Source organism: Verrucomicrobiota bacterium, from assembly GCA_034440155.1.
Classification (GTDB): Bacteria; Verrucomicrobiota; Verrucomicrobiia; order JAWXBN01; family JAWXBN01; genus JAWXBN01.
In genome coordinates this window covers 1-57,671 of the sequence record JAWXBN010000011.1, presented here as the reverse complement: position 1 = coordinate 57,671, position 57,671 = coordinate 1, and the positions used below count along the sequence as shown (strand labels likewise).

The 57,671-nt window shown below is 43.3% G+C and carries 52 protein-coding genes and 2 tRNA genes; 20 read left to right on the top strand and 34 right to left on the bottom strand.

Annotated features, from left to right (window positions below; translation table 11 throughout):
• Nucleotides 1–530: 530 nt before the first annotated feature.
• The gene (locus SGI98_01215) at nt 531–833 is read right to left on the bottom strand and encodes a hypothetical protein (protein MDZ4742021.1); all 303 of its coding nucleotides are present in this window, start codon (nt 831–833) and stop codon (nt 531–533) included.
• A gap of 188 nt (nt 834–1,021) precedes the next feature.
• Between SGI98_01215 and SGI98_01210 the strand changes: the two genes are divergently transcribed.
• The 3 genes from SGI98_01210 (at nt 1,022) to SGI98_01200 (ending at nt 4,844) form a co-directional block, all read left to right on the top strand.
• Nucleotides 1,022–1,504, top strand: coding sequence for a hypothetical protein (locus SGI98_01210; GenBank protein MDZ4742020.1), 483 nt, complete (start codon nt 1,022–1,024; stop codon nt 1,502–1,504).
• On the top strand, nt 1,464–3,410 hold the full coding sequence (locus SGI98_01205) for a hypothetical protein (GenBank protein ID MDZ4742019.1): 1,947 nt from the start codon (nt 1,464–1,466) through the stop codon (nt 3,408–3,410). The genes SGI98_01210 and SGI98_01205 overlap by 41 nt, the downstream gene beginning before the upstream one ends.
• Before the next feature lie 573 nt (nt 3,411–3,983).
• Nucleotides 3,984–4,844: an ISL3 family transposase gene (locus SGI98_01200; GenBank protein MDZ4742018.1), complete on the top strand. Its 861-nt coding sequence runs from the start codon at nt 3,984–3,986 to the stop codon at nt 4,842–4,844.
• A 79-nt stretch (nt 4,845–4,923) separates the two neighbouring features.
• On the opposite strand, the gene SGI98_01195 is transcribed toward SGI98_01200, so the two are convergent.
• The 7 genes from SGI98_01195 to SGI98_01165 form a co-directional block, all read right to left on the bottom strand.
• On the bottom strand, nt 4,924–8,085 hold the full coding sequence (locus SGI98_01195; protein MDZ4742017.1) for a hypothetical protein: 3,162 nt from the start codon (nt 8,083–8,085) through the stop codon (nt 4,924–4,926).
• 102 nt (nt 8,086–8,187) lie between these two features.
• Nucleotides 8,188–8,853 (bottom strand): hypothetical protein, encoded by a 666-nt coding sequence (locus tag SGI98_01190; protein MDZ4742016.1) that lies wholly within the window; start codon nt 8,851–8,853, stop codon nt 8,188–8,190.
• Between the two features lie 3 nt (nt 8,854–8,856).
• Nucleotides 8,857–9,858, bottom strand: coding sequence for a hypothetical protein (locus SGI98_01185; protein MDZ4742015.1), 1,002 nt, complete (start codon nt 9,856–9,858; stop codon nt 8,857–8,859).
• A gap of 124 nt (nt 9,859–9,982) precedes the next feature.
• Nucleotides 9,983–10,462, bottom strand: coding sequence for a hypothetical protein (locus SGI98_01180; GenBank protein ID MDZ4742014.1), 480 nt, complete (start codon nt 10,460–10,462; stop codon nt 9,983–9,985).
• A gap of 298 nt (nt 10,463–10,760) precedes the next feature.
• A complete protein-coding gene (locus tag SGI98_01175; protein MDZ4742013.1) occupies nt 10,761–11,162 on the bottom strand; it encodes a hypothetical protein in 402 nt (133 codons plus the stop codon).
• Between the two features lie 13 nt (nt 11,163–11,175).
• The gene (locus SGI98_01170) at nt 11,176–11,514 is read right to left on the bottom strand and encodes a hypothetical protein (GenBank protein ID MDZ4742012.1); all 339 of its coding nucleotides are present in this window, start codon (nt 11,512–11,514) and stop codon (nt 11,176–11,178) included.
• The gene (locus SGI98_01165) at nt 11,465–12,682 is read right to left on the bottom strand and encodes a hypothetical protein (protein ID MDZ4742011.1); all 1,218 of its coding nucleotides are present in this window, start codon (nt 12,680–12,682) and stop codon (nt 11,465–11,467) included. The genes SGI98_01170 and SGI98_01165 overlap by 50 nt, the downstream gene beginning before the upstream one ends.
• A gap of 1,147 nt (nt 12,683–13,829) precedes the next feature.
• Here SGI98_01165 and SGI98_01160 point away from each other — a divergent pair.
• The 3 genes from SGI98_01160 to SGI98_01150 are packed head-to-tail and all read left to right on the top strand — an operon-like array spanning nt 13,830 to nt 15,802.
• Nucleotides 13,830–13,970 carry a hypothetical protein gene (locus tag SGI98_01160; protein MDZ4742010.1) on the top strand — a complete coding sequence of 47 codons (141 nt, stop codon included), beginning with the start codon at nt 13,830–13,832 and terminating at the stop codon, nt 13,968–13,970.
• 15 nt (nt 13,971–13,985) lie between these two features.
• Complete coding sequence (locus tag SGI98_01155) at nt 13,986–15,170, top strand: BtaA family protein (GenBank protein ID MDZ4742009.1); 1,185 nt, start codon at nt 13,986–13,988, stop codon at nt 15,168–15,170.
• A gap of 5 nt (nt 15,171–15,175) precedes the next feature.
• The gene (locus SGI98_01150) at nt 15,176–15,802 is read left to right on the top strand and encodes a class I SAM-dependent methyltransferase (GenBank protein ID MDZ4742008.1); all 627 of its coding nucleotides are present in this window, start codon (nt 15,176–15,178) and stop codon (nt 15,800–15,802) included.
• Nucleotides 15,803–16,578: 776 nt separating this feature from the next.
• Here SGI98_01150 and SGI98_01145 read toward each other — a convergent pair.
• From SGI98_01145 to SGI98_01130, 4 genes are all read right to left on the bottom strand, one after another.
• Nucleotides 16,579–16,666 (bottom strand) — tRNA-Leu (locus SGI98_01145).
• Between the two features lie 73 nt (nt 16,667–16,739).
• Nucleotides 16,740–17,999, bottom strand: a complete 1,260-nt coding sequence (locus SGI98_01140) for an MFS transporter (GenBank protein ID MDZ4742007.1) — start codon at nt 17,997–17,999, stop codon at nt 16,740–16,742.
• Nucleotides 18,000–18,007: 8 nt separating this feature from the next.
• On the bottom strand, nt 18,008–18,841 hold the full coding sequence (cysD, locus tag SGI98_01135; protein ID MDZ4742006.1) for a sulfate adenylyltransferase subunit CysD: 834 nt from the start codon (nt 18,839–18,841) through the stop codon (nt 18,008–18,010).
• 49 nt (nt 18,842–18,890) lie between these two features.
• Nucleotides 18,891–19,028 (bottom strand): hypothetical protein, encoded by a 138-nt coding sequence (locus SGI98_01130; protein ID MDZ4742005.1) that lies wholly within the window; start codon nt 19,026–19,028, stop codon nt 18,891–18,893.
• 134 nt (nt 19,029–19,162) lie between these two features.
• Between SGI98_01130 and SGI98_01125 the strand changes: the two genes are divergently transcribed.
• From SGI98_01125 to SGI98_01110, 4 genes are all read left to right on the top strand, one after another.
• Entirely contained in the window at nt 19,163–20,182 is a 1,020-nt protein-coding gene (locus SGI98_01125; GenBank protein MDZ4742004.1) for a substrate-binding domain-containing protein, read from the top strand.
• A complete protein-coding gene (locus SGI98_01120; GenBank protein ID MDZ4742003.1) occupies nt 20,182–21,690 on the top strand; it encodes a sugar ABC transporter ATP-binding protein in 1,509 nt (502 codons plus the stop codon). The genes SGI98_01125 and SGI98_01120 overlap by 1 nt, the downstream gene beginning before the upstream one ends.
• A 4-nt stretch (nt 21,691–21,694) precedes the next feature.
• Nucleotides 21,695–22,717, top strand: coding sequence for an ABC transporter permease (locus tag SGI98_01115; GenBank protein ID MDZ4742002.1), 1,023 nt, complete (start codon nt 21,695–21,697; stop codon nt 22,715–22,717).
• A gap of 305 nt (nt 22,718–23,022) precedes the next feature.
• On the top strand, nt 23,023–26,028 hold the full coding sequence (locus SGI98_01110; GenBank protein ID MDZ4742001.1) for a PAS domain S-box protein: 3,006 nt from the start codon (nt 23,023–23,025) through the stop codon (nt 26,026–26,028).
• 35 nt (nt 26,029–26,063) lie between these two features.
• Here SGI98_01110 and SGI98_01105 read toward each other — a convergent pair whose 3' ends face one another.
• On the bottom strand, nt 26,064–26,816 hold the full coding sequence (locus SGI98_01105; GenBank protein MDZ4742000.1) for a MotA/TolQ/ExbB proton channel family protein: 753 nt from the start codon (nt 26,814–26,816) through the stop codon (nt 26,064–26,066).
• Between the two features lie 171 nt (nt 26,817–26,987).
• Here SGI98_01105 and SGI98_01100 point away from each other — a divergent pair, with 171 nt between their 5' ends.
• Nucleotides 26,988–27,455 (top strand): hypothetical protein, encoded by a 468-nt coding sequence (locus tag SGI98_01100; protein ID MDZ4741999.1) that lies wholly within the window; start codon nt 26,988–26,990, stop codon nt 27,453–27,455.
• Here SGI98_01100 and SGI98_01095 read toward each other — a convergent pair.
• From SGI98_01095 to truB, 3 genes are read right to left on the bottom strand one after another with little or no spacing between them, the layout of a single operon-like run.
• Nucleotides 27,452–28,825, bottom strand: coding sequence for a hypothetical protein (locus SGI98_01095; GenBank protein ID MDZ4741998.1), 1,374 nt, complete (start codon nt 28,823–28,825; stop codon nt 27,452–27,454). The genes SGI98_01100 and SGI98_01095 overlap by 4 nt on opposite strands.
• Nucleotides 28,826–28,847: 22 nt before the next feature.
• Complete coding sequence (locus tag SGI98_01090; protein MDZ4741997.1) at nt 28,848–29,786, bottom strand: bifunctional riboflavin kinase/FAD synthetase; 939 nt, start codon at nt 29,784–29,786, stop codon at nt 28,848–28,850.
• 6 nt (nt 29,787–29,792) lie between these two features.
• Nucleotides 29,793–30,488, bottom strand: a complete 696-nt coding sequence (truB, locus tag SGI98_01085; protein ID MDZ4741996.1) for a tRNA pseudouridine(55) synthase TruB — start codon at nt 30,486–30,488, stop codon at nt 29,793–29,795.
• 100 nt (nt 30,489–30,588) lie between these two features.
• Between truB and SGI98_01080 the strand changes: the two genes are divergently transcribed.
• Together SGI98_01080 and acpS are read left to right on the top strand one after the other, a co-directional pair.
• Nucleotides 30,589–31,719 carry a phosphotransferase gene (locus SGI98_01080; protein MDZ4741995.1) on the top strand — a complete coding sequence of 377 codons (1,131 nt, stop codon included), beginning with the start codon at nt 30,589–30,591 and terminating at the stop codon, nt 31,717–31,719.
• 22 nt (nt 31,720–31,741) lie between these two features.
• The gene (acpS, locus tag SGI98_01075) at nt 31,742–32,125 is read left to right on the top strand and encodes a holo-ACP synthase (protein ID MDZ4741994.1); all 384 of its coding nucleotides are present in this window, start codon (nt 31,742–31,744) and stop codon (nt 32,123–32,125) included.
• A 4-nt stretch (nt 32,126–32,129) separates the two neighbouring features.
• Here acpS and SGI98_01070 read toward each other — a convergent pair whose 3' ends face one another.
• The 8 genes from SGI98_01070 to SGI98_01035 form a co-directional block, all read right to left on the bottom strand.
• The gene (locus tag SGI98_01070; protein ID MDZ4741993.1) at nt 32,130–32,711 is read right to left on the bottom strand and encodes a hypothetical protein; all 582 of its coding nucleotides are present in this window, start codon (nt 32,709–32,711) and stop codon (nt 32,130–32,132) included.
• A 42-nt stretch (nt 32,712–32,753) separates the two neighbouring features.
• Nucleotides 32,754–33,017 carry a hypothetical protein gene (locus SGI98_01065; protein MDZ4741992.1) on the bottom strand — a complete coding sequence of 88 codons (264 nt, stop codon included), beginning with the start codon at nt 33,015–33,017 and terminating at the stop codon, nt 32,754–32,756.
• 47 nt (nt 33,018–33,064) lie between these two features.
• Complete coding sequence (gene ptsP, locus SGI98_01060; GenBank protein ID MDZ4741991.1) at nt 33,065–34,837, bottom strand: phosphoenolpyruvate--protein phosphotransferase; 1,773 nt, start codon at nt 34,835–34,837, stop codon at nt 33,065–33,067.
• 104 nt (nt 34,838–34,941) lie between these two features.
• Nucleotides 34,942–35,238, bottom strand: coding sequence for an HPr family phosphocarrier protein (locus SGI98_01055; protein MDZ4741990.1), 297 nt, complete (start codon nt 35,236–35,238; stop codon nt 34,942–34,944).
• A gap of 6 nt (nt 35,239–35,244) precedes the next feature.
• Nucleotides 35,245–36,192, bottom strand: coding sequence for an HPr(Ser) kinase/phosphatase (hprK, locus tag SGI98_01050; protein ID MDZ4741989.1), 948 nt, complete (start codon nt 36,190–36,192; stop codon nt 35,245–35,247).
• Between the two features lie 10 nt (nt 36,193–36,202).
• Nucleotides 36,203–36,784, bottom strand: a complete 582-nt coding sequence (raiA, locus tag SGI98_01045) for a ribosome-associated translation inhibitor RaiA (protein MDZ4741988.1) — start codon at nt 36,782–36,784, stop codon at nt 36,203–36,205.
• Between the two features lie 85 nt (nt 36,785–36,869).
• Nucleotides 36,870–36,945: transfer RNA gene (locus SGI98_01040), tRNA-Gly, on the bottom strand.
• Between the two features lie 88 nt (nt 36,946–37,033).
• Nucleotides 37,034–37,831 (bottom strand): sugar phosphate nucleotidyltransferase, encoded by a 798-nt coding sequence (locus SGI98_01035; protein MDZ4741987.1) that lies wholly within the window; start codon nt 37,829–37,831, stop codon nt 37,034–37,036.
• An 81-nt stretch (nt 37,832–37,912) separates the two neighbouring features.
• Between SGI98_01035 and cysK the strand changes: the two genes are divergently transcribed.
• Complete coding sequence (gene cysK, locus SGI98_01030) at nt 37,913–38,875, top strand: cysteine synthase A (GenBank protein MDZ4741986.1); 963 nt, start codon at nt 37,913–37,915, stop codon at nt 38,873–38,875.
• A 90-nt stretch (nt 38,876–38,965) separates the two neighbouring features.
• The gene (locus tag SGI98_01025) at nt 38,966–39,259 is read left to right on the top strand and encodes a hypothetical protein (GenBank protein MDZ4741985.1); all 294 of its coding nucleotides are present in this window, start codon (nt 38,966–38,968) and stop codon (nt 39,257–39,259) included.
• A 78-nt stretch (nt 39,260–39,337) separates the two neighbouring features.
• On the opposite strand, the gene SGI98_01020 is transcribed toward SGI98_01025, so the two are convergent.
• Entirely contained in the window at nt 39,338–42,778 is a 3,441-nt protein-coding gene (locus SGI98_01020; protein MDZ4741984.1) for an MFS transporter, read from the bottom strand.
• A gap of 85 nt (nt 42,779–42,863) precedes the next feature.
• Here SGI98_01020 and SGI98_01015 point away from each other — a divergent pair, with 85 nt between their 5' ends.
• Entirely contained in the window at nt 42,864–43,745 is an 882-nt protein-coding gene (locus SGI98_01015; protein MDZ4741983.1) for a LysR family transcriptional regulator, read from the top strand.
• Nucleotides 43,746–43,767: 22 nt separating this feature from the next.
• Here the strand turns inward: SGI98_01015 and SGI98_01010 are convergent, their stop codons facing one another.
• Together SGI98_01010 and SGI98_01005 are read right to left on the bottom strand one after the other, a co-directional pair.
• Nucleotides 43,768–45,618: a hypothetical protein gene (locus SGI98_01010; protein MDZ4741982.1), complete on the bottom strand. Its 1,851-nt coding sequence runs from the start codon at nt 45,616–45,618 to the stop codon at nt 43,768–43,770.
• A 28-nt stretch (nt 45,619–45,646) separates the two neighbouring features.
• Nucleotides 45,647–46,120 (bottom strand): bifunctional nuclease family protein, encoded by a 474-nt coding sequence (locus tag SGI98_01005; protein ID MDZ4741981.1) that lies wholly within the window; start codon nt 46,118–46,120, stop codon nt 45,647–45,649.
• A gap of 205 nt (nt 46,121–46,325) precedes the next feature.
• On the opposite strand from SGI98_01005, the gene speA reads away from it, so the two are divergent.
• On the top strand, nt 46,326–48,287 hold the full coding sequence (gene speA / locus SGI98_01000; protein MDZ4741980.1) for a biosynthetic arginine decarboxylase: 1,962 nt from the start codon (nt 46,326–46,328) through the stop codon (nt 48,285–48,287).
• Between the two features lie 83 nt (nt 48,288–48,370).
• Nucleotides 48,371–50,512: an alpha-amylase gene (locus SGI98_00995; GenBank protein ID MDZ4741979.1), complete on the top strand. Its 2,142-nt coding sequence runs from the start codon at nt 48,371–48,373 to the stop codon at nt 50,510–50,512.
• Between the two features lie 76 nt (nt 50,513–50,588).
• Here the strand turns inward: SGI98_00995 and SGI98_00990 are convergent, their stop codons facing one another.
• Nucleotides 50,589–51,389, bottom strand: coding sequence for a fumarylacetoacetate hydrolase family protein (locus SGI98_00990; protein MDZ4741978.1), 801 nt, complete (start codon nt 51,387–51,389; stop codon nt 50,589–50,591).
• Between the two features lie 357 nt (nt 51,390–51,746).
• Here SGI98_00990 and SGI98_00985 point away from each other — a divergent pair, with 357 nt between their 5' ends.
• Entirely contained in the window at nt 51,747–52,367 is a 621-nt protein-coding gene (locus tag SGI98_00985) for a class I SAM-dependent methyltransferase (protein MDZ4741977.1), read from the top strand.
• Nucleotides 52,368–52,369: 2 nt separating this feature from the next.
• Here the strand turns inward: SGI98_00985 and SGI98_00980 are convergent, their stop codons facing one another.
• Nucleotides 52,370–53,101, bottom strand: a complete 732-nt coding sequence (locus SGI98_00980; protein MDZ4741976.1) for an FAD-binding oxidoreductase — start codon at nt 53,099–53,101, stop codon at nt 52,370–52,372.
• 33 nt (nt 53,102–53,134) lie between these two features.
• Nucleotides 53,135–54,304: a mechanosensitive ion channel gene (locus tag SGI98_00975; GenBank protein ID MDZ4741975.1), complete on the bottom strand. Its 1,170-nt coding sequence runs from the start codon at nt 54,302–54,304 to the stop codon at nt 53,135–53,137.
• A 96-nt stretch (nt 54,305–54,400) separates the two neighbouring features.
• Here SGI98_00975 and SGI98_00970 point away from each other — a divergent pair, with 96 nt between their 5' ends.
• Nucleotides 54,401–55,084 carry a YggS family pyridoxal phosphate-dependent enzyme gene (locus SGI98_00970; GenBank protein MDZ4741974.1) on the top strand — a complete coding sequence of 228 codons (684 nt, stop codon included), beginning with the start codon at nt 54,401–54,403 and terminating at the stop codon, nt 55,082–55,084.
• Between the two features lie 38 nt (nt 55,085–55,122).
• On the opposite strand, the gene SGI98_00965 is transcribed toward SGI98_00970, so the two are convergent.
• The 4 genes from SGI98_00965 to SGI98_00950 form a co-directional block, all read right to left on the bottom strand.
• The gene (locus SGI98_00965; protein MDZ4741973.1) at nt 55,123–55,380 is read right to left on the bottom strand and encodes a hypothetical protein; all 258 of its coding nucleotides are present in this window, start codon (nt 55,378–55,380) and stop codon (nt 55,123–55,125) included.
• A gap of 54 nt (nt 55,381–55,434) precedes the next feature.
• Nucleotides 55,435–55,944: a DUF6807 family protein gene (locus tag SGI98_00960; protein ID MDZ4741972.1), complete on the bottom strand. Its 510-nt coding sequence runs from the start codon at nt 55,942–55,944 to the stop codon at nt 55,435–55,437.
• An 86-nt stretch (nt 55,945–56,030) separates the two neighbouring features.
• Entirely contained in the window at nt 56,031–56,540 is a 510-nt protein-coding gene (bcp, locus tag SGI98_00955; GenBank protein ID MDZ4741971.1) for a thioredoxin-dependent thiol peroxidase, read from the bottom strand.
• A 171-nt stretch (nt 56,541–56,711) separates the two neighbouring features.
• Nucleotides 56,712–57,671 (bottom strand): J domain-containing protein (locus SGI98_00950; protein ID MDZ4741970.1); only part of this gene is annotated, 960 nt, incomplete at its 5' end.

Here is a 57,671-nt window from a genome sequence, read left to right as displayed (position 1 = left end):
AAGTCCTCACATGCATGCTCCCAGAACTATGAAATCCCCCTCAATTCACCCACTCGAAATCCCGAAGAGCCAGAAAAGAAATTAGAGCCTCATAAGTGCTGTCGATGATCGAGGGACTCGAGAGTGATACTCAAATTGGTGTATTTAAGCTTGAAAAACATCGCTCAAAAATGGACGATGCTCATCAGGGATTGGAACGCCGCGAAAAATCAATTCGCTGTCATGTTCCCCGGAAGATTTAATCCTTCAACAATCTTAAAGGATTAATCTCAACATAATATGAACCAGCCCCATACACAAATATCCTGACAGACTCCATTCAAAATTTGGACTCTTCTGCCTACCGAGCCTATAACGAAGTCCGGCGTTGTGTGTTCTTTGACCGGGACACGGCGAATACGAAACCATACGAGGCACTGACAAAGTCGACTCCCTGATCTCCCAACCGTCAACGCGCAGCAATATCCGTGCCGCGCTGATCTTGAGTAATTTGCTCTGGGTCTCTTCACTCACGGCCTTATCATAATATTTTAGTCACAACCCGAGCATGGCTTTAAACCGCTTACCACAGGGTTGCTCCCAGAGAGCCAGATTTTCTTAATGACCTCCAATTCCTCCTCTCCGTACTCACAAGGCCTTCCTTGATTCGGGTTGCGTGGCTTACGCCCAGCCTCCGCTTTCCCCGTCAAGAGTTTAATGGCATGTTTGCGGCTGTATCGGTAGTGCCCACATAACTCATCCAATAATCTCCCTTTGCCTTCCCGTCCACGCCCCGCATACCGTTCCCGGTACAGGGGTAACTGCACGATTTGTGTGCTCCGACTCATTTTCATGACTTCTTTGTTCCGGTGTCATTTCTTTTGAGTCAATGTTCTTTTTGACCCCTCCCACCTTCCCCTTCCTCGGTGTCATAACTTATGAGGCAATTCGAGGGATTGACGGGAACGATGGAGAACGGTAAACTGTACTTCCTAATTCCAAAACTTTAAATGACCGAAGTCATTTGGATTCCTAACATAAAATGAATAAACCCGATATCCCCGACGATGCTCAAGAGATTGTTACTCCTGAAAGGATAACTTTTGATCAATTGAAATCAAAACGTTCCAATCAAAAAAAAGGGGTTTTAATCTTAGGTATTGTCATTCTAACTCTTATCTTAGCGGGAGTACTGTATTTTTTATTTAAACCCGGGAATAATATTAACTCAACAAATAAGAATATTAACTATGGGGATTTCCCGGTGAATGCATTCATGACGGATCCTGCAAGTTTTTCTGGCAACCATTATCAGGCGATTATGCGGGTAGAATCACAGTTAGTGTCTAAAAGTGGCAAAGGTAGGCTCTTTGTAGTGAAAGAAAAGGAGAGTAATAATCCCTTGCCCATATTTGTGCCTGATAACTTGGATCAGTTTAATTTTGAAAAGGGGCAGTTGTTACAACTCCAGTTTTTCATTAAAGATGGAGGACTTATTTATGTTGAATCGATTGAAAAACCCTAACATTCTTATTGGTCTACTGTTCATCGGTATATTGATTTCTTTTTGTCCTGCTGCCGATTTTGCTACAGGGAATGATCCTCTCCATTCTCCCTCGGGAGGAAGTCTTGATGGTTCGAAGGGTAACCCGTCAGGGACAGTATCTAGCAACGTTACTCAATCAGCCAATACAATGGATGTCATTGTTGGAAACCCACAAAATGTAGAAGCTGTTAATGGTATTGTGGGAACTAACATGACAATCGGGATTCAACAGATTCGTGAAGCGACAATGCCAGGCATTGCGACAACATCAAATGGTCGAAATTTGCCATTAACCTTGTTTGAAACCTACGCCAATACAGCGGAAAAAGACAAACAGTCCGTTCAAAAATATAATTCATTAATCGACGAAATTAGGGATGCCCTGAGGGAGGGGAATTATAAGGGAGCCTATGATAAATTATTAGTCCTGAAAGATTTTGATTTTGACGGTGGGATTAGTGAGAATATTCGCAATCGCGTTAAAGCTTCCATGGAAATTAAGACGGAGATTAATAAACTGGAAAAAGAGATAGATAAGTTGGAAAGGGAAAAAAGGAGTAAGGAGTTACTGGTTGGCTCACAATTATCCACATCTAAAGGTGCATCTGGCGCTGCAAATAATAGTAATGCAGCGACGGGCAATAGCAATGTAGTTGTAAATACCCCGCAGGTAAACACTTCACAATTAAATCAAATGTTGGGAAATGCTTATCGTGCTACACGCAGGGAAGAGGATCGTATAGTTGCCGCCGGCAAAATAGGGAGTAAAGAACTCGAAAAGGTTAAAAAGGACATCGAATCCCGTCAAAGCTTTAGAGCTTACATCGCGTCATTAATGGAGAGTCAACAATTTACTCAGGCTGTTGTAGGGATTGAATTCTACCGGACTATCTATAATGATGGTGATTACACAACGGAATTAGCCATCATGTATAACAAAGCACTGGAGGCTAATAAACAGGCAAAAACCGAACTAGAAGCTTTTAATTTTAAGAATTCAAACAATGAATTAGCCGGAGCCTCAGAGAAGTTATTGGCGGCTTTTATGATGTCAAAAAATCTCCCTGACTTATTAATTGTACCTCGGAATGACCGTAGAAGAGTGTCCATGTTTCTGAGAAATATGTCTGAGCTTGAAAGTCTTTTGATGGTTAAGGATTATAATACGGCAGAAGAAAAAATCCAGAATGTTAAAAAGGAGGCTCTAGATTTTGATTTCAGCAAGGCTATGGCACTGATTAATAATGGCAAAATGCAGAGTAATTTTGCTTTAGGGATGGCTAAGCTATCAGCCCAACAAGGTAAACTGCCGGATGCACAGAAATACTTTTATGGGGCAGCAGAGCTTTGGCCAACTAACCCTGATTTGAAAACCGCTAGCCAAACATTTTTCACGACAGCAGATACAAAGGAACAGTATATCATTGAATTTGACAGGTATTGGACAGAGGAGAATTGGAGGGCCTTATATGAGAACCGACTTAAATATCCTGCAGCCCTTGATGGGGACAAGCCACGTATTGCTAAATTCGAGAAAGCCATGAGAAAGGTGGAAGTTGTTGAAGTGGCACTCCTGAAGGCTGAAGAACTTTCAAAGGCCCAGAATCCTGCCGGTGCATGGGAGGTTTTGGAGAAAGCTTCTATTGAATGGAGTGATGATCCCAAACTAAATAAGGCAATGGCAGAACTCTCCGGCCTATCATCGGATTTTATTAAAGCAGTTAAAAATGCCCGTAATTTTGAGGCCAAGGAACAATGGGGAGCCTCATTAACTTGGTATTTACAAGCCCAAGCTTACAATCCTATGAGTGAAATTGCTAAAGCCGGTATTGATAAAACAAAAGAAAAAATCTTAACTTCTGGTACTCTTGCTAACAAACCGTAAGAAAATGCCATTATAGGATTTACATTTTCCTGAGGTTAATTCTTGCGGGTCAACCATTTGGCTGGAGTCCATTGGGGCCTTGGTTGTCGGAGATGGTGGCTACTTGGGTAAAAACGGCTCTTCGGGATTTCGAGTGGGTAAAATTGAGGGGGAAGTGTGATCAAAGGGCCGTTAGTATTGGGTAAGAATGGTTTTGACAGGGGTACAAAATGAGGGTGAGGATGAAAAAAGGGATACGCAGGAAGAGTCTTTATGGTGCATACCGCTTTGAAGGATTTAAAAGGCAAATGGGGAGAGCCGCGAGTCCGGATCGTGCGGCTCAAGCGGCGCACAAAAAAACGGTCTGCGGATGTTGTGTGCATGTTCAAATGGGATGGTATGACGAGAAAAAGCGATGGGTACGAGACAAGCCATGCGGGGATTATCAGATTTATCTCGCAGTGGATATTTACCGTGTGGACTGTCGGAAGTGTAAGTCTGTGAAGAGGGAGAAAGTGGATTGGTTTCTGGATAGCCCCTTCTGCACGAAGAGATTCGGGAAGATGATCGGGCGCAAAGTGCCGCAGCCAAAGCATCAGAGATGTGGCCCGTGAGCATGATCTGGATTGGCACACTGTCAAGGAGTTGGACAAACGTTATATGGAGGAGCAGCTAAAGGCAGCGGGGCCTGCCAATCCGAGGGTTATTGGGGTTGATGAAATTTCTGTGGGCAAGGGGCACAAATACCGGATCGTTGTCAGTGACCTGGATAAAAAGCGGGCGATTTTGTTCGGGGGAAAAGACCGCAGTGAGGCGAGCATGGATGAATTCCATGCGTTTCTAGGGGCTAAAAAGAGTGAGGACCTTCAGATGGGAGTCATGGATATGTGGAAAGCCTTTAGTCAATCGATGCAACGCCATGTGTCGCAATCAGTCATTCTTTATGACAAGTTTCATATTCTGCGACATTTGGGGGAGGCTCTCGACCAAGTTCGTAAACAGGAATACAGAAGGCTCAACGGAAACAAGAGGAAGTATATCAAGGGGCAGAAATACAATTTGCTATCGCACTGGGAGAATCTCAAAAGTGATACGAAGACAGCGTTAAAACATCTGCTGGCGGCTAATAAGAGGTTACAGACGGCGTATTTTCTCAAGGAATCTTTTGCTCAACACTGGGATTATAAACGGGAGGTGTGGGTACGGAAATTCTTTGAGAATTGGAAGAGCCAACTTAAATGGCAGCGGCTCAAACCTTATGAAAAGTTTGCGAAGTTAATCGAACGTCATTGGGAAGGAATTGGTGCCTACTGCGAATCGGACAAAAAACCAGCCCTCGGTTTTGTCGAAGGCTTCAATAATAAAATCTGTGTCATTCAAAGACGAGCCTACGGCTTGCGCGATGAAGATTATCTCCGCCTCAAAGTCCTCACATACATGCTCCCAGAACTATGAAATCCCCCTCAATTCACCCACTCGAAATCCCGAAGAGCCCTTTTTATTGACGAGGTTTTATGAAATCATAATTACATTTCTACCACTTGAATTCACTTTCAATCTTTTGGATAGACTCCCATCCTTGCAGCTCCAATATGCGTCCATCTGTATCTCCGCAGAAAAGATACACCTTTCCAGTTTTGGGATGACGAAAAACATATCCTCCAAAATTTGTAATTTGAAACACGTCGAAATCAGCTTTAGGAGCACTTCCGAGGTCATGCCCTATTTGATCGATAAAAAGTCCTTCGTGATCGAGGAACCCAAAGTATCCGCGAGAACATCCCACACCTATCACTTCGCCCAATGATGACTCAGAAAATTGGATTAATCCAATGAAACGTTGGGCTCCAAAAAGATCGCCCGGTTTTGATAGTCCTTTTGTTAAACCGAATCCCAATCCAAGTTTAGGATAACGCCAGAGTATTTTGCCGGATTGGTTAAATTTATACACACCTTCTTTGCCTCCCCCATCCCTCGAACCGTCTGAAGCCGGTAGGCTAGTAATCGTATAAAGCTCTTTATAGTCCGACATAACCGATGGATATGTATCCACCCTATTTGAAAAAATTTTAATCTCACTTCCATTTCCCAAGAATGCATAATCCGGATAGGACTCAGTTCCTTCATAAATCGGCAGTCCCATATTATCAACGCCCTTGGAAATAATAGTTTTACGTCCTAGAACGAATGCGCCCCCTTTGAAAAATCCTCCACCAAACGTACAAACGAGATCAGGTTTAAACCCTTTTACTTCACGAATCTCAGTTGTGTTAATCTGCCCATCCGCATTACGATCTACCCAAAAAACAGCCTGGCCAGTTAACATTCCCCAATTCGGCATCGACTCCGCAAAATAAGCAAACGCTTTTAACCGATCTTTTTCCACTTTATAGACTCCACCAAATCCGTCATAGGCATAAGTGCCATTACCGATTTTAGCAAATTCAAAGTTTTGTCCCATTAAGCCCCAGCCTTTAGGACCATTCAATGTGCGAGGAATTACCCCCGGCCTTATCATGACTGCATCAGGAATGACTTTACCTGTCTCATAATCTACAATAAATCGAGTATAATGCAGATAAACATTTTCAGGATTGTCAGGTTCGCAGGTCATACGGGCTGCAAAGGCAGTTCCCCCGAAAAACTCATTCAACAACTTTCCTGTTTTCATATCCCAGAGGCTCACTCTTTTCGGTGAAGAGTCGTCTTCCGCCACCCATACTCCTCCGACATTATCGACTGATAAACCTTTAGGGTTTAACAATCCCTCTGGTTTATAACGACCCAAGTTAGGTCGCCCCCCTTTTATACCGATTGTATTGAGGTGCATTCCTTTTTCCGTCCAGATACCCACCTGCATGGTCTTCCCCCTTTGACTGATCAAAAAACGTCCATTATCCGTCAGAACAATATCCTGAGCATCATCCAATCCGGTGATAATTGGGCCACCTAACTTTGCATTCTTCAAGTCCAATGGCATTACCTTGTCAGCCGTCATGACATATAAAATGCTACGATCCTGATTGATAGCCAGCGCACGAGGGGATTTGACTTCAAAGGCATATTTTGGTTTACCCGATTTCCGGTCTACACCCAAAACACGGTTCTTTTGTTCCAAAGCACAATAAATATTAAGTTCATCACTGGTAATCCCTCCTAGATTCGGAAGATTCATATCTTTGACTTCAGAAAGAAGTAATCGCTTCTGACCATTTTCAAAAGATTTTCTTTCTCCTGTTTTAGCATCAAGACATATTAAAATGTTCTTGTTTTTTTCGACGAAAGTACCGACATACAATTCATCACCTTGCACACAAAGGCTCGCGGCATAGTCACCAAATTCAAGCCGGATTCCCCATTGTTTCTGATCATTCACATCGAGACATATGAGTTGATCACCCGCCTCGGCTGCGCTCCATAGGATATATTTATTTCCTTTTTTGTCTGTGGCAATATCTACGGGGTTACCATGATCCCCTCCCCAGCTTCCCTTACCATCTTCTGTCCGCCAAGAAGGGGTTCCGCTATTCATTACTGTTGTCACATATCGCGGGGTGATTCCGTGATGTGCTAACATCTTGATTTTATATTTTCCTGTGGGAATATCCTCTCCATCCTCATCCTGTCCTTTCCATTCTTCTATATGAATACCTTTTTCTCTCCACTCCTTAGTCAGTAGAGTCTTTATCAAATACCCGTCTTCACGGGCCACGGCCATACTGACATATGCCCCCTGCGAGATTGTATAAGTAATAGAGAGTATGCCATCTTTTTTTTCTAGTTTTGGTGCAGTAAGCCCTATTTCTTTATCACCTTTGGGGGAAGTGTTCCTTGCTTTATGGATTTGTTCATAGGCCCGTTCTTTATTCTCCCGGCTTTTTTGCCAATCCACCTGCTCTTGAAAGGCGACATCTGTTTGTCCTAGCGACAAAAATCGTCCCTCTCCCCATCCCTCCGTTCCTTCAAACTGATAGGCACCACGACTAATGCAGTCAAAGAAATGATGCACTAAGTCCCCGTTTTGATTTGCCCACAATGGTTGTATGGTCATCACCCATTTATCTCCCGGACTCGGCGGGGTTTTTACTCCTATCGCCTTCCAAGGAATCTTGGCTTTCATGATATAGCCTCCCGGGATAACATTTTCACTTTTCTTAAAGACTAAACCACTTGAATTTCCGATTAACACTGGCCCCGGTTGATAATTCATTCCATATCTTACATCCACTGCAGGTAAGGAGAGCTCACTATAAAGCCACATGGTTAAATGGATTATTATATCACTATTAGCCACATTTGCCGCGATTGGATGTCTTACTCCAGAATCCGCAATGATCCTGATCTGAAAAGAATCACCACTCCATCCTTTTGATGGTTCTACTCCTGGATGAATCTTATTAACTAATGGGGATTCATCGATGAATTCTGCTGCAATATAAAGGTTTTCAAAGTCATAGGCAAAAGCGACTTTTACTAAAAACCGGTCCTTTAATGAAGTATCCTCATAAATTTCCACAAATGCTTCAGATTTCCAATCATCCAGCTTTGGTTCTTGGTTTAATTCCCCTGTCTTGGCGACATCACCTACTGGATATATATTGATAAATTGTCTTTTACTCTCAGGAATACGCTCCTCTGCTAGAAGAAGCAAAGATGTCAGGTTGATTAATAAACCTATGATCAAAAATATTCTCATTACCCTGAAATTTACAATTTATTCCTCAAGACACAATTCAAACTATTTTATGAAACTCTCATCAAAAAAGTTTAATCCCAGTAAATAATGATGATAGGCCGATTATTTGCGATTGGGAATCCAAATAACTTCTGTTAAATCCAATCTGGACAGTTTAAAGGTCAAATTCCCATTGATGATTTTTCCTTCCACAGACTTCATGGTTAAGGGATTAACCGCCTTGAATAGACCCTCTTCATTTGTGGAGAGATTCAGCCACACCGGTTTCCTTACATCAAAGGTTATATTATCTTTTTGCTTATAATGGAAACGGGGATTGCGCCCGGAATCATTAGGGGCACGGTCTGTCGTATAATCAAGGTTACGGACAAGAACCATGACACCCTCATCCCCGCTCCATAAAGTATAAACTCGGAATCCACTTTGTAGATCTGGACTTAAAAAAGGGTTTCCTGGCCGTAATTTCGCACCGCTCATGGAATATGTCCAGCTGTCCACATGGTTAGCTTTCCCCAAAAGTGGCTCGAGGATTTTAATCTCACGGTTTAGCTTCTTGATTTCCTCGGTAAGCAAAGGACTGGATTTGAAACCTTTAATTCCATTAAAATCATTATACATAAAGTACTTCACCCCCTGACATCCTTGTCCCAATGCGGCATAAACCAATAACCGTAATTCCCCTCCTTCCAGCATTCGAGGTGTCCAAGCATGACATTCAGGAATAAAAAACCACGGCTTTGGACAAGCCGCCAATCGCGACCTCAGCATGTCCTATTCCTCCAGCTCGATATAGGTGGGGAGGTCGCACGGCGTTAATTTATACCGCGCCATCGCCATTCCATCACAAAGATATCCATACAAAGGATCTTGGGAACTGCCTTGGGACGCTGTACACAGATAGGGGTAACAAAGACGCGGATCTCCGGCATTCAGTCGTTTCAGCCTTTCATCACTCAGAGATTGGACAAACATCCCTTTTCCTTGTTGTCCTGCCTTGAGTACATTACAGGCAATATCTTGATCGATCACTTCTGCAAATGGCTCTAAATCCAATCCTAATTCCTTGCGTAATGCGCCTTCTCCCAGAGAAACCCCAAAGGCATCTGTAAAAACACCAAACGAAGCCCTGATCACGGTAGCCATGATCTTTTTTTCCTCTAACTCCACACGGATGGCCACGGCCTGACCGGGTTTGAGAGCCTTTTTGAGTGGAATAGAAATCATGCCAGGGGGACAATAACAGTCCGAGGCAGGCTTGCGATCCGGGAATAACGGCACCTCCATCAGGTTCATGACATCTGTGTATTCCACCTGATTAATCCAAATCTTGAGAGGTTTCGACGGGTATTGCCACGTCGAAAAGGCCACGTAAATATTCTTGAAATCACGGCTGTATTTTACCGATGTAATCCGGCTCCCGTCAATGTACCCCCAGTAACGAGGCACTGCGCCACTCACCTTTTCATCGATTCCCTTGAGTTTGACCTCGATCTTTTTGGCATCATAAAGATAGCCCGGTGGAGTCATGAGGCATACTTGGACAAGGAGTGTTTCCCCCGGCTTAGCAATGGATTTTGGATAACATTGTACCCAACAATACTCTCGACTTCCCCCTTTGGCTTCTTGACCGTTAATCCAGACCTTCTCAAACTCTATATCTTTATCTGAAGAATTTTCAATGTATGTCTCAATGATCGGATAAGCAGACTGGTCATTACTTTCCCGCCACAGAAAAAAAACATTTACCGCCGCACACACTTGAGTAAGCGACACAACATAAAACAATATGATTAATCCAAACGATTTCACTAGATGATATAAAGAGGAGGAGGATTATGGTTGTAAAGAGGTAGAGAACATACCTAAAATGCAACGTAATTCATACTCTTTCTCCTGATTAAAATACTGAATCAGCTTCACCCAAGATATTAATAACTTTCCATGTTTTCACATCCAACGTGACCTCGGCACTGTAATCAGGACCCATATGTATACCGCCAGCAGTCTCATTTTTTTTAGTTGGAAACCTTATAATCAAATTGTCACCATTTACAGTGATCGATGGTTTGCCTTCTGGTATATTCACCTTGCTTTTTAATGCTACCATACAAATATCTATTGCCTTTTTTGCAATTTCAGGAGAAACATCACCAATATATTCAATATCACGACTGCTGTTAATAGAATCACTATACTCTTCTTTGAGGATTTGAGAATTAACAGTGTTTTGCCCAGGTTCAATTGACTTTATTGCATCTTTTCTATCCACACTGTTAGTGTTGATTTTACTTTCCATTGATTTGTTATTCGTTTTGTAATAAAAAATGATGGTTGATATTATAAAAACAAATAGAAATGCGAGTAATATTTTTTTCATACTTGTATATCTTTTATAATTAAGGGGTTTTCTTTCATTCGGTCCAGAACTAGATCTTAGTGCTGACGAGTTTAATGGATGTCCAGCGGGTATGGAATTATTTGTCACTATATAGTCATAAACGATACCTGCAACATTTGCGGTAGAATGTGCCGTGTTGTCAACTAAGGATGGGCCAACTACCCTTCCAACTGATCGGTAAGTTGTTGGAGTATGCGTGTGAAACAAGGAAATATAATCTGATCTTTTCACGCTCTCCTCTCCCATTTCTTTGCATCCCCGCCCAATCATTATTCCATCAGGGATTTATGGCTTGCAGCAGCAGCACTTCCTTCCCCTTTCGGTCTATCCTTATGAAGGTAAAGTCAAGACAGATTGGCTCTATGATTCTGATGCCAATCAGATTCTTCTCCTGCTGTTGAAAAGTGCTTCCAAACTTAACATCCGTGTCTTTCATATCTTTCAAGTAACGGTGAACCCGGCTTACTGTCGGGCGGTGGGCAGGGGCTGTTCGAGAATCCAATTCCTGAAGTAGTGAGACCAACCGTTTGTCGTCTTTTCCCCTTACGCTTTCAATAAGTGTCAGCACGGCGTTTTTTAACTGCTCATTTTGAACCTCTGTGGTCGGCAAATCTCCCGCAGATAATCCACTGACAAAAAGAATTAGGAGAAACACACTGATAATAATGATTATTTTCATGGTATAATAATATTTAAAATACTGTTTTTGATTGTTTTCCAGGATTACTCCAGTCCTGAGCCGCATCCCCCGTGATGCCGTTGGCCTGTTTTTCACAATAAACCTCCTCGTCATCACCATAGGGAAATACAAATGATTCTCTCTTTGTCTTGTCAAATCCTTGTGTTGCGTGAGCATCCTCCCATTCATCTGGAAGCTCATCACCATCGGTATCTGCTTTACCATGCCACACTCCACCGTTCTTCCACTTCAAGTCTACCTGCAAATGAGTCTTTTCATGCAATAACGTTGCGGCCAGTGTGTCAATACCTTTCCGATCCACGGTCAATCCCTCCATCTGAGTAATTTTCATGCCCTGCAGATGCGGGCCCATGAATAGTATATTGAGGATTGCTTGGGTTACTGTTATATTGAGCATACTCCCCAGCGGTTCCGATGGCATAAGAATAAGTGCTGCTAGCTAAATCATAGCCCGAAACTGCATTGGAGGCCCAATAATAATACCAATTTGACGTACTTCCATTTCCTGTGCCTGGGTGATTATTTTCTTCTTTGGCAAAGAATACCTCAAACTCTGTGGGAACCTCTTCTGAATAAAACTTAACTTTGGCTGTTTTGAGGCCAAAGCCAGAGTTGCTAGTGGGGAGTCCTGTAAAAGTAACGGTGGCTTCCAGAAAGTCACCGTTGATGGTCGGTTGACCGTTCGGGTTAGTGGCTTCCCAAGCGAGAGTGGAGTCTCCTACGGCCTCTACATCAAATCGGAAAGCATTTTGAGTTGCCACGTCCATTGTGGAGAGTCCATCCACCTTTGCTTTGAGCTTAAGTGTAATTATTCCGCTAGAATTCGTGGAGAATGTGTATTCGTTAGCTCCCGCCGTTCCTGCCGTGCCATCAGCTCCGTCGACAGTTGCCGTAACAGGGCTGTTAGCGGGTGTAATCCTAGTTACTTTTATGACATTCACATTCAAATTCGTACTACTCGTTCCCGCCGTAGCCTTGACATTAAAATTTGTCGTCGGATTTGTGGGAAAAGTAACTGGGATAGTCGCGGTCGTTGCGGCGACTGCGGTACGGTTTGTTTCCCATTTCGGCCAGCCATTGGGAAAGGTGCCCGACCCAGACGCATTCGCCGTGTAATTCGTGGTCGAGCCGGCCAGGACATTTGTCAGCCCGACAATATTACTTACTCCTACAATCGTGATGGATATATTTTTCGATCCTGTATTTGTGTAGCTAATATTATTCACGCTATAGATGTGGGTCGCTGTGAGGGAGATATTCGTGATCCCCGGTGTGGTAATGGATTGGATACTGGAATTTGTCACTCCAGTTCCAGTCCACGAATAGGTCGTGCCATTTGTTGTGACATTTGTCCCCGCACAACTCACTGAAGCCATCAAAAAGGCATTTGTATCCCCCATAGCTATCATTCCAGAGGGACTAGGTAAGATCGTGACATTTAATGAATTGCTTCCTGCTCCCATTAATAAAATCCAACTCCCTGATACCAGTGAGATCATGAGATATAATCTAATCTTCTCAGGCAATTCTCTAAACTCTATTCTCTTCATATTTCCGCTTACATATTCAAAAATTCAAAACTAATTTCTTTATCCTTTGCGTAAGTAGTCCGTATTTTGGACCACGTCAAAAACCTTGTTTTTATTGACCAAAAGTTATTATTTAAATAAAAGTGAATTGTATATTGTAAATGTTTCTTAGTACCCAAGCAGGTGTGCGTTTGTTTCTTCTTGCTGCCTTGATTAACGTCCTAATTCGCCAATCAATAAAATCTTTGATAGACATGCGTCTAGGATAGTGGGCTGAATGGATTGGTTAAAAAGTTTCTTGTACGAGGTGCCTAGCAGCGGGCATCTGTTTGTGTTCTGTAACCGCCGCCTCATCAATGTCTTCTACTGGGATTGTCTCCATGTGGGAGATTGCCCAAGGGCAGGGACGCAAGCCACTGTACGCTAGTTCGTAAGAAGCACGGGATCATTCGCACGACGTTGCAGAGTCGGCTAGCCGGGCAGACCCACTGGAGTTGCTGGTTAATGTCCGCAAAGCTCTCAGAGTGAACAAGAACACGGTCAACTGCCTCGGGCTACTCCATAACTTCAAGCCGCACTTGCATCGAACCATAAAAATTCCACACGAATTTCTGAAGAGCTATTAAAAAACGTCTCTACAAAATACTATTATTTTGTGTGGTGGAAATTTATCTTCATAGGCTTTTTGTCAAAAAGTTTCCATTTAAGCAAATTACCACTCTCATCAAGGATAGGGGTCATGCTGGGATTTGTGATAGGGGTCAGTGATAGGGGTCGTGATAGGGGTCATGCTGAGATTTGAGATTATTTAATGATAGGGGTCATGCTGATGATAGGTGATAGGGGTCATGCTGAGATTTGAGATTATTTAAAACAAATTGCCCCCAATAACCCTTTACTCAGGAACGTGAGCAAGTTGCGTAGGGGGGGTCTCAGTGCGAAACAAACCGGAGGGGAAAACGGTATTCTTTCTCAAATCTCTGCAGAATATCACACCTCGGCAAGTGAGGGCCGATTACCCTGCACTCGGAAACTAAAAGATTTCTTCCCCGGTAGGCAAAAGCAAATTTCGGCACACCATACCTGTCTTCAAAACACTTCGGGATACAAGTCCTGCATGGAGAGACACCTTATTATTCCATCCATCCCGCAAGAGGTCGGCATTGCAAATGTTATTGCTTGGGGCGTGGAGTTCATAATGAATAGGGTGGATCACACAATCGTCACAATTGCTGACCTGACAAACCCCCATATTTAACGTTTTCATACACTCATGATAGCCCACACCCCGGCCCGCCCCTCCCTCCGTCAGAGGGCTCATGATGCCCTTTTTAATAAGGTTCACACCGGCAACCTCATCTACAACACCTGCTGGGAGGATCCTCGACAGGATCTGCAGATGCTTTCTCTCAATTCCCGCAGCCGGGTGGTCATGATCACCAGTGCCGGGTGTAATGCCTTGGATTATCTCTTGGCTGGGCCCGCCCATGTGCATGCCGTGGACATGAATCCCCGGCAGAATGCGCTGCTCCAACTCAAGATGGCCGTGATTGGGATGAATAGTTTTGCCGATCTGTTCCAGACCTTTGGGGAGGGTTCACATCCGGAGTTTCCCGACCTACTACGGTCTGCACGTCCGGCGCTGACACCCTATGCGGCCAAGTTTTGGCGGGAAAAATCCGATTATTTCAAAAGCACCCACCTGAATCCCTCGTTCTATTACCGAGGTACCGCCGGACGGATGGCCTGGATCGCGCGCCAGAGTTTCCTAGGGACAAATAAAAATGTCCGCAAATACATGAATGATCTACTCGCGTCCAAAACCGTCGAGGAGCAGCAGGAACTTTATGAAAAGGTGCGTCCCATGCTGTGGAACGGTTTTGTGAAGTGGCTCCTGGCCCAACCTCTAGCGATGGCGATGCTGGGGGTACCGCGTGCGCAGATTCGTCTGATTGAAACCCAGTTTCCCGGTGGATTGACCGGGTACATCCAGACCAAACTGGAACATGTTTTCACGAAGATGCCTTTTCAGGACAATTATTTCTGGAGAGTGTACCTGACCGGAAAATACACGCGGGAGTGCTGCCCTCGCTATTTGCAGAAGGATAACCAGGACGCGCTCCGTGAAAATCTACCCCGTTTGACGACCCACACCTCGACGCTGGCGAATTTTCTAAGGGAGAATCCCTCCTCCTATTCGCATTATGTGTTACTGGATCATCAGGACTGGCTGGCCGCGCACATGCCTGAGGCTCTGACCGAGGAATGGAAACTTATTTTGGAAAATAGTCAGCCAGGAACACGCATCCTGATGCGTTCGGCCAGCCCGGTCATAGATTTTATTCCCGGCTCTGCGCGACGTCATTTGCGATTGGATACCGAGATGGCCGAGAAGCTGCATGTGTTAGACCGCGTCGGCACGTACGGGTCGACGCTATTTGCGGAGATCATCTCTTGAGTACTGTGCCCCTGCAGTCGCCGTCCCGGGAACTTTCCGATTATTACCGCTGGCACTCCCACATTTATGACATGACCCGGTGGGCATTTCTTTTCGGTCGCCACGAGATCATCCATCGCGCAGCAAGAAACTGTGCTACACCGAGGCGGATATTAGAAGTGGGCTGTGGAACCGGAAAAAATCTTGTGGCGCTGGCGCGGGCCTTTCCTAAGGCGGAAATTCTCGGGCTAGATCTTTCGGCAGACATGCTGGACCGGGCCCGGCCCAAGGTAGTTCCATTTGGCGGACGGGTGGGTTTGTTGCACAGGCCGTATGATGCGCCTGTGGCTGGGGAACGGAAGTTTGACCTGATTTTATTCAGCTACTCGCTATCCATGATTAATCCCGGATACGAGGGAGTGCTGGATCTTTGCCGGGAGGATCTGGATGTGGAGGGTTCGGTCGCCGTGGTGGATTTTCATCATTCGTGTGTCGCGTGGTTCCGCCGGTGGATGGGTGTGAATCATGTCCGCATGGAGGGGCATTTGATGAAAGCCTTTGGGGAACGGTTCGAACCCCGATCCAGTGAAATTTGTGCCGCGTATGGCGTGCTCTGGCAATACCTACTCTACATCGGACGTTTGCGTGGCTAACAGCTCTATTATCAGAACTCCACGCGCCAACCAATAACATTTGCATGACAACTTATTTTGGGATGGACGGAAAAGCAATATGTCTCGCCCCGATGGAAGACAATCGGGACTCGTGATCCCAAAGTGAGGCAGAAATAGAAAAAAGTCGCCGCAAATTCCCCATAGGGATTCTCGATACTGTGGTTCGGCGTGCTGGGCATGACTTTGATAGGGCAACTTAGTCCTCGTTACTGTGGGCCACGGGCGGAAATCCGAGAAAGCCAAATTTCAGTGGAAAGCAGGGCCGCTCGCCCCACAGGTAAATTGAAAAAAAGTTCCTCCATGGACTTCTGCCGAGAAACCCCATTTTCCTATCGACTTTAAACTTCCTCCTATTTCCCTTTCTTTGAGCCGGATAAAATCATTTAGCCCAAGGTTACTTGTCCCCCATTCACGATCTACCCTGAAGGGGGGGGTGAATTCTGGGCAGACGTGAGGAATCGGCACGTTGGATACGACCCTTTCAGGGTATATCCTTTGTGGCGGGAAGTGCATCCGCTACCCCGTTTTTGATCAAATGCCCCGGGAGGTGACCAAGGCCTGAATGGCTCCATCGGATGTACGCGGGTCGTCTCACCGCGCAAATCGCTCCCGACGACAACGGGGCCCGTCGCCCTACAGAATTAGTTTGGCCAACTCGTTCCACCATCTTTTGTATCTTTTCTTGGTCTTCGTGGTGCAAATTGCTTCCGGTGACTTAACGAGAAGTCGTCGTAACATTAAATTTAAAAAAAGAATGGTGCCGGTGGCGGGACTCGAACCCGCACGGATTTTGAAGTCCCCAGGATTTTAAGTCCTGTGCGTCTGCCATTTCGCCACACCGGCAAAAGTGAAGGTCAAAACGAAGAAAAATACTCTGTCAGAATCTTTTCCACCTGAAAAGAGAATTCCTCAAAATTTATTCTTTTATTTCGGCTTTGACGGGAGGGGCATGAATAAAAAACATTCCCAGCCACCCTGCCAGGAAGAAGACCCCAGTGGAAAGGATGGCTATTCGTCCCGAACCTGTGGCTGTACTCACTGCGCCGTAGGCCAGTGGTCCAGTCGCCGCCGCTAGGCGGGAAAATAACCCCCAATAACCAAAACTCTCAGCCGGTTTGTCAGATGGTGCGATTTGCCCGACAAAAGCACGGCTAGTACATTGGCTCCCACCTATACATAATCCGGCAATATTCGCCACGATGAAAAAGTGCGTCTTATCTTGAGATAAAACAGCTCCTAATACTGCAATCATCCATAGAATCAGGCTGCTTTGGATACTTAACCGTGTCCCTATCCTGTCTTGGAGGAATCCAAAAGTAAATGCCCCGATTGTGCTACTGATTTGGAGTGCAATGAAGAGTTTGATCAATTCGGATTGCGTGTAACCAAACTCCGCAGTGGCATAAATCCCCGCAAAAGCAATGACTGTAGATATCCCGCAAGAATAGAGGAAAAATACCCCGAGAAATTTCCAGAGAACAGGGTTGTTCCGAGCTTCTAGGAGAGTCCCTCGGACTTTTCTGAGAGTATAATTAAGTATATGATCATTTTTTTGAAGTTTTTCAGGTATTTTCCTTTCCTTGAGAAATAAGAAAGTCGGAAGAGAGCTGAGTGCAAAAAAGAGGCCGGTCGCGATAAATGCCAGTTTCACACCTGTAAAACCATAGACATTAATTTCCGATGTCATCACCCATTGAACCAATAATAAACAGAATAAACCTCCGCAATAACCAATCCCCCACGAAATACCACTGATCCTCCCGATTGTCTCTCTTGTTGATAATTCCGGAAGAAATCCTGATACGATATTTTCCCCGCTTGAATAGGCTACAGTACCTAATATAAAGAGAGATAAAGACAAATATAACCCATTTGGCATCACTCCAAGGAGTAAAGTAGCTAGAACACAAAAAAACGTCGAAATGAAGAGAAGGTTTTTTTTGGCTCCATAGATATCGGCTAATACCCCCACAAATGGGGCTGTTAATAACACTAACCATTGGGAAATCGAAAAAGTAGCCGCAAACATCATATCTGCGTCCCTTGCTCCTTTTGCGATTACTTGTGTAAAATAAGGAGGGAATACAACGGTAATGATGATTGTGGTAAATGACGAATTGGCAAAATCAAAGAAACACCAACTCCCAATTTCCCGCTTTGTGGGTTTTGTAACCACGGAAAAAACTAGAAGAACCCTTTTAAACGTAAAGATTCCATCGCATTTTCTTTTTCGTGATCTTGAGCCCTACCGGCACGCTCAGGCACTCGTGTGGCCTTTAGTTCTACAATTATATCATCGATATTCGCGGCATTACTTTTTACCGGATGAGTAATCGGATGGCAGCCCAAAGAACGAAACCTCTTTCCCTCACGAGAAAAATAAAGGGTAGGAATGGGGATGTTATTTTCTTTGATATACTCCCAGATATTTGTCTCTGTCCAGTCGAGCAATGGTTGTACACGCATATGGCCATCAGGAGGAATATCTGTCGAAAAGAGCCCCCAGAGTTCAGGCGGTTGATCCGCTACATCCCAAGTGCTTTCGGCATCACGTGGTGAGAAAAAACGTTCCTTTGCACGGACGGGGTCTTCATCCTTACGGACACCCGTAATCATCGCACGCCATTTGCCTTCGGCTATCGCTTGTTTGAGGGCCAACGTCTTCAGCTGTTCTGTGACTTTGACCGACGAATAAAGTTTACCGGTCTCGGGATCAATGTGTTCGTATCCCACTTTCCGGGATAAAGCATCTTCATTTCTTTTGACGATGATATTCAAATTATGGGTTTTTGCTATTTGTTCCCTAAACTCATACATCTCCGGAAATTCATAACTCGTATCAATATGGAGCAATGGAAAGGGTACATGCCCGAAAAAAGCTTTTTTTGCGAGCCACAGAAGAACACTGGAGTCTTTTCCCATTGAATAGGGCATGACCAAGGAATCATGGAAATGAAACCATGCTTCCCTCATAATATAGATACTCTGGTTTTCTAACTCCTCTAAATATGATTTCATAAGATCCTACTGCTAAACGATTACTCCCCCGATAGCAAATTGCTTTTAACTACCATCCCCCGATTGTTGAGTGAATTGCTTGGATATAAAAACGTCCGGGATAATGTCCGGTGGCGAGAATCTGGAAATAATCAGTACCTTGCCGTTTTTTAGAAAAAAGGCTCAACAGAGTTACCACCGTGAGCATGATCTGCTGTATTCCAAACTTTTGATAACCTGTTCATGCCATTTTTTGACAAATCACATCGCTTATGATTTTGACCATGTTTTAGTTGAGATTTTAAATTTGAATCGTTATTTTAAATTACCTAAAGGGAAAATATGAAGAAAATTAAAATCTTATTTATCTGTGGGCTACTCACTGCAATAATAATCCTGAGTGGATGTGGTGCGAAAAGTGATCATTCCAGTGGGAAAGAGTCATCAACATCCAAAACGGTAAAAATAGCGGTTATCCCTAAAGGTACGACCCATGAATTCTGGAAGGCAATTCATGCCGGTGCATTAAAAGCTTCAGAGGAATTAAGCAGTCCCACGCAGAGACTCGAAATTATATGGCAAGGTCCCCTTAAGGAAGATGACCGAGAACAACAGGTCCAAGTGGTCGAAAGCTTTTTGAGTCGAGGAATCCAGGGTATGGTCCTAGCCCCCTTGGATGCAAAAGCACTCGTGACTTCTGCTGAACAAGTTATTCAAACCGGAATTCCTGTCGTCATATTTGATTCTGATCTCGATTCAACAAAACCCGTTTCTACGGTAGCTACAAATAATTACAAAGGCGGGCAAATTGCTGCGGAATATCTGGGCAAATTGCTCGGAGGCAAAGGAAAGATTATTATTCTCCGTTACGCCGTAGGTTCTGCCAGTACAGAACAACGTGAAAAAGGATTTATTGATACGATTAAATCCCAATTCCCCGGGATTAATATCGTTTCCAGTGACCAGTATGCTGGCCCCACCCGGGAAACCGCTTATCAGTCATCTCAAAATCTTCTGAGCCGTTATGCTTCAAATATTGAGGGAATTTATACACCCAATGAATCTTCGACAGCGGGAATGATTCTTGCCTTGCGCGATTCGGGAAAAAGCCTGGGTAAAATCAAGCATGTGGGATTTGATTCCGGTGAATTGCTCATTGGTGCACTCAAAGCCGGGGACATCCAAGGGTTAGTGGTCCAAGACCCCTACAAGATGGGATACCTCGCGGTGAAAACCATTTTTGAGGTAATCGGGGGGCATCCTGTGCAGAAAAGAATAGATACATCTGTCGGACTCATTACACTACAGAATCTTCATACTCCCGAGACTCAATCCCTCTTGAATCCTGAAAATCACCCCTGATGTCTTCCGAGACTCTCCCTCATTCCTCTCCCCTATTGATGGAAGTTAAAGGAATTACAAAATCCTTTGGCCATACAAATGCTTTGAATGGAGTCGACTTTAAGCTCCACCAAGGCGAGGTGCTCTGTCTGATCGGCGAAAATGGAGCAGGGAAAAGTACCCTCATGAAAATCTTAAGTGGGACTATCCTCGCTGATAGTGGTGTTATTTCTTTGAATGGATCGGATTTTAAACCTGAGAACCCCCACCATTCCCGCTGCTCAGGCATTTCCATGGTTTATCAGGAACTCAGTCTGGCACCGCATTTGACAGTTTCTGAAAACCTTTTTCTGGGGATAGAACCTTCCAAATTAGGAATCATTGATAAAAAGACAGTCGAAGAAAAGACCCTCGGGATACTCCGGGAAATAGGATTAGACGAATCCCTCAAATCAACTCCAGTTCATCACTTATCCCCCGCCCAAAAACAAATGGTTGAAATCGCGAGGGCACTGTTGTCAGCCCCCCAAATATTGGTTCTTGATGAACCCACCAGTAGTCTGGGAGAAAACGAGATTAAAAAACTTTTTCATTTGATCCATAAAATCCGGAAACAATCCATTTCCGTTATTTACATCAGCCACTTTCTGGAGGAATGCCTAGAGATCGGTGACCGGTATCTGGTGCTCAGGGACGGCAGCAGCGTTGCCGAAGGGGTTATTTCCAAAACAAACACACAAGATTTAATTCGCCTGATGGTAGGTAGGAATGTGAATGAAGTATATCCTCGCGTCGTGCACAAACATGGAAAAGCAATTATACATATCGAGAAAATTGCGGGGATATCCAAACCACAATCAGTTTCCTTTGATCTTTTAGAAGGTGAGATACTAGGGATCGCCGGATTGATCGGCACTGGCAGAACAGAAACACTGAGACTGCTCTTTGGACTGGATTACCTCAAAGAGGGTGTAATCGAGTATTCTGGACGAAGAATCCCCCACCCCACGCCACAGGACCAAGTCGAAAGGGGGTTTGGATTTTTGAGTGAAAACCGCAAAGAAGAGGGGTTAATGTTGAATGCGTCCATAGAGGAAAACACCATGCTTTCCAGTTGGAAAAGATTTGCCCGACACGGACTCATAAACTTTAAGAAAGCTGAGAAGGTAGCTTCAGAAAAAGTCTCTGTTTTGAAAACCAAACATCCCGGCATCAATCAATATATCTCTACCTTATCCGGCGGCAATCAACAAAAAGTCGCAATCGCACGGTTATTAGCGCAAAATGCACAGGTTTACCTATTAGATGAACCCACGAGAGGAATCGATATTAACAGCAAGGTTGAAATCTATAGATTAATCGGGCAATTAGCTGCAGAAGGGAAATCCATTATTATTGTGAGCTCATATCTCCCAGATCTTTTTGGTATATGCGACACCCTTTGCGTGATGAACCGTGGGCGCTTGGGCATCAAGAAAACTATCGCTGAATGGACTCCTCACTCGATCATCCAAGAGGCACTCGCATAATTTTATGAAAGAAAAATTCCAAAACCCATTTAAAAAACTCTCCCCTTACAGCTCCGTATTAGGGCTGCTTTTTGTATTCCTCATCTTTGCGATTCATCCTACATCAAGGGATTCCTTTCTTACTGAAAGTAATTTCAAGGTTATTTTGACCCAATGTGTCATCGTGGGGATTGGGTCAATCGGAATGACCATGATCATTGTCAGTGGGGGAATAGACTTAAGTGTGGGATCAACAATCGCCCTCACAAGTGTCGTGGCGGCTGCCGTCCTGAAATCAGGGGCTAATCCCCTGACAGCGATTCTAGCAGCAGTATTTATGGGTATACTTGTCGGTTTGATCAATGGTGGCTTGATTGTTGGTTTACGACTCACTCCCTTCATTGTGACATTAGGAATGCTCGGGATTGCCCGGGGATTATCAAAATGGGTGGCGAATAATCAGACGATCTATATTCCCCCGACTTGGATCAATGATATTATGCAGGTTTTCCCAAAAATAACTTCCGTTTCGTTATTAGGAAAGTTACGTGAATCTATTCCTTCACTCGGCATTCTTTATGTCGCCCCTGGTGTTTATATTACAATTATCCTTGGAGGATTAATGCTCTTTATTATGGCCAGAACGGTTTTTGGACGTCACATCTATGCTCTAGGATCGAATGAGTCTTGTGCCCGTATTTGTGGAATTAATACATCCAAGGTAAAAATATTTATTTATGCCATGGCTGGGGCATTCTTTGGTTTGGCCGGGTTAATGCAAATGTCACGGTTGCAACAGGGGGATCCCACCACAGCCGCTGGACTAGAGCTTGATATTATCGCTGCTGTCATTATCGGCGGGGCAAGTCTATCAGGGGGATCCGGGAATATCATTGGCGCACTCGTGGGGGCACTCATGATGGTCATCCTACGTAATGGTACATTTCAAATGGCTCTCCCGAGTTATATCCAGGAGATCATGATCGGATGTGTGATCGTTTTAGCAGTGGCCATTGACCATTTCAAAAAAAAGAATCAAAGTGCCTAGCCTTGCAGATTTGAAAATACATGGCTAAACTCACCTGTAAGTTTCCTCGACTTATGACCATTTCCCAAAAATATAAAGATCTATTTGCATCTTTCATTCCTGGATTAATATCTGGTTTTATCATCATATTTTTGGGGATACTTATTTTTTACTTCCAGCATAAGGGTTCAGGGCATGATTTATTCTCTCAATTAGCCCACAATCCTTTTTTTTATTTTTCACTCACTATACCATTTATTCTAGGGAAACTTCTTTCCCGCAAACAGTTAACAACAAATAATGCTTACACCATCTCAGAAGGGAACTTGATCCACCAATACTTTAGCCAGTGGATTAATTCCCTCTATGACGGGACAATTATCCTGAATGCAGATTTTGATATAGTTAAATGGAATAAAAAGGCCGAACTCATCCTTAGATCATCAGGAAAAATCAGGCAGGGCAATCCACTCATCTCTTTTATCCCCGCTCAAACGGTCTCACAACTTCAGGAGTTAAGCCAAAATCAAGATGTTGCGGCTACCGTTTTTAATCTTCCAGCAGGTCCTTGGGGGCAAGCAAATGTCCGACTCGGTATTACACTCGCAAAGCTTAAAACATCCGCAAAGCCGGTTTTCCTCCTTCTTGTACATGATTTACAAACAAGTGATGAAACACTCTCCGAAATCCAAAAAGCCCAACAGTATTCACAAAGCATCATCGATTGTTCATCGGAAATGATTATCTCGGCTGATTTAGACCGTTGTATTACTGAGTTCAACCACGCTGCTGAAAAAGGGTTTGGTTTTTCAAAAGAAGAGGTTATGGGGAAGCCTGTAAGTATACTCTATGATGATATAGAACAGTCCGAAGAGGTGAATGTAACCCTTAATGACCGCGGAATTGTGACTCGGGAAATAAGGAATAGAAAAAAAAGCGGGGAAATTTTTTACTCCATACTCTCAGCCTCTATTCTCCGTGACTCCCAAGGCAAACCGACCGGATACATGGGGTTATCCCGCGACATCAGCAGGGAAAGGGAATCAGAGATGATTCTTAAGGAAAATGAAGAACGTTTCCGCTCATTATGTACATCATCACCCGTGGGAATCATCCAGACTGATAGTCAGGGAAATTGCATATATTGTAATGACCAGTGGCTCGGATTGTCAGGTCTCTCTCAGGATCAATCTCACCTGCTCGGGTGGATGTATGCCTTTGTCCCAGAAGATCGAGAGAGTCTAAAAAACTTTTTTCTTAGCAACACCAGTAATATTCATCTCAAACAATGGGAGCTCAGACTTAAAAATGCACAAAATAAACAAAAATGGGCGCAATTTAGAACATCGATTATTCAGCTGCCCAATGGTAAAAAGGTAGGGTATGTACATACGGTTGAAGATATAACTGAAAGGAAATGGGCCGAAGCAGAACTAACCAAAGACCGACGCTTTCTCAGGCAAATTGTCTCCGATGCGCCTATGGCTATGGCTATGTTCGATCAAAATCTTACCTTTATCTCGACTAGCCAGAAATGGTTGGATGACCACCCCTCTCACATCCCAAATCTCAATGGGGTATCTTTCCAAAGTGCCTATACGGAATTTTCAGAACGTTTCCGCACGATTCTACTACTCGGATTACAAGGGGAAACTCTTTCCAATCCTGAAGAATTATTTATCAATAAGAATGGCTCAAAAAAGTATCTCCGCTGGGCCATTACACCGATCAGCTATAAAGGTTCAGGAATCGATGGCGTTATTCTCGTCACAAGTGATGTGACAGACATTATCCATGCACGTGAAACAGCGATTGAAGCAGCAAAAATCAAGTCCCAATTCCTCGCAAATATGAGCCATGAAATCCGTACCCCCATGAATGGGGTCATTGGTGTCACTGACCTTTTACTTGGAACTCCCGTAACCGTGGAACAGAAATCATTAATTAATATTATTCGATCAAGTGCTGAAACACTCTTACGAATTATCGATGATATATTAGATGTATCAAAAATTGAAGCCAACAAGATCGAAATTGAAAACCATCCTTTTAACCTTATCCAGAGTATTAAAGAGACATTTTTTCTACTCGAAACAAAGTCCCAATCCAAAAATATCGATTTTACTTATTCCATCACCCCAGACTGCCCCCAGTTTATCGTCGGTGATATGCACCGACTTAAACAAATCCTCATGAATTTACTCGGGAACGCATTAAAATTCACTGAAAGTGGTTCTGTAAAACTTTTCTTATCGTCCATTCAAAAGAGTGGTGAAATCCATCAATTCCATTTCACTATTTCCGATACTGGGCCGGGAATCCCTAAGGAAAAAATGAATAGGCTATTCCAACCCTTCAGCCAAATTGATTCTTCAATTACCAGGCAATTTGGGGGAACCGGACTGGGTTTAGTCATCAGTAAACGTTTTATTGAATTGATGGGGGGAAGCATCACTGTCATGAATAAAAATGAAGGGGGTGTTGAATTTATCTTTGATATACCTTTTGAGGTACTCAGTAATCATGGTTTAAACACGCACCTCCAAAAGTGTGAATCATCTGAAATTGACCGTAATTTCTCATTCAAATATCCACTCGATATATTGGTCGTTGAAGACAATGAAGTTAATCAGAAAATCATCAGTCTTTACCTTACCGAGATGGGTTATAAACCCGATCTTGTTTCTTCAGGGGTTGAATGTCTGGAAGTTGTCAGGAAAAAGAAATATGGTTTGATCCTGATGGATATTCAAATGCCTGGTCAGGATGGCATACAAACCATGAAGATGATTTTTGATAATAACCTATTAATCAACTGTAAAATCGTTGCACTGACAGCTAATGCCCGGTCAGAAGACAAAGAGCAATGCCTGAAAGAAGGATTTTCTGATTATTTAACTAAGCCACTACGGGCCGCCACCCTCCAGACAATGATCGAAAAACATTTCTCTCATCTGAAAAAAACAGAAAAACAAGTGATAGATTTGGATAATAGTTTTTGGCAGGAAATTTTGAATATGCAGAAACAGGGACAAAAAGGGCTTGTAGGCGAAACAATCGATCTTTTTCTACAGCATGCCGACGAGCAAATAAATCAATTATTCCTGGCAATTGAGAGGAATGACCAATCCCTCATTTTAACCCACGCCCATGCCCTCCGCGGTGGAGCCATTAATTTCGGGGCTTCAGAATTTTCCCTGCTTTGTGAGCAACTTGAATATTCAGACGGCAAGACAAACATACATGACCAACAAGAAATTTATCAAAAACTTAAATCAGAACACGAACTGCTTACAGCCGAATTAGCGAAAATTAAGAATTCATTTCCCTAATCTGAAATTATTAGACTATTTCGGCTGAGGATGGATCAAAAGTTCCGATCGTGATTGACGTAGTGGCGCTCAATTTGCGCGGCCAATTCTGCAGAAAAATTCTCCATTTCCACTGTCAAAGATCTCACGCTGGTGATCAAGTAATTATATCCAAACATAGCAGGAATAGCGACAGTCAGGGACAATGCAGTTGTTATCAGTGCTCCTGAAACACCCGGTGCCATCGCGAGCAGATCAGCACGACCGGCCAAGGCAATTCCTGTAAATGTATCCATAACCCCCCATACAGTGCCTAACAAACCAAGAAACGGGCCTCCACTGACTGCGGAAGCTAATACAATCATTTGTGACTCCAACCTCAGACCTTCTTCACCGACAGCCCTATCCATGGCTGCCCGGATAGATTCCATCTCGATGGGTCGGATTTTGCCGGCAGTTGATATCCTTGCCTTATAAGTCTCATCGCGTTCATCTGAACCCAAAAGTAAATAAGAAAGCTCCTTGCACGCAGCTTGGTAAATTTCATAGAGAGGACATTCTTTATAATTCACCCTTGCCTCATACATACGCAATGGTTTCCGATCTGCACGAAACACGTTGAGAAAATCTTTCGACTGTTTTTTAGCCATTTTCAAAGAAACAAACTTTGTCAGCATGATCGACCAACTATAAATAGAAGCTATAAGCAGGATAAATAAAATGACTTTACCGGCAAGATTTGAATGCTCTACTGCATAAGTAATGCCTCCTTGGTTGGAGGTAGCCCAGAAAATTATACTCGAATCCATATAAGTGGTTGTACTTTAATTATCTGCATGATCTTGTCAACCGTATTGAGTATGTGATTGTCACATAAAATTCACTGGCTATGTTCAAAAGAACCACAGTAAGATGTTATGATGAAGCATCTAAAATTATTCATCTTATTAAATTTTCTAATATTTTCCTCCAATAAAATAATGGCGGACACCGTTGAAGTCCTTAGTCCTAGTGTCAATCATTCTTATGCTTACGGCTCAGTCACGAGTACATATTTGGAGTGGGAAGATGAAGAAACAACCATGTGGGCTTATGTTAACTACTCAAATACCCCCTACGCACAGGGCGAACCAAATCAGGATAGTGATCAACTCCGTTTCAAGATACCCAATGTCACTTTTAACGCCTCGTCGGGACTTTATTCATTAAAAAACTCGAAGGGTGTAATGATCCCCTTTGCACAAAAGAATCTCACCAGCCAGTTAACGAAAAAAATCACACCCCTGTCATCCACCCGCCTCACCATTGATAATATGGGGGGTACATTTATGCTCTTTATTACCGCCTGTAATAGCGGTGAATTCTCTAATGACTCAATGCCTTGGGTTATCCGGACACGTGGTTTTGGAGCGGGGAATCTTATTAGTCATGAAACTGCAGTCCCCTAATCATTAAGATTCTGCCTGATCCCCAAGGGGCTAAGAACTGCTACATCCATCCCATGAATCAACTTTTTATCAGACGGGCAAATGGTGGCTAAAGCCCCTGATAGTGCCGGTTTGTTATCAATCACAAAATAATAGGGGCATAAACGGACACGCCCCTTCATCAGAGTGACTTGGTCACTCCCTGAAATATAATTTTGTCCGTAAATCTTGGTTGCTGAGAATTTTTGAATAATATACGGATTATGGGGAAAACTTGATAAAGCCTGATCGATCACTTTTTTCCACTCATCCTGAGGTAAATCACTTCCATAATACACCCCTTTTGCCCCCCATGCCATCGGTGAAAAACCTGATATTTTGACAATCCAATCCCTTTCTTTTTGGGAAAAGGCCTTAAGTCCATCCCAGTGATTAATCTTCAGTCCTGAAAGCAATGCCTGTGGAGGAAGTGGTGATGGATCCATAATCGTCGTGGTAGGAATCAAGGAATCCATGATTTTCATCCCTTTGTCACCGAGTTCACGATGCCACTGGTCTTGAAGTTCAGGATGCCGAAAAAGTGAAAACCACATTTTTTCTTCTAATACAGGCTTAATAGGAGGGGTGATATGAACAAATTGCTTTTCTACCGCTTCAAGGAGTGCAAGTTGTTGGGGGATATCGGGCAAATCAAAAAGCTCAAAAAAACGGTAAATCACATCAATTTTGAAGTCTCCACAAAAAACGGCATCATCCCTATAATCCAACTCTGAGGGGGAAACAACTATGACCTTAGCATTAAATTTCACCATTTCAGATGCAATCCAATCCATCTCCGGACGATACATGTATGACTCATCCGACACGCAAAGAGCAATTTGTGTTTGAGCCCCTTTGCCTGTGATTTCCTGGAGTGTCCTCATGAAGTGGATAACCATTTTCCCGTTAGAACCTAATATCCCCTCCTCTATCTCCTGATAGACCTGATTTAAAAAGCCAGTTAATCCAATCCCACCGGGGACTGAATCAAGCTCCGTTAGGGAAAATCCCTCTTCTGTTAAAAGCAGGTCAGGGCGCAATACCCTCGGTAAATCCCCATTAAATTTCTTCTGCCTAGACAATGAAACAATCGACACCGGTTTCCCCATGTCCATGTATTGAGAAACCCAAGGGGATTTATTTTCTTTCCAACTCCTCCGATAAATCAGGTTGCATGCCTTGTAAAAAGAATAAATAACATTTCCCAATATATCTAAAAATGCCATTTGCTCAGCGGGCAGGGAAAAGGCTTCTGAAGCAATCCTGAAAGTCTCACCTTGAAAAAGCTCTTTCCCCGCGATTTGTCCATTGAGGAATTTGATATTTGAATTGATTTGAGGACTCTCACTCATATTATTTTCGGGAAAGGCTTATCTATGTTGTTTCCAACCGTAAGAAATTTCGCGCCTCATTAACGTCACAAACAATTTGTTTTTTTAATTCATCCATGGAATTGAATTTTTTCTCAAACCTTAAAAACTTTTTAAATATAACTTCAATTTTAGTCCCGTATATATTTTCGGAAAAATCGAGGATATGGACTTCCACTAATGGTACTAAGGTCCCCTCACTTACAGTAGGCCTCATCCCTATATTCATTACAGCCGGCAAAATCTTATCCGATACTCTGGCCCAACAAACATAAACACCGTTCGGAGGGAGTAATTCTACTGAAATATGTAAGTTTGCTGTGGGAAACCCCAGTTTCCTTCCTAGTTTCTCACCTTCGATTACTTCCCCTAAAATGGAATAAGGCCGCCCGAGATAACGACTCACCGTAAATAGGTCACCCTCCTTCAAATATTTTCTAATGGCAGTACTGCTGACCACCTCGTTTTGAACATTAACAGATGGAACCTCATTAACATCAAATCCGAGTTCGACCCCTAACCTGCGAATCAATTCAATATTTCCTTTCCTCTGATGGCCAAATGCCCATTGGTGTCCCATGCTGATTGAATGCAGTTTTTGACAGGAATGGAATAATGTACGGATAAACTCCTCTGGTGGGGTCCGTGCAAATTGCGCCGTAAAATCAATCATCAAAAAATAATCGACCTCCAAGTCTTTGATAAGGTCAAGTTTATGATCGAGTGAAGTCAGTAACAATGGGCATTCTTGGGGTCTTAAGATTTTTGCGGGATGAGGGTGGAAAGTCAAAACAACACTTTTACCTAAGGACGTCTGAGCCCGTAATACAGACTCATGAATAACCGCTTGATGGCCAAGATGAACCCCATCAAAGTATCCGACGGCAAAGGAGAGTGGATATCGTATTTCCTTGAGCGAATCAATCTGGGTCAGGATTTTCATTCGGTTTTAAACTTTTATACGATAAACAGGAATTACGCGTTTTTCAAAATCTTGAATTGATAATTTGAGTAAGTCATCCAAGGCAATGGCGTCCTGCACCTTAAAATCGCCACTTTCTGTTCTCCTGAGCATACTCAAATGCGCTCCGCAGCCGAGTTTCTCGCCTATATCATGTGTGATTGTCCTGACATAAGTCCCTTTTGTCGCTTTCAAATCAAACCCAATACGGGGCAACTCAAAGGTGAGGAAGTTAAAGTCGTAAATATGAATAAGGCGGGGCTCCCTTTCAACCGTAATTCCTTTTCGTGCAAGCTTATAAAGGGGTTTACCGCCGATTTTCTTTGCTGACACCATAGGGGGCAATTGATATTGATCCCCTTTCATGGATAAGAAAATCTCCTTAACCTGTGTTTCATTGATATCACCTACCGTACGGGTCTCTAAAATCTCCCCCTCTGCATCATAACTGTCTGTCGTTACCCCCAGTGTCATTTCACCACTATACCGTTTGTCCCCGCACATTAAGGAGTTAGACAACTTTGTCCCTTTACCCACGACAATGACCAAAAGGCCTGTAGCCATCGGATCAAGAGTTCCACAATGACCGACCTTTTCCAGACGGAAAAAATTACGGATCTTCGCGACTACATCATGTGATGTCCATCCTTGCGGTTTATCTACCAATATTGCGCCATCTATCATTCGAGTATATTTCACAAAAACAAAAGAACTGCCAAGGAATATGAATGAATTTGACACATAAACACCTCTTTCCTATGCTCACCACTAATTATTCATACTCATGTCCACGCTCTCATTTGATATTTCATCTATTTCCAGCCACTTTCAGGTCGAAGGCAGGTTCACTCGCGCAGAGCTTTGCGGAAGCGGTCACATTAACGATACTTTTTTTGTTGAATTTAAACCTAAACGAAAAATAAAACGTTACGTCCTACAAAGGATCAACCATTTTGTATTCAAAGAACCCGAAGTAGTTGTTGAGAACATGGTCCTAGTCACCGAACATATCACAAAAAAACTTTCATTAATACCAGAGTCGGACTACAGGGAATGTATCAGGATGGTACCTACACAGGAGGGAAATTGGTTCTATCGTTCAGAGGACGGGAACTACTGGAGGTGTTTGCATTTTATTGAAAGAACATATAACAGGGATAATGCTGAAATTCCTGAAGATGCTTCTGAGGCCGGGCGTATTTTTGCACGGTTCCAAAACTTTTTATCAGACCTGAATGTCAATGATTTGAAGGAAACTATCCCTCACTTCCATCATACCCCGACTCGTTTTGCTAAATTCCAAGAGATAGTTAGCCTTGATACATTCAACCGTGCAAAGACATGCAGAAAAGAAATCGATTGGGTTCTGGGCAAAGAGCCCATGACAAAAATAATCACTTCAAAGTTAGCTGACGGTTCAATCCCCACTAGGGTTACCCATAATGATACAAAATTTAATAATGTCCTCTTCTGTGAAGATAGTGACAAGGCAATATGTGTCACAGACCTCGATACCGTGATGCCTGGAACAATATTATATGATTTTGGTGACCAAATCAGGACGACGACATCCCATGCTGCTGAAGACGAGAAAGACCTGAATAAAGTCGTGATAGATTTGGATATGTTTCAAGGCCTTACACGAGGTTATATTTCTGAAGCAATCACTTTCCTTAAAAAACAAGAGATCGATCTCCTGGTATTTTCCGGACAACTCATCACATTCCAAATTGGATTGCGATTCTTAACGGACTATCTTGAAGGTGATGTTTATTTTAAAACACACCGTGAATGCCAAAACCTAGATCGTGCACGGGCGCAATTTGCCCTTGTGATGTCGATGGAGAAAAATGAGGAAATCATGCAGTCCATTGTTAATAAAGCAGTATCGGAAATCTCTTTGAATCAGAAATGAAAGTCTATTTTACCCATCTATAATGAGAATTATTGGCATCGGCCTTGATCTGATTGAAACAGAACGTATTTCTTCTGCTTACCAAAAATTCGGTAAAAGATTTTTAAACCGGATTTATGGAGAACAAGAACTTACTTACTGCATGGGACATAAATTTTTCGAGCCATATCTGGCAGTGCGATTTGCGGCAAAGGAGGCTATTTCGAAGGCTTTTGCAACCGGTATCGGTGAAAAACTCGGATGGATAGATATGGAAATCCTACGAAAAGCTTCTGGACAACCTTATGTTGTTTACTCGGAAAAAGCCTTGGAACTCTGCAAATTGCTCGGGGTAAAAGAAACTTTGATCAGTTTGACACACGCAAAAGATTATGCAGTTGCACAGGCCATTCTGATTGGTGATTAACCTGTCAGTTGATGATTTTTTCCTTTAATTTATCTATGACCTCTTGGGGTGTTCGGAAACAGATTGAAATTAAAAATCTGACACTACACCCGATTAAAACATACCAAACCCATGAAATGGCTGGAAACCATTCCGGCATGAAAAAACCAAAGTTAATCTCGTGTCCGAAAAAGGGAAATTTCACCTTTCCAAATATTAAAACTGCAAACATTCCTAGAATCGTGGCTACGAAGTTTATCACATCAAGTCCCCTTGTTTTCGTTAAGACCGCAAGGAGAAAAACCCCCAAGATAGAACCATAACTGTATCCCAAGATACTTAATGCTAGGGGAATAATCGTCAACTTAGGATTGTGAATGACAAAGTAGGCGGCGACAGTCCCCACAATGATCATGAGTGCTCCAAAAACAGCAGTCGATATCCTGGCCGCCCTTACAGATTGTCTATCCGTTGCCTTGGGATTGATATAGGGTTGATACCAATCCTTTGTGAAACTTGTGGTAAGGGCATTAAGTGCCGCACTCGTTGATCCCATCATTGTCGGAAATACTCCTGCTATAATAAGTCCCCTGATGACAACGGGCATTTCATTCACAATAAAGAATCCCACACGAAAGTCTGAAGTCCCCTATGGTTTGATAAATATATAGGCGATGATGATACGTGCCAGGGTTGTCCCGATAACCAATTGGGCATAAAAATAACCCCTTGTTTTAAAGCCTTCTGCAGGTGTGCCTAAAAAGGTTGCGGCACTGGTCCTCTCTGCTGCGATAATTGATGCCAATACCGCCCACCATGAAATCGACCTATTACCAAGGGCATAATCCTCCAGGGACTTCCCCTTACGTCCTACCCAAATGCCAATCCCTACTATACCGAAAAAAATAAACAAGGATCATTAATCCATCTATCACATCATTAATTTTCATTGAGTGATCTTTATTCTAATAACTTAGGATAATGATTTTGGGCGAATTCCTTACAATAATTCAGAATATCATCAGGGTCGTCCATTTGCATGACGTCGTCAGCAAGTTTTTGTGCTTCACTGAAATTAAATGAACGAATAGCCTGTTTAATAAATGGTACTTGGATTGAACCGGTACTGATCTCATCAATGCCCAATCCGATCAAAAGAGGTGTCAGATAAATCTCCCCCCCCATTTCCCCGCAAATCCCACACCATATCCCCTTCTTATGGGCTGCTTCTGTTGTGATTTTTATTAACTTAAGAATCGCAGGGTGTGTAGGTTCATAGAGGTATGCGATCCTTTCATTCACCCGGTCCACAGCAATTGAGTACTGAATCAAGTCATTTGTCCCAATACTGAAAAAATCAACCTCATCAGCAATTCGTTCTGCCGTTAATGCTGCGGAAGGGACTTCAATCATGGCTCCCACTTGTATATTTTCATCAAATGATTGTCCTTCCTGTCTGAGCTCCTGCATCGTTTCATCTAAGAGGGCATTTGCTTGTATGACTTCTTTGACTCCAGAAATCATGGGATACATGATTTTGACATTGCCTTCGTTACTCGCCCTGAGGATAGCCCTTAATTGTGTTTTAAATACATCTTTCCTCCCCAGACAAAAACGAATTGCACGCCAACCCAAAAATGGATTCATCTCTTGGGGAATCTGCAAGTGCGAAAGGAACTTATCCCCACCAATATCCAATGTACGGATAATAACTGAATGGGGTTTGATTGTACGGGCAACCTGGACATAAGCCTCAAATTGTTCATCCTCTGTCGGTAACTCGTCTCGGTTAATAAAGAAAAACTCTGTACGGTAAAGACCAATGCCCTCCGCCCCGTTTTCCACCACATGTCCCACATCATCGGGTAACTCAATATTGCCTGCCAGATGAATTCTTTTCCCATCAATGGTAATAGGCTCGACAAAGCGAACTTCATCCAGTTGATCTTCAATTGTTTGTTTCTTGGATTCAATCTGGCCGTATTCCCAAAGGGTGCTTTCTGACGGGTTTATGATTAATACCCCTTTATAACCATCAATAAGTATATATTGATCATTTTCAATAATCTCACTGATGTCGTGCAGTCCAACCACAGCCGGTATATTTAATGACCTAGCCATAATCGCCGTATGAGAAGTCCGGCTCCCGATATCTGTGGCAAAACCTTTGACATTATTCCTGTCCAATGTGGCGGTGTCTGAGGGGGAAAGATCGTATGCGACAATGATTCGAGGCTCTGTCAGGGCATTAAGATTCCTGTGCTCAAGACCTAATAAATTCCTTAATACACGCCGGGTAACATCTTCTATGTCTGAGACCCGCTCCCTAATGTAATCATCATCAATCTGTTGAAGCGATTTGATATACCTCTTTGCCACACGGCTATAACAATACTCAACACAGTACATGGTAGATTGCATGTCTTTAATCGCTTGTACAATGAGCGAACTATCCTCAACAACGAGTAAATGGGCATCAAAAATACTGGCATCTTTATCTCCAATCGAAGCGGCAATTTGTGATTGGATGGCTGTTATTTCTCCACGCGTCTTGATCAATGACTGCTCAAGTTTAGCGATTTCACCATCAATTTCTTCCGGTGTAATTGTCCTTCTCCTGACCCTTTGGGTATAACGTCCGAAAACGATTACTTTCCCGTGAACAATTCCAGGTGAGACACCTATTCCCTGAAAACGTTGCTCTGATTGTATTTGATTTTGCTCATCTGACATAGGGATGAATAGACTATTAGAGTCTTTTAATGTGACTCTCAATAGAAAAAATTGAGATTATCAAAAAAAATACGTTTATGATTAAATAAGGAAGTGAAAACGAGCTATTCTTCGCCAAATTTACGGAGTAAAAGAGACTCTAAATCACGAATTGCCTCATCTGCATCATTCCCACGGGCAGTCACACGAAGTTTCGAACCGTAACCAGCCGCCAACATCATCAGTCCCATAATACTTTTGCCATTTACCTGCTCACCATCTTTCTCCACCCAAACTTCACATTTATGGCTATTAGAAGTCTTTACAAACATGGCTGCCGGTCGTGCGTGTAATCCCATACGGTTGAGAATGGTAAGTTCTTTTGTAATTTCATTATCTTGTTTTTCAACCGTCTTGGACATAATAGATTATTTACTTGAATTCATTCTTTCAATCAAGCGTTTATTAAAATCTTTTGCTGAATCCAAGCCGAATGACTTTAACTTTGAATCCAACGCCGCTACTTCAACCAATCTCGCTATGTCTCGTCCTGGGCGGACAGGTATTTCGACATGCCTGACTTTCTGTCCTAAAATTTCGTAATAGGATGTATCCAAACCTGTTCTATCCACGTTTTGAGCTTCATCCCACTCGATTAAAGTAACAACGAGTTCAACCTTTTTATCGATTGTAATACTCTGCACCCCAAAAACCGAGGCGACATTGATAATCCCTATCCCCCTAACCTCAATATGATTCCGTGTGATATCAGGCGAGGTAGCGATCAGGTCTTTTCTCTCCCTTAATCTAATATAGGTAACATCATCAGCTACAAAAGAATAGCCACGTTCAATCAGGGCTAAAACACATTCACTCTTTCCGATTCCACTTTTCCCCCTAATCAATACTCCTATCCCTGCAATATCGATCATACTGGCAAATTCACTGGTCTGGGGCGCAAAATGCTCTTCAAGCACCAATGTTGCCTTGTTAATCAATTGCATGGTCACCTGGGTCGACCTGAATAACGAAAAATTCTCTTCATTTGATAGTTTTATAATTTCCTTACTCGGCAGGAGATTACGGGCAAAAATGAGACATGGAATTTTACGATTAAATAAAGATCTGATTCTTTTGACTTGTTCACTCGCAGATAAAGATTTCAAGTAGGTGGACTCAGCACTACCGATAACTTGAATTCGTTTATCCGCAAAATAGCGGAAAAACCCTGCAAGAGCCAGGCCAGGGCGATTCACTGTAGCCTCTTTAATTCGCCGGAATAACCCGCCCTCTCCACTCACGAGCTCAATCCCCAGAGATTCCGCATAGCTACGGTAAAAATCATCAACAGTTATATATTCTACTTGCTTTGGCATAATCAGCAGATCATTTCTTTGTCGGAATAATCACAGCAAAATCCCCATCCTGTCTCCGATACACTATATTTACAATTTCCGTATCCGTATTAAAAAATACAAGGAATTGTTTTTCATTAATAGACATTTCTAAAATAGCTTCATTGAGAGAAAGAGGCCTGATCATGACCTTCTCGGAATGAATCTCCCGTGGTTTAATTAGTTCTTCTTCATCAGTGATCGGATGAAAATCAGCCCGATAAATGGGCATATTAATCTCAGTAGGCTCAAATTTACGGGGGCGATGACTTTTGAGCAATTTCGTCTTATGTTTCCTCATTTGTTGAAGGACTTTATTGATTGCCAAATCTATGGATGCGTACATGTCATCCGTCGTCTCATGGGCTTCAATGACGATATGGTTATTGCAGTTCAATACAAATTCGGCTTTTTGGCGGTGTTTTTCAATCGCTAGGATAACGTGGGCACTTTGAATACGAGGATAATTTGGGGATAAATGCTCTACCTTCTTTTGGGCATATTCTTTAAGTGCCGGAGTGATATCAACATGACGTCCTGTGACATGTATTACGAACGAATGGTCTTTTTGCATAATATTTATTCCTTTTCCTGAGTTAAAAAAATAAGAAAGTAGAAGCTATGTGAAGATGAAACTCGCATGGGAGTCAAACGATTATTGGAGCGGGTGAAGGGATTCGAACCCTCGACATCAACCTTGGCAAGGTTGCACTCTACCAACTGAGTTACACCCGCTTAACCTTTTTGAACAATGAGACTTTTTCGAAAAATCTGCAAGCTCTTTTTATTTTTACGACAAAATTATTACCAATAAGCCCGATTTCTATAGTTTAATTCCTTGAACCTCTTCTAAAACGCTGGGGTCACGGACATCCACCCACTGCCCTTGCATCTCGTAACCTAAAACATTCTGGCCATTGCTGATAAACGCCCGTATTGCATCAGGCAACTCATATTCACCGCGGGGTGATTTCTCGATACTCGCTGTGTGAATAAAAATTTGGGGGGTAAATAAATACACACCAGCGTTGTACCAAATCGGCTTTCCGTCTCCTAGTTTTCCAGCCGCCTCTAATTCCGCCAGTTGTTGGTCATTAGGCTTTTCAACCAGATCAGTCATTAAAAATTTATCGTTAAAAATCACGACGGCACCCTTTTTCACATCCTCTCCCTTTTTTACTGATATCAATGATTCTATTCTTTCGGTGCTATTTGCAAAGCCATCCAGCATTCCTGAATAATTTTCACGGGAAATCAATATATCCCCATAAGTCATAAGAAAATTATCATTCCCGACCCATTCCTTAGCGATTTCAGGCGCTTTACCTGTCCCATCCTGAATCATTTGCCTGCCGTATGAAATTGAAACGCCTATTCTCTCACCAGTTTGAAAATAATCCTCAATTACCTCGGCACAGTATCCGGTAATGATAAAGATATCTTTAATACCTGCATCCCTTAATCCTTCAATAATGTGAAGTAAGACAGGTTTTCCATTCACCTCAACCATCGGTTTAGGCAGGTCTTTAGTAAGCGCTCCCATCCTCGTGCCTTTTCCGGCAGCAAGAATAACAGCTTTGGTGGGGCGTAAATTCCTATCAACTGAGTATTGTTTATTCATCTATTTTAAAAGCTTTGTTTGTTGTTATCGGGGATTTAAACTATGTTTCCCATAATCAATCAACCTTTAAGTAAATAAACTATGCCAATCTATAATAATGTTATTGAAACTATCGGACATACTCCCCTTATCAGATTAAACCGTGTTACAGAAGGTTTAGAGGCTACAGTCGCAGTTAAAGCCGAATTCTTTAACCCGCTAGGAAGTGTCAAAGACCGTATCGGAGCTGCAATGATCGATGACGCTGAAAAGAAAGGTATCTTGACGAAGGATACACTTATTATCGAGCCCACTTCTGGTAATACAGGGATCGCCCTAGCCTTTGTTGCTGCTGCAAAAGGTTATAAAATTATCCTCACCATGCCTGAAACGATGTCCATAGAGCGCCGGATACTTTTGGCAATGCTGGGAGCCAAGCTTGTCCTCACTCCTGCCGCCGAAGGCATGAAAGGTGCCATTGCCAAAGCTGAAGCCCTCCACAAGGAAAATCCTAACTCTTGGATCCCTCAACAATTCAAAAATCCAGCAAACCCTGATATCCATCAGAAAACGACTGCAGAAGAAATCTGGAAAGATACCGACGGAAAGATCGACATTCTTGTTTCGGCAGTCGGTACTGGTGGTACTATTACCGGGATTTCTGAGGTTATTAAAGCTCGGAAACCAGAATTTAAAGCCATTGCTGTTGAACCCAAAGACTCTCCTGTTATTACCCAGACAAGGAATGGCGAACCCGTTAAACCCGGCCCTCACAAGATTCAAGGGACGGGAGCAGGCTTTGTTCCTGATAATCTACATATGGATATCATTGATGAAGTGATCACGGTAACGAATGACGATGCCTTTGCGATGGCCCGCCGTTTGGCTAAAGAAGAAGGTCTCTTGGTTGGTATTTCCACTGGAGCCAATGTCGTCGCGGCTATTGAGGTCGCAAAACGCCCTGAAAATAAAGGGAAATTGATTGTCACAATCGGTTGTTCCACCGGGGAAAGATACCTGTCAACAGCCTTAGCATCTGATGCACGCGCTGAAGTTGGTGGTTAATTCCTCAAAAATAGTATTTCAAGCGGCTCGGAAGAAATTCCTAGCCGCTTTTTTTATTCCCTTCTATCAACCTCGCGGGTAATCTTTATTATGAATTTTAATTTTTCTAATCTTATCCCGGGAAGTTTCTTAATTCTGATATATCTCATCTCTGTACTGGCCATCGCCCTTGTTCATCTCCTTTTTGCCCTTGGCGTACTCAAAGATGCGGATGAATTGCGCTTAAGAAATGCAGGCGTCTTTTTTGGCGGCCCATGGTTATGGTTCATCGCGACATTAATAGGAGGTGTCCTTGTGGCTACCGCCTACTGGATTATTCATCATTCCACTCTCAGGGCGAAGACTCCCCCATGGGAAAGAACGAATCCTGAAATTATTGAATAATACCCCACCCTCAAAATCACTCTAATCTGTTCCAATACTCTTAAATATGCAGTCAAACATCAAAAGAGTTTTTGGTGGCTAATATTTTTTATACTCAGACTCTCCGATTTTCTTACAACCGGCCAAATCTAATTTTCCGGTTGGTAATATGGGAATAACATCTACCTTTTTGATGACTTTAGGAATCCATAGATTGGGCAATCCCGCTTCTGATAAGGCTTTCTTAAGCTCATCCCTATTTATATCAACAGATGTTACAAGTACTAATGTCTCACCTTTAAACTCATCAGGAACACCCACAATCACTACTTTGACACCATCAAATTGGTCTATCTTTAAAGCTTCAACTATCTTACTTTCAATGGTCCCATGAGGCACCATTTCCCCGCCTATCTTGCTAAACCGAGATAAACGCCCTTCTATATACATGAATCCATCTTCATCAAAACGGGCGATATCCCCGGTCGAAAACCAGCCCTCTTGGAGCACTAAATCCGTTCGCTCAGGTTCCCCAAGATATTCTTTAAAAATATTGGGACCTTTTAATTTTAAAATGCCGGTGGATGTCAGGGGCATTTCCTCGAAGGTTTCAGGGTTAATAATCCGGGCCGTCTGTCCGGGTAATAAACGTCCTACTGACCCGAGACGATGTCCGACTTGATTAAGATTTTCCCCGAGCCCCATGACTGGGTCAGGCAAGTTTACATTACTGACTGGAGAAGTTTCCGTCAGCCCATAACCTTCAAGGATTTCAATGCCAAACTTTTCTTTAAACGAATGATACAATTCAAGGGGCATTTTTTCAGCTCCTGCAATCACAAACCTCAAAGATACAAAATCTCCAGTCTCCAGTTTGCGCATATAACTACGGATAAAAGTCGCCGTACTCAACATGACTGTGACTTTTTCTTCCCGAACAGCATCAGCAATCTTACGCGCTTCTAGGGGAGATGGAACAGTAACAACCTTACACCCCCTCAGAAACACATACCAGAGTGTGACATTCAGCCCAAAACTATGAAAAAGCGGTAAGGATCCTAAAATTGAATCAGAAGGCTGGATCAGTTCCACACTGTTAATCTGGCCTATATTTCCGAGCAAATTGCTGTGGGAGATCACTACCCCTTTGGGTTCCCCTGAGCTACCACTGGTAAAAAGTAGAATCGCTTCTTCATTCCCCCCCTGAGTTGATATTCCTTTTACCCATGCCAGTAGGCGGGCGGGCAAGATGAAACCCAAGAGAGAATTGATTAAAAGATGGCTTTTAGGAATGCCCTTAATCAACTTTCCAAAATCAATCGTATTCTCCGTCCATGGATAATCAGGGAACTTTCTCTGAACTATTTCAGCAGAAAGGATTGTTCGTATGTCTCCCCTTTTTAAACATGCCTTAGCAGATGGCATCCCAGCTGTAACATTTAAATTAACAGGGACTTTTCCCGCCAACACTACACCCAGATTTACAATACTCCCGCCTATACCCGGGGGTAAAATAATGCCAATCCTTTTATCAGGAATATTCTTCTTGAGGTAACTTGCCAATGTTAATGAAGCTGATAAGAGTGTGATGCGGTTCATCTCTTGTCGTTCAACTGTCCGATCAACAATAATACACCTAAAAGGGTTTCTCTTCAGGCAATTCATTGCCTCATAACCGATATTCCCTTTCAATTCTGGCCGTGAAGAAAAAGCCTCCTCCCCCAAATCCATAATTCTTTGCCTCACGACGACAGGATCAGCTTCTGTAGGCGAAATTGGTTCCCCAAAGGATACGGTCACAGTCCACGGGATTCTTACGGGCAGCTTAGAGAAAAAACGCCCGCCCCTGAATGAGAAAATCGAACCCCACACGGAATCGAGATGGACAGGGACTACAGGCACTCCCGCTCGTCTGGCGATGAGTTCAAACCCTCTTTTAAAACCCTGCATTTTCCCTGTGCGGGTTAATTCCCCTTCAGGAAAAATGCAGACTACTTCGCCCCCTTTGAGGCGTTCAGATGATACACGAATGGCCTCTTTTGCATGTTTTGATGAAATAGAAATTGTCTTAAACAGTCGGAGGAAAAATCCAAGTACAGGAATCTTAAAAAATGATTCATAGGAGATAAACCTGATTATCCGGGGACACCCGAGCTGGAGAATAAAGGCATCCACATAACTCACATGATTACATACCAATAATACTCCCCCGTTCTTCGGCACTTTATCTTCTCCCTGTACATGGACTTTATAAAAGAGGCTTAATACTGAAACAGTTATCACACGGGTTAAACTTTCAGGCAGTAACCTGAGGACAATGAGTGCCACAACTAATGTGGGGAATGTGAGAATAAGAAATTGGGTACCGGAAGAAAGCTTTAAAACATTCGACATGTAGAGGTAGACCCCCACAGAGAAGACGCCTCCCAGATTAGTCATCAAATTCGTGGCTGCTAAAATCCGGCCTCTTTCCACTTCGGGGGCATTATCCTGCAGGAATACATTCAACGGTACGATGAATAGCCCTGTAGATACACCCACCAAAAATAATACGCAGTTAAATATACTTGTAGTTACGGGTAAGAATCCCAACAAAAAAAGGAATAGAGGCATGGTTAATCCGCCAATTGCAATCACCCCCATCTCCAGTCGCCTTTTTCCCCATAATGCTGCGCAAATTGCACCCAAAGCAACACCAAGTCCAAGTACTAAGAGATTCAGCCCACTTTGGCTAGTAGCTCCAGCCTTGCCGGCAAAAACTTCACGACCAGCCTGCAAAATAACTAAATAAAAAACCCCTCCTAAGGAGTAGATATAGGCAATTCCCAAGGATGCCAGACTCAATGCCTTATTTTGCCATAAATGCTTTAATGCATAAAAGTGACTGTAGGTGATCCTCCACTCGAAGGATTCATTCATCTGGGACGGGGTTTTAACCACAGGCTGGAAAATAGCAATGGTCAGAATACACAAAATAGAGAGAATCATGATCACCCATAATGCTGCACCCCAAGTGGAGTGTCCCTGCCCGAGAAACCGGTCGAAAACCCATCCCCCTGCAAAGCTTCCTAATAAAATTGCACACATGGTCAATAATTCCATCCACCCCACGGCCATACTTAATCCTTTGGAACCGACAATTTCTTTGAGTATGCCTTGTTTTGCGGGAGAAAAAATCGTCGCCTGCACGGCTAAGAGGAAAAAGGAAAAAGCGGCAAGATAAAGATTTTGAATGAGTAAACTCATTATCATCAAGCCCATCACAAAGACCTGAAAAAATAATAAACGCAGCATAATATCACGCTTAGAAAAACGATCCGCCATCCACCCACAGAGTGGAGAAAAGAGGACAAATGGTAAAACCAACAACACGGCAATGACCCCGACCCAAATTGCCGCCTTTTGAGTATCGGAAGCCAGAAGAACCTGTATGACTCCAACCAAAGCAAGTTTGGCCGCATTATCATTAAAAACCACTTGAGCTTGGGCGAATAATATTCGCCAAAGTGAAGTGGAACCTTGATCAATAGATTTATCCATATGAAAAAGCGTACATATTTTTATCAATTAAAATAATCGATAATATTTATTTATGTATCGATTTATATAATGCTATATATCTCCCATGGTCAATACTCACCATCTTGAACTCTTCTACTATGTAGCCAGACACGGGGGAATCGTCAAAGCTTGCCGTCATATTCCTTATGGTATCCAGCAACCGGCTGTCAGTGCTCAATTGATCTCCTTAGAAAAATCACTGGGAGTAAAACTCTTTGAAAGAAAACCATTTTCTATGACGGCAGCTGGAAAACGTATTTATGATTTTATCAATCCGTTTTTTTCAGGGATAAAAGATATTAATGAATTAATCTTCAATAACCTGAAACCCCAACTCCGTATAACCGGTGTCAGTGAATTCTTAAAAATATACCTTCCTGATCTTTTTAAACAACTGAAGAAGGAAATGCCGGATGTAGTCTTGAGGATTTTTGACAGGAATCAATCTGGTTCAATCGATATACTGGATAGAGGAGATGCTGATCTGGCGATAACAGTACTCGAGCAACACCTCCCCCCCCGTATTCAAAGTCTTGAAATTATCCGTCTCCCCATGATTGCTCTCATCCCCTCTAATCTGTCATATATCAAAAATGAAAAGGATCTTTTTAAAGCAATCAAACTGGCCGCCCCTCCGCTTATTTCCCTCCCTGACCATGAAAAACTCACTTCCCTCTTCCAAAGCCATCTGGAATCTTTGGGCTACTCTTGGCCAGTAACAATTGAAGCGGGTTCAATCGAATTAGTTGAGGCGTATGCCAATCAGGGACTCGGCTGGGGATTATCAGTCAAACGGCCTGACTTTAAACCGCCCAAAGGACTCATTGAAATTGTCCTCAAGGATTTCCCCAAATTACCCATTGCCGCCTTTTGGAAGGGCTCCCTCCCCCCATGTGCAAACCGTTTCTTGGACCTTTTAAGGAATAAGGCAGCAAATTACCTTTAATTGTCCGTTGTTGAATTTGAAATCAACGTCGAGGACCAGATGAATTTTTCATTTCGTCGAGATATTTTCCTGCTGTCATTTCCATATCCTGCAGACGATACTCTCGTGCACCCGCGTGTGCTAATTCCATCCAGTAAACGGCATCCTGAAGCCTGCCTACATGCCAATACGCATCTGCCAACGAAATAGCTGCTTGGATATGATCTCGTACATTTACAGCATGCCCGTTTTGTTGACTCATCACCGCAATATATTTTTCTAATAGGGGTATAGCTCTTTCATATTCCCCATTCATTTGAAGTGCAATAGACAGGGGTAAAATAATCCCCATATCCTTGGGGTTACGCAAATAGATCTTCCCCAGGCGATCTGCGGCAATATCATAGTGTCCTGTTTGTAGTGCCACTATTCCTAGACTACCGCTTACCTCACGCCATTGTGGATATTTTTTCTCCATATCACTATAAAGAATAAATGCCTCTTCCAGCTTAGATGAGGCCATCAGGGAGTTTCCTAATATTTGATCTGATTTTGCCCCGTAGGAATCCAGTGCTAGTGCAATACGTATTTGTTTACTCGCTTCAAGCGCATTTCCTTGATCAAGAAACTTCATGGCCTGGGCGGAATACACACGGGAATCATTTGGATTGATTTTTCCAGCCAAGCTTAGTTGTTTCTCTGTAGAATCTGATTGGGTCATGTAATATTGCAGAAGGTCTGCCGCAACTAAAAGTGTGAGAAATAACCCCACAAAAGCTCCAGTAACTTTCCAGAGGATGAGAGACTTCTGACGCCCATTATCTAACGGCGATATACCTTGAGTGGATTTTTCCGGCGTATCCAAAAGTAATTTACCCACTCGCTTGTCACGTAACTTCCACACTGCCCCATCAAGGATAAAATGGTGAAGATTTACCAAGGAAAAGAAAATGAGATAACTTTTCATGTAATCAAAATTAAAAACATAACTCACTAACCACGGGCCGGGCAGGAATAAAGCGGCCCCTCCAATAAATAGGATCGCATAATAACGCCACGGACTCCATCCCCTCTGATCCTTTCCCTGAGTAACAACCATCTCCTTTTTTGTATAATAACTCGTGATCCAAAGGTATTGTGTGCAATGCATGAAAGCCAACACTCCCCCAGCATAGGTAGTCGGCGTAAGATTACCGCCTGTCATAAATTTGATAATTCCAGGTGCTAAAAACCATAAAAACTGGGTCATGAGTAAAACTGTAGCCGGAAGCAACTTGCGCGCTTCACCATTTCTCGACATGGAAACCAAAGACCAGACTCCACACACAAGGAAAATAACCAATAAAATGCTCCGTAAAGGCACGGCTACATCTTGAGGAATGCCTAAGTTCAAAACATAGGGATCCACCATTCCGCTACTTTGCATATCAACCAACCAACAGATATAGGAGGCGATGAATGAATAATGGAGCAAATTGCGCTCTTTGGGGTCAGGATTTATGCCTCCCCTACGGACAAACATCATGGCTATACCGTAATTCTGGCCTGTATAATGCCACGGACTCCAGATAAGATAAATAGTCCAAACCAAGGGGAAAAATAGGGGGAAACCATGGGCAACAATAATTGTCATCAAGACAATCATCGTTATGTAGATAGTAAAAAAACGGTATTTCTCGAAGTTCTCCCTTCTCCCATAAGCCCGGTAGATAGTGGCCATGTAGTGTGGGTTATTCGAGAAGTTTCCTAAAAAATAAAAGAAGAATCCTACACCGATCAATGATTGTAAATTTAACAGATAAGTAAGTGCAAAGAGTGGCAGGGTCCATAAGCCGCAGCCGACAAGAAGATCGATTGACGCACTATTCAAATATTGTTTGTTCGGGTTTTTCACTTTATTCCGACAGGCTCATCATTTTCGCTTAACCCTCTTCCCCGCTGAAATCAATGTCATCAAGGGATTGTGATTCAATTTTCTGGAGAATGTGACTGACATCTTCTACGGAATCCAACACATCCTTGCCGCAAAATATCTTTGTTTTATAATAAACGGCCAATGCGAGTGCATCACTTGGACGACAGTCGATTTCAATGAGTTTTTTGCCCAATTCATTCTCACATTTTATGAATAGCCTAGCATAAAATGTATTTCCCTTAATCGAATTAATCAAAACCCTATCTAAAACTGCCCCTAGTCCTTGCATAATATTGATTAAAAGGTCATGGGTCAGGGGCCTTTCCTTGGGAATATGCTGTAAAAACATATCGATGGCACTCCCTACACCCCCGTCAACATAAATAATAAAAGTTTTATTATCATTGCCAACAAAAACAGCAAACCCTTGGGGAACCTGATATAGCTTTTTGACCCTTATTTCGATGACATCTTTCTTCACTGCCCTGATTTTAAACGATCACAAGGGCAAGGAGCAAGAGCTTTTCCAAAAGTAATTCACCTCGATAAAGCTGAATATCCTCCAAATATCTAAAACGGAAACAGGCTCCGTAAATTGTGACAAAAATGAAAAATGATTTTTTTTATGAATGTGTAGTTGAATTTCTGCGCCCCTGTCTTATAGATTCTTTCACAGACAAAAAATAATGAGCAAAGCCACTGAAGAAAATCCACAAGGAACCGGCCCATCAAAATGGTCGGTTAAAGACTCCATTGAAACTTATCATGTTGACCGTTGGGGCAACCAATACTTTGGCATCAATGAAAAAGGAAATATCGAGGTCACCCCACTCCAAGAAAATGGGGCTTCAATCGATATTATGGAGCTTGTTGCTGAAGCAAAAAAACGTGGGTTAGGATTTCCTCTACTTGTCCGTTTTCAGGATATCCTCCGACACCGCGTTGACCAAATCAATGGAGCCTTCAGGGAGGCCATTAGCCATTACCAATATAAAGGCCTCTATACCGGTGTTTTCCCCATTAAAGTCAATCAACTCCGCGAAGTAGTCGAAGAAATCCTCGATGCTGGTGAACCCTATAATTTCGGAGTCGAAGTGGGGAGTAAACCCGAGATGTTTGCGGGTTTAGCCATGCATAAGAATCCGGAAAGTCTGATTGTCTGTAACGGGTACAAAGACCCCATTTTTATTCGCACCGCCTTGACCGGCAGGAAACTAGGCAAAAAAGTCATCCTCATTGTAGAGAAACTTGAAGAACTCAAACTCATCCTGCAAGTCGCCAAAGAAATGAATGTCGAGCCTTGGATCGGGATCCGCGTCCGTCTCCAAGCCAAAGGGGCGGGTAAATGGGCCACCTCAGGCGGGGAACATGCGAAATTCGGTCTTTCGACCCCGGAACTCCTTGAGGCTTGTGAAATGCTCAAGCGCCGCAAATTAAATCATTGCTTTAAGCTCCTCCATTTCCATATCGGCTCCCAGGTTCCCGATATTCTGACGATTAAAAAGGCGACACGCGAAGCCGCCCGTTATTATTCAAAGCTCCACCAAATGGGTTATCCCCTTGAATATATCGATGTGGGAGGCGGACTGGGTGTGGATTATGATGGTAGTGGCTCATCCTACGAAAGCTCGATCAATTACTCATTAAAAGAATATACCCGCGACATTATTTTTAATGTTCAAGAGATTTGTGATGCGGAAAAGGTGCCTCATCCGAATATTGTCAGCGAAAGTGGACGGGCACTCGTCGCCCACCATTCAGTTCTGATCGTGAATGTCTTTGGCAGCATTGAAAAAGCCGACCCTGACACGGCCCCTGATTACATCGAAAAGGATCATAAATTGGTCCATGAACTCAAGAGCATCAAGGAAAGTGTTTCCAACAAAGGTTTACCAAAAAACTACATGGAACTCTTCCACGATGCCAAGGAGATCAAGGATGATGTCCAAGACCTTTTCGACTTAGGCATGGCCGATCTCAAACTTAAAGCCAAAATTGAAAATCTTTACTGGGAAATTTGCCGTGAAATCTATGCAAAGGCTAAGCATGAGTCTTATGTACCAGAAGAAATCAGCGATTTAGAGACCCAACTGAGTGATCAGCTCATGTGTAACTTCTCCATTTTCCAGTCTCTTCTAGATCATTGGGCTGTGGGGCAACTTTTTCCAATCATGCCGATCCATAAACTGAATATAGAACCTGACCGCCAATCAAGTATAGTCGACATTACCTGCGACTCGGACGGTAAGATTAAGAAATTCATCGGACTAAAAGAATCACGCGAAACCTTGCCACTCCATGAAGTAAAACCCAACGAACCCTATTATATAGGCTTTTTCCTCATGGGTGCCTACCAGGATATCATGGGAGACCTGCATAATCTTTTTGGTCGTGTCAACGAACTCCACGTATTCCTGGAACCTGATGAACCCTGTGGTTACTATGTAGAAGATATCATCCGTGGCAATACCATCGCCGAAGTCCTGGCCCTTACACAATATAGTGAGGTGGAGCTTTCTCGTTCCGTAAAAAACCAAGTGGATGCGGCTATTAAGCAAAATAAAATGATCCCCTCTGAGGGGATGAAGCTTTTGGATGATTATGAGCGTGGGTTACAGGAATATACCTATCTGAATTTCGGCAAATAATAAGATATTCATTTTCTTGTTCTCGGCGTGAAAACTGCTAATTCTTTTGATTTATCCAGTTAAACACCTAAGGGAATTTATTTATGCTTAATGTTTTTATCCTCTGGCACATGCACCAGCCTGATTATGTCAATCCCCTGACAAAAACAGCCATGATGCCTTGGGTACGCCTCCACTCAGTCAAGGGATACTTCGATATGATCACCCTCTTGGAGGATTACCCTGCCTGTCGGATGAATTTCAACCTGACCCCTGTCTTGGTAAAACAAATTGTCGAGATTACATCTGGAGAAGTTAAAGATCTTTGGCTGGAATGGTCCCGGAAGCCCTCCGGAGAATTAACTTTGGATGAAAAAGCCATCTTACTGGATAATTTCTTTAAGATAAACTGGGATAATCTTATCCGCCCGTTCCCTCGCTATAATGAACTCCTCACAAAACGCGGCTTTTCCATGAGCCCGGAGAATGCTCGGCAAATTGCCAAAGAATGGAGTAATCAGGACTTCTTGGATTTGCAAGTCTGGTATAACCTAGGTTGGTGCGGCTACCGGGCAGAACATTATTTTCCACGTCTAACCACTCTCAAGAAAAAGGGCCGGGATTTTACAGAAGACGAAAAAAACGAAGTTCTAGACATCCACCTCGAAATCATGCAGCTGGTCTTGAGAAAGTATGCAGAACTCGAGGCCAAAGGCCAAGTTGAACTGACCACCACCCCATTTTACCACCCCATCCTGCCCCTGATCTACGATACTCAATTCGCCAAACGCTGCATGCCAGGACGCAATTTGCCCAAACGTTTCTCCCACCCGGAAGACGCTGAAAGCCAACTCCGTCTGGCGGTAGAACAACATGAGCGAGTCTTTGGCCGGAAACCCCGAGGGCTCTGGCCCTCCGAGGGTTCTATCGCCCCGGAATTAATCCCTCTCATGAAAGAAGTGGGTATCGAGTATTTCTGTACCGACGAAGCCAACCTTTTTAGCAGCTTAGAGAACGACCCCGCCTGGAGAGGTCATAAACCCGACCATTTGGAGCTATTCCAAGGATGGAGCGCATCCTACGGTGATAGCAAGGTGAATGCTATTTTCCGCGAACGTCCCCTCTCCGACTTTATCGGGTTTGTCGCATCCAAAAACAGTCCCCAACAGGCCGCCGAGTACCTCCTCCACAATATGGAGCACATTGGATCAGTTACAGATTTTCCAAACAAAATGATCGCCTTAATTCTTGATGGTGAGAATGCTTGGGAACATTTCCCTGACGGGGGCGAAGGATTTCTGAGGAAGTTCTATGATGCCCTTGCCTCCAGTAAAACGCTTAAAACCGTCCGTGGAAGTGATTATTTCGAGGCTTTCCCTAAAACAAAAAACATATCTACCCTCCATACCGGTTCATGGATTAATAGCGATTTTGACATATGGATCGGCGATGATTACGAAGAAAATGCCGCTTGGAATCTCCTCGGGGCAACCCATGATTTCCTGATCAAAAGAATCAATGAGGGTAATGTCCCTGACGATGTACGGAAAAAAGCCTTCAACTCGATCTATGCGGCTGAGGGAAGTGATTGGTTCTGGTGGTTTGGACCTGATTTTAATACTGACTGTGATATGCTTTTTGATGAACTCTTCAGGATCCATTTACAAAATGTCTATCGTTATCTGGGAGCCGAACCCCCTCATGTCTTAAGTATCCCTATCCAACGGGATCAATCAAAGCAAGTTGCGCAACAACCGCGGCAAATGATGACCCCAATCATTGACGGGACGATTTCATCCCTGTCTGAATGGGAAGGAGCTGGCCTTCTCCAAGCCGGTGGTGAAAAAGGGGCTATGTTCCGTGGGGAGAGGATCGTTAATTCGATCCGGTTTGGCTACGATCATACCCATCTTTTCCTGGCACTAGACTTTATTAAATTTAAACCATGCCATTTGCGCTTTGAATTCATCAAACCAGTCTCCTATCGGTTAACCCTCGATTTAAATGGGGACCTAGATCCCTCCTTTAATACCCAAATAAGTTTTGACGGTGAGAACTATCTCTCTCTTGAGGCAGTTTGCTGTGCAAAACATCAGAATATTCTTGAGGCCGCGATTCCCCTAAATCAACTACCTTGGAAAGAAGGAGATCATATTCATTTTATCATGCAGATTCTTGAAAATGGTGTCGAGCTAGAGCGTCATCCTGACAACGACACAATTAGCTTCACTTTATTACAAAACTAGGGGGGGGGAATTCCGGGTATTAAGCAATTTGCTACTTAGTGGGAAAACTATCATTTTCTCCGTTTGATCCAATGGATTATTCATTTAGGACGGGATTGTTTAATGTGCCGATTTTTCCAATTTCGATTGTTACAGTATCTCCCTGTTTAAGCCAACGCTTTGGATTCCTGGCCATACCTACACCATGAGGTGTACCTGTAAGAATCAAAGTGCCCGGTAAAAGTGTTTTGCTCCCACTGAGAAACTCAATAATTGTGGGCACATCAAAAATCATATCATTGGTATTCCAATCCTGCAGAGTCTTCCCGCTGACAATTGTTTTAATTGATAAATCATTTGGATGAGGAATCTCATCGATTGTCACGATCGCCGGTCCGATAGGACAAAATGTGTCGAATGTTTTTCCTTGGCACCACTGAGTGCCTCCAAATTTGATTTGCCAATCCCGAGCGCTCACATCATTAGCACATGTATATCCCAGCACATACTTGAGGGCATCCTCCTTTTTCACATTCTTTGCCGCTTTACCAATAACAATGGCTAGTTCACATTCATAATCGACTTGTTCACTTTTGAGGTGAGTTGGCAAAAGAATCGGATCGCCGGGATTTTGAATGGTATTAATTCCTTTCATGAATACAACTGGGACCTCAGGAATTTTCGCATTCGTTTCTTGGGCATGCAGCTTGTAATTCAATCCTATGCAGAAAATGGAGGAAGGAATAATCGGGGCAAGCAATTTGCACACATTGGCTTTTTGAGTGGAGACTTTGTATTCACCCAATATATCTCCTTCGATGATAAAGGCTGTACCGTCTGTTTGCTCTGAAGCATAATCTATTTTCCCATCACTGTCTTGATAACGTATGATTCTCATAATTTCCTTTAATGTTTCGCGTTCAAACTTGATTATAAATTCACTCGGTATTTAGGCACTTCTTAATTTAACCCTCTCACGGATTCTTGCGCCCTCTTTTTCTCTAATTCCGTCATATTCTCTTCACTAAAAATCGTGGAGCTGATCTTGAGTCAAAGGGCCGAGAGATGCCGCCCGTAGGGAAGCCTTTCACCCCACGCGTCATTTCCCGGATTGCACAGCCATGAGAATCTCTTTACAAACCTCTTTATGTACTGATGACATTTTTTTGTTTTGAATTAGAGCATTTAGGGAGAAGGTCGTACCACCTTATACTGACAGATCAAAATTTTTTAATGTGCAATCATTCAATCATTTATGACTTATCTCAAAAAACATTATAATAAAAAATACTTTGACGAGTGGTACCGACAGCCCGGGCGGAGAGTGAGCACTCGTAATACGGCCATGAGGAAAGCTGCTTTAGTCGTAGGTGTAACCGAGTATTACCTCCAACGCCCGGTAAGAACCATTCTTGATGTCGGATGTGGAGAGGGACAGTGGCAACCCATTCTCAAAAAAATGCGCCCTAAAATCCAATATACGGGAATGGATTCGAGCACTTATGCTGTGGCACATTTTGGAAAAAAGCGGAATCTGGTACTCGGGGAATTCAATCATCCCCCGCCCTGTGTATTATCAGGCTCCTATGACATGATCATTTGCAGTGACATCCTGTATTACCTGCCTGACCTGGTGTTAGAAGAAGGATTAAAAGTGCTTATTCCCCATTTGGACGGAATTGCTTTTCTTGAAGCCTATGCGAGTGATGAAACCCTTACCGGCGACACCCAAAACATGCTCAAAAGAAGCACCCTCATGTACCAGCGACTTTTTAAGAACCTCGGATTACAGCCTTGTGGTTCCCACTGTTATGCCAGTCCGAGTTTATCCGGACAAGTAACAACCCTTGAGCAGGGCTCTGCATCCCCAGTCTGAGGTTATCCCCACTTTTCGAGGCGCATCTGGGCTTTAGGGACACCGAGATCTTCGACGACTAGTTTCTCTGTGGCCAGAACAAGATCCGTTGGCCCACAAGCGTAAAAAACTGTTTTTGTCAGGTCTCGGATCTGTTCCTTAATCCATTCGGCATTGATCCGTCCCATGTGCCCGGGCCATACTGGCCCCGTATAAGCATGTTCGGCAGTCACACGTGTACAAGTCACTTTGAACTCAAAATTTGGGTTAGCAACAGCGAGTTGCTTGAACTCCTCATCAAAAATGATTTCCAAGGGATTCCGCACCGTGTAAAGTAGAACCGCGCGGGTAGGCAATTTGTCATGGTTGATGTGGCGGATAAAACTACGGAATGGGGTGACCCCACTCCCTCCTGCAATCATGACGACATCATTTGTCGGATCTTCCGGAAGGTTGAATTTACCCACCGGTGGAATCACCATGAGTTTCGAACCTTCCTTGATCACATCATTGAGAAGGGCTCCAAAGTGTCCGGCACGTTTGACACTAATTTCGAAGCAACCACGATCATATTGGCAGGATGACAGGGAATAAGCCCTTTTTATTTTCGGATCTTCAGGAAGGTATATAGTAATGAATTGACCAGTCTTAAAGTCATAATCCACTCCCTCTGGCCAACGCAGTAGGAAAGTTTTTGTATCTCCTGCCTCTTGGGTGACTTTTCCCACATTCATTTCAACTATTTGTTTTGCCATACAGAAACCTTGTCTTGTCGTTAAAGAAAATAATTAAACCTTATTATTTGCTACAGATCTGCTAATTTCTATCGTTTGTGTAGGAAAAGCAAAGGATAATCCTGCTTCATCAAATTTTTCCTTAATTTCCAAATTCAGCTCGGAAACAATCCGGCTAAATTCCCCAGAATTTTTGTATTTTGCGTAAAGAAAACTCTTCAAATCCAAACTGTAATCGCCCAGTTTTGAAAAAAGGGTAGTATGTCTGACGACCTGTGGATGAGCTTCATAAATAGTACTGAGGACAGCAATTGCACGTTCAATATCCTTCCTTGAGGCCGAATACGGCAAGCCGATGGCGAGGTCGATTAAGCTGGCTCCTTTGGACGTCAAATTCCGGACTTGGCGGTCAGCAATTTCACGGTTCGGCAATGTCACTATTTCTCCCGTCATGGCAGAAAGCTTGATACTGCGCAACCCAGTCTTGAGCACAAACCCGTCATAATCCCCAAAACGAATCCTGTCTCCTACTTTAAAAATCCGGTCAAAAAGGATCGAAATAGAGGCAAAAACATTGGCCAAGGTATGTTGAGCCGCAAGTGCCAATGCAGCCCCTAGAAATCCCAAACCAGTTAAAAGGGGAATAACTTTATCCAACCCCACAATGGCATTAATAATAAATACCCCGACAATCAAGATCACTAGCACCTTGAGTATATTAACCAAAAGCTGAACAAGTTGTTCATCAATATCTGATTCCTCAACATTCTGTGTTTTCAGGTAAATATCCGCACCTACATCAATCATCCGGAAAAGGCCGATAAGAAAAGCCAATCCGTATATCGCCGGGAAAAGTGTGAAATGAATCCTATTCCATAACCACCCTGGCAAATAAAGGATATCCACCCCGACACTCAGGAAATAGGAAAAAACGAGAATAGCCAGCGGCCAACGGACCGCTTTTACAATATCCCTGCTAAGACGAGTTCTTTCATGTGAAACAAAAAACCTCATGAGATAGTCGGAAAACCAGACAATAAGTAATCCCAATAGTAGACCGAGCGTAAAAATCTGAAAGAAATCAAACCATACTTGGATTGTAGTAAAATCCCGGATTGCTTCAATAGTCCTTCCTAACTGGGCCGAAACCGGTAGATCATCGATTTTGAATGATCCGGCTAAATTTGTTGAGGCCTGTTCCATCTGGTTTGTTAATGTCGGCATGACTGAGGCAGAATCTAGGCATTCCAGACACAGAGCGCAAGATCTAGGTCATGAAAATTACTCCCCTTCTGTCCTGATTTAATCTACAGTACCCTTATGACTTTGGAAGAAAGAATAGACTCTATCCACGCGCAAATTGCCCAATCAGCCTCAAAATCTGGTCGTTCCTCGGATGATATCCTCCTTTTAGCCGTCAGTAAAAAGATTGCCCTTGATGCCATGGAAGATGCTTATCGTAGTGGAATTAAGGATTTCGGGGAAAGCAAAATTCAAGAACTCAAAACTAAAGTCCCCCTTCTTCCCTCAAGCATCCGCTGGCATATGATCGGACATCTCCAGTCAAACAAAGCCCGGGAAGCTGTGCAATTTGCTGAATTAATCCATTCCGTGGACACCCTAAATCTCGCCTCTGAGATCCATCAATGTGCAGAAAAAGCCGCTAAAAACCAAAAAGTACTCGTCGAGGTAAATGTCGCCGGTGAGGCGACTAAATTTGGGGTGAAACCTGATTCCCTGGAGCAACTTGCTGTAGCAGTCAATGAAATGCCTCGGCTGGAACTGCATGGGCTCATGTGCATGGCTCCCTACTCCGATGATCCAGGAAAAGCTAGGCCTTATTTCGCTCATCTGCGCAATTTGCGCGACAGATTAGAATCCCATCTCGGTTATCAACTGCCTGTCCTCTCCATGGGCATGAGCGGGGATTTCACTGTGGCCATCGAAGAAGGCTCTACCATCGTACGTATAGGAACCTCTCTTTTCGGCGACCGTTTAAAGTAATCCCCATTCAGCAAAAATAAGACTTCGTAAAATAACGATTACAAATCTTGGACTCTCACTTGATAGTGATCCTCGATTTTATCACCTTTTTTCAAGATAACCTCGGATTCATTTGTCGGCCCGAGACTGTGAAACGGAAAGGGCATGTCACGGACATAACACATATACCCCTTATCATTGTGCATTTTGACGCTGACTTTGGGGATCGGGTGTATTCCGTCCATATTTCCGATCATTTCGACTGAACGCGCCTTTTTGCCCATTCCCTCGGCCATCGGCAGTGTCTTGCCATCCATTTTCAAGATATTCCAACCGATCGTCCCGACAAAATTCCAGCCAAACCGGACTGCTCACCCGTGGTAATTGACCGTTTGACCATTCGGCAGAGGTTCACTCCAATTGCTTTTCACCATTATCATGTCACGTTGTGCGCTTAAATCTGTTTTCCAAGTCCAAATGAATGCCGAGAGTGTGCCATCATATGAGCAAAAACCCGAACGCGTCTCCGTAAAATATATCTCCGAGGATTCAGCCGAAAGCCAAGTCAGTTTCTCGACAAATCCGGCTTCCCTACCACTCTCAACGATTTTCTCGAATGAATCATGGCGTTGTCGCCCGACTTTATCGGCAGGAGTGATTTCTATTTCCTCCCAGAAATTCATTCCTTTCGCACGCAAGGAATACATCACCCCCTTGTGGTGTTTATGATCATAAGGAGCAGCCAAACTCACACAATGTCCGCGTGGGGAATTCAGCGGATGTAAATGGGGCTTGTAAGCGACTGTGAAACGGTACTGCCCAGCAGTCTGTCCTCCACAGGTAAAAAGAATATCTTGCGAATTCTGATAAAGCTTAATCATGTCTTCAACGCTATAAACAAAGTGCCCCCACGTACGAGAGCATTCTGGGAAAATCTTCAAAATTCACGAGTCAAAACAAGTCTTCTTTAGTTTAACGCATCAAGAACTTCACCATAATGCACTGAAACACTGACTTTAGGGAATATTTTGGTAATTTTTCCAACTTCATCGATGATGAATGTGGTTCGTTCTACCCCCATATATTTCCGGCCATACATACTCTTTTCTTTCCATACACCGTAAGCCTCACAAATGGTTTTTGATTCATCCGAGACGAGGGAAAAATTAAGGTTGAATTTCTCTTTGAATTTCAAATGCGCTTTGACCGGGTCCGGACTGACCCCGAGGATCACAGCCCCCTTTTTGGCGATTTCCTTGAAACCGTCCCTGAAAGCACAAGCCTCGGTGGTACATCCGGGTGTATCGTCTTTTGGATAAAAATAAAGGACCACCTTCTTTCCTTTGAAATCTTTCAGGGCAATTTGCGCACCCGTTTCATCCACTGATTTGAACTCCGGAGCTTTTTGCCCCGCTTTCAGGAGAGTTTCCACTTCGACCTTTTTCATTTTTGGCGATGTTTTCTGGGGGGTCGTCATAAATTAAAAATTCCTCCTAGGGTTGCTACATAATCTTGTCATATTTTATTATCCGTCAAGTGTCATATTGATATTCCTGAGAAAAACTAATTCCAGCTTGGAAGAATATCAAAAAAGTCAATTCATCCCTCTCCCATCCTTAACTTACGGCGATGAGAGGCACTCACCTGACTACTCATAAGTCTGCTGCAATTTGCGCCAAAGCTCTTGCTGTTCGTCCGTAGCGGTCTTGGGAACCTCTATATTTATCACCACATAAAAATCGCCATAGACCTCTTTGCCTTTGGGTAGGCCTTTACCCCGGAGCCGGAGTTTTTGCCCGTGTTGAGCCCCTGCGGGGATTTTTACGGAGACGCGGCCTTCGATCAAGGGGACTTCAGCTTCTCCACCGAGTACCACGGCCCACGGCATCAGTTCACAATCATAATAGATATCCGAGTCCTGCACTCGCAAGTCTGGATGCTTTGTAAACCGGACACGAAGATAGAGATCTCCTGATTTTCCTCGCCCGACTCCTTTGCCCCCCTGCCCAGCCAAGCGTATCTTTTGGCCTTCCTTGACTCCTGCCGGGATTTTGACTTGGAAAGTTTCGGGGGTTACCTCCCCTGTTTGAGGATTTGTCTTCTGCACCTTTACCAGTCGGTCTGAACCTTTCAGGGCCTCCTCTAGAGTCACCATGATATCACCTTCGATATCATTACCCTCGGCAGAATACCCTCCCCTTCCTCCATATCCTCCTCCGCGGATAGCCTCATCATCCTCACCGCCAAATCCACCACGGGATCCTCCAAACATCTGCTCGAAAAAGTCGCTGAATCCTGTTCCGTTAAAATGGTACTCAAAACCGCCTGGGCCTTGGGCGGTGCGTGGACGTCCTGGCCCTCTCATCCCACCGGAGCCGGGAGCCCCGCCAAATCCACCCATCCCCCCACTTTGCCAGTCAGGCCCTAACGTATCATATTTATTTCTTTTCCCGGCGTCACTCAAAACCTCGTAGGCTTCATTGATTTCCTTAAATTTCTCTTCCGCCATTTTCTTGTCCTTGGCGACATCAGGATGAAACTGGCGGGCAAGCTTACGGAAAGCTTTTTTTATTTCGTCTTGGGTGGCAGTTTTAGCCACCCCGAGAAT

Coding starts and splice junctions, on each gene's coding strand:
- SGI98_01215 (MDZ4742021.1), bottom strand. CDS start 833: ATGAAAATGAGTCGGAGCACACAAATCGTGCAGTTACCCCTGTACCGG.
- SGI98_01210 (MDZ4742020.1), top strand. CDS start 1,022: ATGAATAAACCCGATATCCCCGACGATGCTCAAGAGATTGTTACTCCT.
- SGI98_01205 (MDZ4742019.1), top strand. CDS start 1,464: ATGGAGGACTTATTTATGTTGAATCGATTGAAAAACCCTAACATTCTT.
- SGI98_01195 (MDZ4742017.1), bottom strand. CDS start 8,085: ATGAGAATATTTTTGATCATAGGTTTATTAATCAACCTGACATCTTTG.
- SGI98_01190 (MDZ4742016.1), bottom strand. CDS start 8,853: ATGCTGAGGTCGCGATTGGCGGCTTGTCCAAAGCCGTGGTTTTTTATT.
- SGI98_01180 (MDZ4742014.1), bottom strand. CDS start 10,462: ATGAAAAAAATATTACTCGCATTTCTATTTGTTTTTATAATATCAACC.
- SGI98_01175 (MDZ4742013.1), bottom strand. CDS start 11,162: ATGAAAATAATCATTATTATCAGTGTGTTTCTCCTAATTCTTTTTGTC.
- SGI98_01170 (MDZ4742012.1), bottom strand. CDS start 11,514: ATGAAAATTACTCAGATGGAGGGATTGACCGTGGATCGGAAAGGTATT.
- SGI98_01165 (MDZ4742011.1), bottom strand. CDS start 12,682: ATGATCTCACTGGTATCAGGGAGTTGGATTTTATTAATGGGAGCAGGA.
- SGI98_01160 (MDZ4742010.1), top strand. CDS start 13,830: ATGGAGAGACACCTTATTATTCCATCCATCCCGCAAGAGGTCGGCATT.
- SGI98_01155 (MDZ4742009.1), top strand. CDS start 13,986: ATGATAGCCCACACCCCGGCCCGCCCCTCCCTCCGTCAGAGGGCTCAT.
- cysD (MDZ4742006.1), bottom strand. CDS start 18,841: ATGAAATCATATTTAGAGGAGTTAGAAAACCAGAGTATCTATATTATG.
- SGI98_01130 (MDZ4742005.1), bottom strand. CDS start 19,028: ATGCTCACGGTGGTAACTCTGTTGAGCCTTTTTTCTAAAAAACGGCAA.
- SGI98_01125 (MDZ4742004.1), top strand. CDS start 19,163: ATGAAGAAAATTAAAATCTTATTTATCTGTGGGCTACTCACTGCAATA.
- SGI98_01120 (MDZ4742003.1), top strand. CDS start 20,182: ATGTCTTCCGAGACTCTCCCTCATTCCTCTCCCCTATTGATGGAAGTT.
- SGI98_01115 (MDZ4742002.1), top strand. CDS start 21,695: ATGAAAGAAAAATTCCAAAACCCATTTAAAAAACTCTCCCCTTACAGC.
- SGI98_01105 (MDZ4742000.1), bottom strand. CDS start 26,816: ATGGATTCGAGTATAATTTTCTGGGCTACCTCCAACCAAGGAGGCATT.
- SGI98_01100 (MDZ4741999.1), top strand. CDS start 26,988: ATGGCGGACACCGTTGAAGTCCTTAGTCCTAGTGTCAATCATTCTTAT.
- SGI98_01095 (MDZ4741998.1), bottom strand. CDS start 28,825: ATGAGTGAGAGTCCTCAAATCAATTCAAATATCAAATTCCTCAATGGA.
- SGI98_01090 (MDZ4741997.1), bottom strand. CDS start 29,786: ATGAAAATCCTGACCCAGATTGATTCGCTCAAGGAAATACGATATCCA.
- truB (MDZ4741996.1), bottom strand. CDS start 30,488: ATGATAGATGGCGCAATATTGGTAGATAAACCGCAAGGATGGACATCA.
- SGI98_01080 (MDZ4741995.1), top strand. CDS start 30,589: ATGTCCACGCTCTCATTTGATATTTCATCTATTTCCAGCCACTTTCAG.
- acpS (MDZ4741994.1), top strand. CDS start 31,742: ATGAGAATTATTGGCATCGGCCTTGATCTGATTGAAACAGAACGTATT.
- SGI98_01070 (MDZ4741993.1), bottom strand. CDS start 32,711: ATGCCCGTTGTCATCAGGGGACTTATTATAGCAGGAGTATTTCCGACA.
- ptsP (MDZ4741991.1), bottom strand. CDS start 34,837: ATGTCAGATGAGCAAAATCAAATACAATCAGAGCAACGTTTTCAGGGA.
- SGI98_01055 (MDZ4741990.1), bottom strand. CDS start 35,238: ATGTCCAAGACGGTTGAAAAACAAGATAATGAAATTACAAAAGAACTT.
- hprK (MDZ4741989.1), bottom strand. CDS start 36,192: ATGCCAAAGCAAGTAGAATATATAACTGTTGATGATTTTTACCGTAGC.
- raiA (MDZ4741988.1), bottom strand. CDS start 36,784: ATGCAAAAAGACCATTCGTTCGTAATACATGTCACAGGACGTCATGTT.
- SGI98_01035 (MDZ4741987.1), bottom strand. CDS start 37,831: ATGAATAAACAATACTCAGTTGATAGGAATTTACGCCCCACCAAAGCT.
- cysK (MDZ4741986.1), top strand. CDS start 37,913: ATGCCAATCTATAATAATGTTATTGAAACTATCGGACATACTCCCCTT.
- SGI98_01025 (MDZ4741985.1), top strand. CDS start 38,966: ATGAATTTTAATTTTTCTAATCTTATCCCGGGAAGTTTCTTAATTCTG.
- SGI98_01020 (MDZ4741984.1), bottom strand. CDS start 42,778: ATGGATAAATCTATTGATCAAGGTTCCACTTCACTTTGGCGAATATTA.
- SGI98_01015 (MDZ4741983.1), top strand. CDS start 42,864: ATGGTCAATACTCACCATCTTGAACTCTTCTACTATGTAGCCAGACAC.
- speA (MDZ4741980.1), top strand. CDS start 46,326: ATGAGCAAAGCCACTGAAGAAAATCCACAAGGAACCGGCCCATCAAAA.
- SGI98_00995 (MDZ4741979.1), top strand. CDS start 48,371: ATGCTTAATGTTTTTATCCTCTGGCACATGCACCAGCCTGATTATGTC.
- SGI98_00990 (MDZ4741978.1), bottom strand. CDS start 51,389: ATGAGAATCATACGTTATCAAGACAGTGATGGGAAAATAGATTATGCT.
- SGI98_00985 (MDZ4741977.1), top strand. CDS start 51,747: ATGACTTATCTCAAAAAACATTATAATAAAAAATACTTTGACGAGTGG.
- SGI98_00980 (MDZ4741976.1), bottom strand. CDS start 53,101: ATGGCAAAACAAATAGTTGAAATGAATGTGGGAAAAGTCACCCAAGAG.
- SGI98_00975 (MDZ4741975.1), bottom strand. CDS start 54,304: ATGCCGACATTAACAAACCAGATGGAACAGGCCTCAACAAATTTAGCC.
- SGI98_00970 (MDZ4741974.1), top strand. CDS start 54,401: ATGACTTTGGAAGAAAGAATAGACTCTATCCACGCGCAAATTGCCCAA.
- SGI98_00965 (MDZ4741973.1), bottom strand. CDS start 55,380: ATGGATGGCAAGACACTGCCGATGGCCGAGGGAATGGGCAAAAAGGCG.
- SGI98_00960 (MDZ4741972.1), bottom strand. CDS start 55,944: ATGATTAAGCTTTATCAGAATTCGCAAGATATTCTTTTTACCTGTGGA.
- bcp (MDZ4741971.1), bottom strand. CDS start 56,540: ATGACGACCCCCCAGAAAACATCGCCAAAAATGAAAAAGGTCGAAGTG.